Annotated in this window: 49 protein-coding genes, 1 tRNA gene and 1 pseudogene (1 of these 51 running past the window's edge); 21 read left to right on the forward strand and 30 right to left on the reverse strand. The window is 68.1% G+C overall.

Annotation, left to right across the window (positions count from 1 at the left end):
- Window positions 1–115 precede the first annotated feature (115 nt).
- From ABD331_RS41740 to dnaA, 14 genes and pseudogenes are all read right to left on the reverse strand, one after another.
- A complete protein-coding gene (locus ABD331_RS41740; protein WP_344487967.1) occupies window positions 116–451 on the reverse strand; it encodes a hypothetical protein in 336 nt (111 codons plus the stop codon).
- An 809-nt stretch (window positions 452–1,260) separates the two neighbouring features.
- Entirely contained in the window at window positions 1,261–1,842 is a 582-nt protein-coding gene (locus ABD331_RS41745) for a hypothetical protein (RefSeq protein ID WP_344487969.1), read from the reverse strand.
- Between the two features lie 59 nt (window positions 1,843–1,901).
- Entirely contained in the window at window positions 1,902–2,687 is a 786-nt protein-coding gene (locus ABD331_RS41750; protein WP_344487971.1) for a NucA/NucB deoxyribonuclease domain-containing protein, read from the reverse strand.
- 1,005 nt (window positions 2,688–3,692) lie between these two features.
- Window positions 3,693–4,970: an NlpC/P60 family protein gene (locus ABD331_RS41755; protein WP_344488263.1), complete on the reverse strand. Its 1,278-nt coding sequence runs from the start codon at window positions 4,968–4,970 to the stop codon at window positions 3,693–3,695.
- Between the two features lie 86 nt (window positions 4,971–5,056).
- Window positions 5,057–7,120, reverse strand: a pseudogene (locus ABD331_RS41760) (type IV secretory system conjugative DNA transfer family protein); the annotation flags it as partial.
- Between the two features lie 196 nt (window positions 7,121–7,316).
- Window positions 7,317–7,390 (reverse strand) — tRNA-Ile (locus tag ABD331_RS41765).
- A gap of 130 nt (window positions 7,391–7,520) precedes the next feature.
- The gene (locus tag ABD331_RS41770; RefSeq protein ID WP_344487975.1) at window positions 7,521–8,249 is read right to left on the reverse strand and encodes a DUF3566 domain-containing protein; all 729 of its coding nucleotides are present in this window, start codon (window positions 8,247–8,249) and stop codon (window positions 7,521–7,523) included.
- Window positions 8,250–8,252: 3 nt separating this feature from the next.
- Window positions 8,253–10,751: a DNA gyrase subunit A gene (gene gyrA, locus ABD331_RS41775; RefSeq protein ID WP_344487977.1), complete on the reverse strand. Its 2,499-nt coding sequence runs from the start codon at window positions 10,749–10,751 to the stop codon at window positions 8,253–8,255.
- A 15-nt stretch (window positions 10,752–10,766) separates the two neighbouring features.
- Window positions 10,767–12,710 (reverse strand): DNA topoisomerase (ATP-hydrolyzing) subunit B, encoded by a 1,944-nt coding sequence (gyrB, locus tag ABD331_RS41780; protein ID WP_344487979.1) that lies wholly within the window; start codon window positions 12,708–12,710, stop codon window positions 10,767–10,769.
- A 331-nt stretch (window positions 12,711–13,041) separates the two neighbouring features.
- Window positions 13,042–13,638 (reverse strand): DciA family protein, encoded by a 597-nt coding sequence (locus ABD331_RS41785; RefSeq protein WP_344487981.1) that lies wholly within the window; start codon window positions 13,636–13,638, stop codon window positions 13,042–13,044.
- A 154-nt stretch (window positions 13,639–13,792) separates the two neighbouring features.
- On the reverse strand, window positions 13,793–15,037 hold the full coding sequence (gene recF, locus ABD331_RS41790) for a DNA replication/repair protein RecF (RefSeq protein ID WP_344487983.1): 1,245 nt from the start codon (window positions 15,035–15,037) through the stop codon (window positions 13,793–13,795).
- 83 nt (window positions 15,038–15,120) lie between these two features.
- The gene (gene gnd / locus ABD331_RS41795) at window positions 15,121–16,065 is read right to left on the reverse strand and encodes a phosphogluconate dehydrogenase (NAD(+)-dependent, decarboxylating) (protein WP_344487985.1); all 945 of its coding nucleotides are present in this window, start codon (window positions 16,063–16,065) and stop codon (window positions 15,121–15,123) included.
- A 44-nt stretch (window positions 16,066–16,109) separates the two neighbouring features.
- Window positions 16,110–17,249, reverse strand: coding sequence for a DNA polymerase III subunit beta (gene dnaN / locus ABD331_RS41800; RefSeq protein ID WP_344488265.1), 1,140 nt, complete (start codon window positions 17,247–17,249; stop codon window positions 16,110–16,112).
- 542 nt (window positions 17,250–17,791) lie between these two features.
- Complete coding sequence (dnaA, locus tag ABD331_RS41805; RefSeq protein WP_344487988.1) at window positions 17,792–19,375, reverse strand: chromosomal replication initiator protein DnaA; 1,584 nt, start codon at window positions 19,373–19,375, stop codon at window positions 17,792–17,794.
- Window positions 19,376–19,817: 442 nt separating this feature from the next.
- Here dnaA and rpmH point away from each other — a divergent pair, with 442 nt between their 5' ends.
- The 8 genes from rpmH to ABD331_RS41845 all read left to right on the forward strand — a co-directional run bounded on the left by rpmH (window position 19,818) and on the right by ABD331_RS41845 (window position 27,339).
- A complete protein-coding gene (gene rpmH / locus ABD331_RS41810; protein WP_020547366.1) occupies window positions 19,818–19,955 on the forward strand; it encodes a 50S ribosomal protein L34 in 138 nt (45 codons plus the stop codon).
- A gap of 80 nt (window positions 19,956–20,035) precedes the next feature.
- Window positions 20,036–20,377 carry a ribonuclease P protein component gene (rnpA, locus tag ABD331_RS41815; RefSeq protein WP_425566189.1) on the forward strand — a complete coding sequence of 114 codons (342 nt, stop codon included), beginning with the start codon at window positions 20,036–20,038 and terminating at the stop codon, window positions 20,375–20,377.
- Window positions 20,374–20,655: a membrane protein insertion efficiency factor YidD gene (yidD, locus tag ABD331_RS41820; protein ID WP_148443101.1), complete on the forward strand. Its 282-nt coding sequence runs from the start codon at window positions 20,374–20,376 to the stop codon at window positions 20,653–20,655. The genes rnpA and yidD overlap by 4 nt, the downstream gene beginning before the upstream one ends.
- Before the next feature lie 4 nt (window positions 20,656–20,659).
- Window positions 20,660–21,610, forward strand: coding sequence for a membrane protein insertase YidC (yidC, locus tag ABD331_RS41825; protein WP_344487993.1), 951 nt, complete (start codon window positions 20,660–20,662; stop codon window positions 21,608–21,610).
- 20 nt (window positions 21,611–21,630) lie between these two features.
- A complete protein-coding gene (locus ABD331_RS41830) occupies window positions 21,631–22,119 on the forward strand; it encodes a Jag family protein (RefSeq protein WP_344487995.1) in 489 nt (162 codons plus the stop codon).
- Between the two features lie 876 nt (window positions 22,120–22,995).
- The gene (gene rsmG, locus ABD331_RS41835) at window positions 22,996–23,670 is read left to right on the forward strand and encodes a 16S rRNA (guanine(527)-N(7))-methyltransferase RsmG (RefSeq protein WP_344487997.1); all 675 of its coding nucleotides are present in this window, start codon (window positions 22,996–22,998) and stop codon (window positions 23,668–23,670) included.
- Window positions 23,671–23,807: 137 nt separating this feature from the next.
- Entirely contained in the window at window positions 23,808–24,743 is a 936-nt protein-coding gene (locus ABD331_RS41840; RefSeq protein WP_344487999.1) for a ParA family protein, read from the forward strand.
- 1,630 nt (window positions 24,744–26,373) lie between these two features.
- On the forward strand, window positions 26,374–27,339 hold the full coding sequence (locus ABD331_RS41845) for a ParB/RepB/Spo0J family partition protein (RefSeq protein WP_344488001.1): 966 nt from the start codon (window positions 26,374–26,376) through the stop codon (window positions 27,337–27,339).
- Between the two features lie 447 nt (window positions 27,340–27,786).
- On the opposite strand, the gene ABD331_RS41850 is transcribed toward ABD331_RS41845, so the two are convergent.
- The 3 genes from ABD331_RS41850 to ABD331_RS41860 all read right to left on the reverse strand — a co-directional run bounded on the left by ABD331_RS41850 (window position 27,787) and on the right by ABD331_RS41860 (window position 32,559).
- A complete protein-coding gene (locus ABD331_RS41850) occupies window positions 27,787–28,833 on the reverse strand; it encodes a threonine aldolase family protein (RefSeq protein WP_344488003.1) in 1,047 nt (348 codons plus the stop codon).
- 1,066 nt (window positions 28,834–29,899) lie between these two features.
- Window positions 29,900–30,859, reverse strand: coding sequence for a D-alanine--D-alanine ligase family protein (locus ABD331_RS41855; RefSeq protein WP_344488005.1), 960 nt, complete (start codon window positions 30,857–30,859; stop codon window positions 29,900–29,902).
- A gap of 374 nt (window positions 30,860–31,233) precedes the next feature.
- A complete protein-coding gene (locus ABD331_RS41860) occupies window positions 31,234–32,559 on the reverse strand; it encodes an aminotransferase-like domain-containing protein (RefSeq protein ID WP_425566191.1) in 1,326 nt (441 codons plus the stop codon).
- 245 nt (window positions 32,560–32,804) lie between these two features.
- Here ABD331_RS41860 and ABD331_RS41865 point away from each other — a divergent pair, with 245 nt between their 5' ends.
- The gene (locus tag ABD331_RS41865; protein WP_262380220.1) at window positions 32,805–33,353 is read left to right on the forward strand and encodes a GNAT family N-acetyltransferase; all 549 of its coding nucleotides are present in this window, start codon (window positions 32,805–32,807) and stop codon (window positions 33,351–33,353) included.
- A gap of 84 nt (window positions 33,354–33,437) precedes the next feature.
- On the opposite strand, the gene trxA is transcribed toward ABD331_RS41865, so the two are convergent.
- The 8 genes from trxA to ABD331_RS41905 form a co-directional block, all read right to left on the reverse strand.
- A complete protein-coding gene (gene trxA / locus ABD331_RS41870; protein ID WP_225270509.1) occupies window positions 33,438–33,752 on the reverse strand; it encodes a thioredoxin in 315 nt (104 codons plus the stop codon).
- 12 nt (window positions 33,753–33,764) lie between these two features.
- On the reverse strand, window positions 33,765–34,697 hold the full coding sequence (gene trxB / locus ABD331_RS41875) for a thioredoxin-disulfide reductase (RefSeq protein WP_344488269.1): 933 nt from the start codon (window positions 34,695–34,697) through the stop codon (window positions 33,765–33,767).
- A gap of 146 nt (window positions 34,698–34,843) precedes the next feature.
- Window positions 34,844–35,779 (reverse strand): anti-sigma factor family protein, encoded by a 936-nt coding sequence (locus tag ABD331_RS41880; RefSeq protein ID WP_344488012.1) that lies wholly within the window; start codon window positions 35,777–35,779, stop codon window positions 34,844–34,846.
- Complete coding sequence (gene sigM, locus ABD331_RS41885; RefSeq protein WP_127937855.1) at window positions 35,769–36,404, reverse strand: RNA polymerase sigma factor SigM; 636 nt, start codon at window positions 36,402–36,404, stop codon at window positions 35,769–35,771. Before sigM ends, ABD331_RS41880 begins: the two co-directional genes overlap by 11 nt.
- A gap of 15 nt (window positions 36,405–36,419) precedes the next feature.
- The gene (locus ABD331_RS41890) at window positions 36,420–37,946 is read right to left on the reverse strand and encodes a protein kinase family protein (RefSeq protein WP_344488017.1); all 1,527 of its coding nucleotides are present in this window, start codon (window positions 37,944–37,946) and stop codon (window positions 36,420–36,422) included.
- 166 nt (window positions 37,947–38,112) lie between these two features.
- Entirely contained in the window at window positions 38,113–39,717 is a 1,605-nt protein-coding gene (murJ, locus tag ABD331_RS41895; protein WP_344488019.1) for a murein biosynthesis integral membrane protein MurJ, read from the reverse strand.
- Window positions 39,714–41,831 carry a DUF6049 family protein gene (locus tag ABD331_RS41900; protein WP_344488021.1) on the reverse strand — a complete coding sequence of 706 codons (2,118 nt, stop codon included), beginning with the start codon at window positions 41,829–41,831 and terminating at the stop codon, window positions 39,714–39,716. Before ABD331_RS41900 ends, murJ begins: the two co-directional genes overlap by 4 nt.
- Before the next feature lie 53 nt (window positions 41,832–41,884).
- On the reverse strand, window positions 41,885–42,409 hold the full coding sequence (locus ABD331_RS41905) for an aminoacyl-tRNA deacylase (protein ID WP_344488023.1): 525 nt from the start codon (window positions 42,407–42,409) through the stop codon (window positions 41,885–41,887).
- 148 nt (window positions 42,410–42,557) lie between these two features.
- On the opposite strand from ABD331_RS41905, the gene ABD331_RS41910 reads away from it, so the two are divergent.
- Complete coding sequence (locus ABD331_RS41910; RefSeq protein ID WP_344488025.1) at window positions 42,558–43,958, forward strand: CCA tRNA nucleotidyltransferase; 1,401 nt, start codon at window positions 42,558–42,560, stop codon at window positions 43,956–43,958.
- Here the strand turns inward: ABD331_RS41910 and ABD331_RS41915 are convergent.
- Window positions 43,938–45,224: an MFS transporter gene (locus tag ABD331_RS41915; protein WP_344488027.1), complete on the reverse strand. Its 1,287-nt coding sequence runs from the start codon at window positions 45,222–45,224 to the stop codon at window positions 43,938–43,940. The genes ABD331_RS41910 and ABD331_RS41915 overlap by 21 nt on opposite strands.
- A 98-nt stretch (window positions 45,225–45,322) precedes the next feature.
- On the opposite strand from ABD331_RS41915, the gene idi reads away from it, so the two are divergent.
- The gene (gene idi / locus ABD331_RS41920; protein WP_344488029.1) at window positions 45,323–45,907 is read left to right on the forward strand and encodes an isopentenyl-diphosphate Delta-isomerase; all 585 of its coding nucleotides are present in this window, start codon (window positions 45,323–45,325) and stop codon (window positions 45,905–45,907) included.
- Window positions 45,908–46,137: 230 nt separating this feature from the next.
- Here idi and ABD331_RS41925 read toward each other — a convergent pair whose 3' ends face one another.
- Both ABD331_RS41925 and ABD331_RS41930 read right to left on the reverse strand, forming a co-directional pair.
- On the reverse strand, window positions 46,138–47,217 hold the full coding sequence (locus tag ABD331_RS41925; RefSeq protein ID WP_344488031.1) for an inositol-3-phosphate synthase: 1,080 nt from the start codon (window positions 47,215–47,217) through the stop codon (window positions 46,138–46,140).
- Between the two features lie 13 nt (window positions 47,218–47,230).
- Entirely contained in the window at window positions 47,231–47,827 is a 597-nt protein-coding gene (locus tag ABD331_RS41930) for a PadR family transcriptional regulator (protein ID WP_344488033.1), read from the reverse strand.
- 133 nt (window positions 47,828–47,960) lie between these two features.
- Here ABD331_RS41930 and ABD331_RS41935 point away from each other — a divergent pair, with 133 nt between their 5' ends.
- The 4 genes from ABD331_RS41935 to ABD331_RS41950 all read left to right on the forward strand — a co-directional run bounded on the left by ABD331_RS41935 (window position 47,961) and on the right by ABD331_RS41950 (window position 53,442).
- Window positions 47,961–48,347 (forward strand): DUF5318 family protein, encoded by a 387-nt coding sequence (locus tag ABD331_RS41935; protein WP_344488035.1) that lies wholly within the window; start codon window positions 47,961–47,963, stop codon window positions 48,345–48,347.
- A 231-nt stretch (window positions 48,348–48,578) separates the two neighbouring features.
- Window positions 48,579–51,062, forward strand: a complete 2,484-nt coding sequence (locus tag ABD331_RS41940) for a transglycosylase domain-containing protein (RefSeq protein WP_344488037.1) — start codon at window positions 48,579–48,581, stop codon at window positions 51,060–51,062.
- Entirely contained in the window at window positions 51,059–52,381 is a 1,323-nt protein-coding gene (locus ABD331_RS41945; protein ID WP_344488039.1) for a glycosyltransferase family 87 protein, read from the forward strand. The genes ABD331_RS41940 and ABD331_RS41945 overlap by 4 nt, the downstream gene beginning before the upstream one ends.
- The gene (locus ABD331_RS41950; RefSeq protein ID WP_344488041.1) at window positions 52,378–53,442 is read left to right on the forward strand and encodes a mannosyltransferase family protein; all 1,065 of its coding nucleotides are present in this window, start codon (window positions 52,378–52,380) and stop codon (window positions 53,440–53,442) included. Before ABD331_RS41945 ends, ABD331_RS41950 begins: the two co-directional genes overlap by 4 nt.
- A 61-nt stretch (window positions 53,443–53,503) precedes the next feature.
- Here ABD331_RS41950 and ABD331_RS41955 read toward each other — a convergent pair whose 3' ends face one another.
- Window positions 53,504–54,247 carry a deoxyribonuclease IV gene (locus tag ABD331_RS41955; protein WP_344488043.1) on the reverse strand — a complete coding sequence of 248 codons (744 nt, stop codon included), beginning with the start codon at window positions 54,245–54,247 and terminating at the stop codon, window positions 53,504–53,506.
- A 77-nt stretch (window positions 54,248–54,324) separates the two neighbouring features.
- Between ABD331_RS41955 and ABD331_RS41960 the strand changes: the two genes are divergently transcribed.
- A complete protein-coding gene (locus tag ABD331_RS41960) occupies window positions 54,325–54,501 on the forward strand; it encodes a hypothetical protein (protein ID WP_187414907.1) in 177 nt (58 codons plus the stop codon).
- A gap of 43 nt (window positions 54,502–54,544) precedes the next feature.
- On the opposite strand, the gene ABD331_RS41965 is transcribed toward ABD331_RS41960, so the two are convergent.
- Window positions 54,545–54,862 (reverse strand): hypothetical protein, encoded by a 318-nt coding sequence (locus tag ABD331_RS41965; protein WP_344488046.1) that lies wholly within the window; start codon window positions 54,860–54,862, stop codon window positions 54,545–54,547.
- A 191-nt stretch (window positions 54,863–55,053) separates the two neighbouring features.
- On the opposite strand from ABD331_RS41965, the gene rpsF reads away from it, so the two are divergent.
- From rpsF to ABD331_RS41990, 5 genes are all read left to right on the forward strand, one after another.
- Complete coding sequence (gene rpsF, locus ABD331_RS41970; RefSeq protein WP_026214314.1) at window positions 55,054–55,344, forward strand: 30S ribosomal protein S6; 291 nt, start codon at window positions 55,054–55,056, stop codon at window positions 55,342–55,344.
- 79 nt (window positions 55,345–55,423) lie between these two features.
- Entirely contained in the window at window positions 55,424–55,990 is a 567-nt protein-coding gene (locus ABD331_RS41975; protein ID WP_344488048.1) for a single-stranded DNA-binding protein, read from the forward strand.
- A gap of 64 nt (window positions 55,991–56,054) precedes the next feature.
- Window positions 56,055–56,291: a 30S ribosomal protein S18 gene (rpsR, locus tag ABD331_RS41980; protein ID WP_020543048.1), complete on the forward strand. Its 237-nt coding sequence runs from the start codon at window positions 56,055–56,057 to the stop codon at window positions 56,289–56,291.
- Between the two features lie 14 nt (window positions 56,292–56,305).
- A complete protein-coding gene (rplI, locus tag ABD331_RS41985) occupies window positions 56,306–56,752 on the forward strand; it encodes a 50S ribosomal protein L9 (RefSeq protein WP_344488050.1) in 447 nt (148 codons plus the stop codon).
- A 370-nt stretch (window positions 56,753–57,122) separates the two neighbouring features.
- On the forward strand, window positions 57,123–57,671 hold the 5' portion of the coding sequence (locus tag ABD331_RS41990) for an ABC transporter substrate-binding protein (RefSeq protein ID WP_344488052.1). It continues 186 nt past the right edge of the window; only the first 549 of its 735 coding nucleotides appear in the window; it begins with the start codon at window positions 57,123–57,125; its stop codon lies off the right edge, out of view.

Genomic DNA, 57,671 nt, shown 5'->3' on the forward strand with positions numbered 1-57,671 from the left:
ACTCTTCAGCAGATCATCGACCCTCACGTAGAGTGCGGTTGCGAGGGTGTCCAGTTCGGTCGTCACAACCCGAGAATGGACATCCTCGCCCTATCTCCGCAGCTATGCCTTGGACTCATCCATCTAGGTGGACGACGGAGGACGCCAAGGCCACCAAGACCGCCCAGAGCCAGTACGGCCGCCGCTTCACAGACGCCCGGCGCAGCACGGCGAGGTTCACCGCCCCCATCACCGCGACCCAGCCGGCAACGAGAACGAGCCCGATCAGCAACGCGCCGAGATACCCGTCCCGGAACGGAATCCCCGGCGCTGCGACACCCAGCCCCGCCAGCCAGTCACGGGCCACGTAGTAGGGGTAGAACAGAGCGAACTGGCCGAGAAAGCCGAGTAACGAATTCAGGACAAGAGACAGGAGATATGCGGCGCGCGACGACAACCGATGACCGCTCACCTGCCCATCCTGCCCTCCTTGATCAGAGCCCCACCACCGCCGGATCGATCCTGACCGTCGCCGCCCGGTACCACCGGGACCGGGCACCCCGGTGGGCGCACACGTACACCCCACCGACGACGACCGCCATGCCGATCTCCACCCCGGCCCGCCACCGTCCCCAGCGGCCAGGACGGGTGAGTAAGCCCCAGCGGTCTTCGGGTGTCCAGGCGCTTCGATCATCCACTCTTAAGCCGCGGCCACGCACCCGGCGCAGACCTGAGGGGGCAGGTTCTTTCCCAGGCAGAAACCCGCCTCTTTTGCCCCGGCGCGGGCGGGACCGATGGTGGAACCGCCGCAGCTGCAGTGTGGCCCGGCAACACCGGAACCCGCACTTTGATCGATCAGGGAGAGTCCTCTCATGGCCAGAACCCACCCGACGCCCGAGCGGAGAGCCTGTCTTCGACGAGCCGGAAATGTTTACCGTAGGGGTGCGACCCGCTGAGCACATGCCCGGCTACATCCTGCTGCAAGGCACCCTTCCGACTTGATCAGTAGACACATAACACGCCACCCAGGGCGTTTGCGTTCTTGCCGGCAAGTACCGAGCACTGACATTTGCCTGCGGCACTGGCCCAAGTGGACCACGGTGGTTGGGTGAACTGGAATCGAGCGCTGGGGGTCGATGAATGGAGGGTGAGGATCTGGTCGGGTGGTGATCAACAGCCGTTCGGTTGAGAGGCTGTGCAACGGCCAGCGGATGCCGGAGAGTACGTAGTCCCCGTCCACTGGTTCCCGCCCCGTGGGCGGAAACCAGGTGCTCCACCTGATTAGGGCCGGGGGGAACCGTGGGTACGGCCAAGACCGGTGGGCTGCAGCCGTTCCCTGTAGGCGCGGACACTCGTACTCATCAGGTCGGGCAGGTTCTCTGCCGCCTCGATAGCCGAATCCCGACCGAGCGCGGTGGGCCACGTGCAGACGAGGTATTCCTCAACCGGTTCGTCAGTTTCGGGGGTACCGATACGGGGCCGAGTGGAAGCATGTACCCGCAGCGTGTAGACCCCCGGTCCCTGCGGAGTCAGCGAAGGAAGGTCCGGCGGAGGGGTATCTCCCATGAAGCCGAACAGGCGCATGTTTCCAATCGAGGTGGGGAACATCACTTCTTCTACCTCGGCCCACTTCCGCCCCTCGTCTAGAGGAGGGGCGGAAGTGGTCGTCTGCACGGTGACGGTCACATAGCCGGTATGAACTCCGGTGAAAATGGCAGCTGCGTCCAGGTGGGCAGCCACCAGTTCGTTTGGGGCATGACTGGGAGGATCGGTGTAGTCAACCTCGCCGAGGGCTTTGATGAGGATCTTGCTGTAGGAGACGAACACCTTGGCAGTGCCCGCCATCGACGCGTTGTCGCTCATGTGGGAACCCTAGCCGAGGATGAGATCCGCCGTCAGATGTGCCGTCTACCCGGAATGGCTTATGTTTCGACGTCGACGAAGAATGGGTCTGCTTCTATCACTCGGTGGTATCGATAGAACCACGCCAGCTGCTCTCCACCGTCCTGGTTTTGGCTGGTCGAGATGAGATCCGAGAAATTCACATCAGGGTCACCGGTGTGAGCACCTTGCCACGTTGAGCGGAAGGGGTATTCGTCGCACTCTTCACCTGGAGGGCGCGGTGTCGGCCACATTCTGCATGCCGCTGCGCCGTTCCTCTGTCTGAGCGTAGGATCCATGAGCCGTGTGAGGGGGTAGTCGCCTGGCGCGCCTGGCGCCCCTTTCACGGTTTGGGCGGCTGTGATGACCTCGGCATGTTCGGGAAGCTCAGCCCACACGACAACGTGTATGGGCCAGAGATTGTGGTAAACGCATCCATAGGCTGGAGCGTCTCCGCCTGCGGCGAGGTAGTCACAGCGGATCTCCCACTCCTCATCGAGCCATATCTGATCTTCTTCGGGATCATGTGCCGCGGCAGGTGCAGCCATGGCGATGTCCATGAACGGGGAGATGCCAGGCCGGACCGTTCCTGCGGGGACTCCGGAGAGGCCGGTGGCGGCGCCTTCGAACTGCACGGCGAGCCACTCATCCTCTGAGGGGTCCACCGGCAGTTCCGTCGGCGGCAACGGGGCGGTGGATATGGTGCAGGGGCCATCACAGCCTGGTGTCATGGCAAGCCTTATGAGCTCGGCTGCCCCCGTGACGTCGAATGCGCCGGCCCACGACTGCCAGATGATCTTGTTCTGCGCATTATGGTTGCGCAACACGTTCCAGATGACGACATCTGCACTGCCGATTTCGGTGGACCCCTGAGTAACTGTATAGGTCCAGCCCCAATATGAGCAGGCAGTGAGTCTGTCGCCTCCCCAGACTCCTACGCTATAAGTACACCACGTCGGGATACTCTTTGGTTTATCCTGCATAGCCGCTAGGCGTGCGGACTTCGGCTCGAGGGGGCCGAAGCAGACCGTGATCGGTTCGTTCGAAGGCGTAGGAGTGGTCAGCTTCGCTGAAACGCAGCGTTCCTTGGCCTTGGCTTGGTGATGCATGGAAGTGGGACGACCCGGCTGGGCGAGCACTCTGTCGCGGTACTTCTTGAGATTGCCGTTGAGAGGTTCATCTTGTGGCGCTACTGGACTGGGCTGCGGAGGGTCGGCGAGGGCGGGGCGGGATATTCCGATGAGCGGCGCGAATGCGATGGCTAGAGCTGCTAACAGGGATAAGGACCGGCTGTTTAGATTTGTCACCCCGTGCTACTCCCTTCAGTTAGGTTCTCCACAGGAGATTTGAAGACGTGGAACATTTGATGTCAAGTCTTGACACAGGCGGCACCGTTGTGATCGATTGGATTCTCCTCGGCTGATGGCGTCCACGCTGACAGTGATTCACCCAGGTCCTAGAACGTCCGTAGATGGGGTGCAACGCTTCTGCAATGGCTTGCTGAGCTGGACGTTTGGGCGGGCGAAGTCTCTTGGCTGCCAAGATGGCGGGTGCCGCTATCTGATGAAAGGACGTAGAGGCGCGGAGGCCGCGCGACTGTCTTCTGCTTCATCGTCGATAGCGATAGTCGATGAAGGGCAAGTAAACTCAGGAAAGTCTAGGACGACCGAACTCCCTCACCAAACGCCGTCGCTGATTGCGTAATACCTGGCCCGGGTCACCGGTGGAGCCGACACGGACGCCCTCGACATGCCCCCTGCTCCGCAACCTCATATCGGAAGGGCCAACGCCAGATGCGATGGCCCTTCCACGCTGTCTACCGGTCCAGTCGGTCAGCCCTTGGTTCCATCGTGTGCCGAGCTCGTTCTAGGGCGAATCGCTCCTGCGTATTCGGCTTCTCGTCGAGCAGTCCAGTGGCCGATCTGGACTTTGCTGCCGGTGGTCGGCGCGTGTACGTATCGCTTGCCGTCGATGTTGAGGACGACGTGGTGGATAGTGGCGGAGTTGTTGGGGTTGGTAGCGAAGAAGAGCAGGTCGCCTGGCTTGAGCTGGGAGCGTGGTACGCGGGTGCCCGCTCGCCATTGCGCCGAGGTGTGGCCGCCGATCTTCACCCCTGCCTTGGCCCAGGCGTATTCGGCCAGGCCTGAACAGTCGAAGCCCTTGGTGCCGGCGCCGTGGGCGATGCCGAAGCTCGGCCCCTGCGGACCGCCTCCGCCCCAGGAGTACGGGACGCCGATCATCTTGAGAGCGGCGGCCAGGGCGACCGCGCCGCGACCGGAGGTGCGGATCGCGGCGAGGGTCTCTGGGTCGAGCACCTCGCTGATCTTCTGCGAGAGCTTGTCGCAGACGCGCTGAGCCACGGTTGTCACGATCTTCTCGGCCAGTTGCCGGTTGTTCTTCGTGGTCTTCGCTTCGTGGCGAAGACTCGGCAGCGCGCCAGCGTCGAGGGCCTGCTGGACGTCGGCGACGATGGTGGCGCGTGGGACACCGAGGGAGGTAGCGAGCTCGAGGCTTTCGCGCACCGCATGAGCGTCTGCTGCGGAGATCCGCAGGTCATCGGCCTTGCGTGAGGGTTTCGGCTTCGCTGGGCGGCCTGTCAAGTAGGTGAGGAGGCGTTCGGCCCGGGCCGGTCGAGGGGTTCGGTGCCGATGTCGTACTCGAGGAAGAACTCGATGCTGTTGCGGCCTTCGGCCCAGCGGGCGTAGGCGTCGGGGCGGGCCATGGGGCCCATTCGGTGGCGCAGCGGTGTTCGGGCCACCATGTGGAGAGCGACGGCGGGCGAAGCCGTACAGGCTGGTGGCGATGCCGTTGGTGCCGACGGTGTGGGCCAGGCGCTGGCTGTAGACGATGGACAGGATGCGGTCACGGCGGTAGCCGAACCCGCTCAGCTCGATGCCGTCTTCGGAGTCGAGCACCGCGGCGGCGGTCTCGCCGATGACGTAGTGGTACGGGGCGGTGCCCATGGCGGGCGGGAGGTTGGGCCGGAAGCGCTCCAGCAGGCCCATGCGGGTCAGGGCCAGGAGCCGGCGGCGGGCGGCGTCGTCGGTGTCGAAGAACATCTGGCTGACCTGCGGGGAGGTGAGGACTCGGAAGTCGCGGGCGAGGCGGATGAGTTTGCGTCGCGGTCAGTGAGGCGGGCGGCCAACTCGGTGAGCAGGGTGGGGCTGTAGCGGATGGACATGATGGGTTTCCCTTTCTAGAGAGTGCGCCGGGCGTCCGGCTTGGGGGTGGTGGTGCCGGTGGTCGTACGGCCGTGGGCGCGTGCGGCGGCGGCTCGCAGGCGCTGGGCGACATCGCTGGAGGGCTCGGAGAGGGGCCGGGTGCGCAGCGTGAACGGCGGGGCTTCGGCGGAGCGGACGACGAGGCGGGCGGCGGCCTGGTAGGCGTCGAGGTTGGCCAGGTCGTGCGCGGTCAGGAAGGGGGTGAAGTGGTGTTCGGCCTCGCGGGCGTCCTCCGGCGAGAGGGAGAAGTAGATCTTGTTGCGGGCGTCGGAGGAGAGGGCCTGGCGGAGCTGGCGGGGAAGTTGGGCCAGGTGCTGGTGGGCGAGGGTGAGGCTGACGCGGTAGGCGCGGGCTTCGGCGAGCATGTCGGACAGGGCGTGCGGCAGGGTGAGGAAGTCGTGGCACTCGTCCACGTACACGGCGGCGGCGCTGCGGGAGTGGCCGATCTTGGCGCGGCGGGCGGCGGCCTGCCAGACCTGGGCCAGGACCATCGAGCCGAGCAGGCGGGCCGAGTCGTCGCCGAGCACGCCCTTGGGGAGGCGGACGAGCAGGATGCCGCCGTTGAGTATGTCGGTCAGGTTGAAGGTGGAGGTGGCGGAGCCGATCACGTCGCGGATGAAGGGGCGCAGCAGGAAGGCGCGCAGTTTGTTCATGATGGGGGCGGTGACGTGGGCCTGGGCCTGCTCGGACAGGGCGCAGTACCAGCTCCAGAAGCCGCGCAGCATCGGGTCGTCGAGGGTGGCGAGGTGGCGCTGGCGGTAGGTGGTGTTGGACAGCAGGGTCGGGATATCGGCGAGGGTGCCGTTGTCGCGGGCTAGGGTGAGGGCGCAGCCGCGCAGGATGTCGTCGGTACGCGGGCCCCAGTTGTCGGCGTAGATCTGGTGGAAGATGCCGACCAGGTTGTCCACGCCCATGGCCAGGTCGGGGCCGCCCAGCACGTTGAGAGAGGGGCGGGCGTGCCGGTCGTCGGGGTCGATCAGGACCAGCTTGCCGCCGGCCTCGTCGGGCATCAGGCCGAGCAGGTCACGGACGAGGTCGCCTTTCGCTTCGATGACGACGACGCCGCGGCCTGCCTGGATGTCGGACAGGATCATCTGGGCGAGCAGGGTGGATTTGCCGGTGCCGTTCGGGCCCAGGACGTGGACGTGGTGGAAAGAGTCGGCGACGCGCAGCGCGACCGGGCGTTCGTGTCCGGCGTCGGAGAAGCCGAGCACTTTGGCGTGGCCGCCGCCGTGGGTGATCTTCGGTGGGGGCGGGACGGTGTTGGCGCCCGCGCGCTGCAGGCCGGGGACGGCGGCGTCCAGGGGGAGGTGGGCGATGGCGGCCAGTTCGGGGACCGACAGCAGGTAGCCGCGGGTCATCCGGCGGGAGGTGACGCGGGCGGCGGGTCGCAGTAGGCGTCGTCGTTCCAGGCTGTTGTGGCCGCTGTAGAGGGCGAAAGCGGAGGCGAGCGCGTGGGCGCGGCCGTGGATGGCGTTGCGGCGGATCTCCTGGACGCCGGTGGGGTCGGCGGTGGTGGGTTCGTCGGCTTGGACGGCGTAGCGGATGGCGACTTCGTAGCGGGAGTGGTGGGCCTTGTCGCGAATGGCTCGTGCTTCGGCCGACTCTTCCAAGCGCTCGGCTCGATCACTCAAGGGCTGGCTTGACTGGCGCGGTCCGGGAACGGCTAGGTCAAGAAGCGCTCTGAGCAGCCGGGCCGCCACGCATCCGCAGGCGTTGGTGAGGCGGCTGCCTGTGGCCGGGCGGGCGAGGATCTGGACGCAGGCGTGCTGCCAGCCGGGCATGCCGACGGCTGCGCCGATGAGGGCGCGGAGCGGGTCGGTGCGGTGGTCGTGCCGGGTGGGGAGGCGTTCGGCGCGGGCCAGGACGAGTTGGCCGCCGGTGGCGTGGCCTTTGCGGGGTACGGGTGGTGCGGGCTGGTGGATGGTGGTGCGGGCGGATGGCCAGGCGGCTTCGATGGCGTGCTCGACGAGGTGTTGTGGGACCTGGCCGGGTACCCACAGGCTGATCGTCACGCCGCTGGCGCCGAAGCCGTACTCGAAGCAGAGGCGCGGCTGGCCGAGTCAAGAGTGTTCACTGCTCCATCTGCCGTTCGGGGGAGGAGTTCACACCGTGTCGATCTGGACTGATCTCTGTCACCTGGTGACGGACGATCTTGGTGGCAAATTGATGGCAAATGATCAAGAGGCCGCCTCCCGACCTCCGGGAAACAGCCTCTGAACTGGGAAAACTCTGTGGGGCTACCAGGACTTGAACCTGGGACCTCTTCCTTATCAGGGAAGCGCTCTAACCGTCTGAGCTATAGCCCCGCTCGCACCCCGAACGCTACCGCATCCACCTCACCGAGGCGAACCGCTTGTTCGGGACGAGGAAAAGCTTACCGCCTCCGGCAGGCTGCTCGCGCCGTCCGCACTGACCCGGACGGCGCGAGCACCCCGCTTACTCGGCCTCGCTGAAGGTCACCTCAACGCCTCCGACCAGGTCGGAAGCGATGTTGTAGATGACGGCCCCCAACGTGGAAAGAGCCGTGATCAGCACGACGTTCACCGCCCCGATCAGCGCCGTGTATCCGAGGATCCGCACGGGCTCGAACCAGGAGGCGATGTCGATCGGGATGGAGCTCTGCCCCTGCTCGCCCTGGCCGAGCTGGTTGACCAGGTCGACGATCGAGTCGAAGACGCCCAGGGCGGACAGCACGCCGTACAGCACGGCGACTGCCACGAACAGCACCACGAAGCAGACGAGGGAGACCACGAAGCTGAACTTCATGGCCGACCACGGCTCGACGCGGCGCAGGACCAGATGGGCCTTGCGGGGCAGCCGGCTGCCGGCCGAGCTGGACCCCTTCTTCTTGGGCAGCTCAAGGGCCGGCGGGGCCTCGGTGGCCAGCGACGGGCGCAGGCGTACCGTCTCATTGCCCTCGGACTGCTGCTGCTGTGCCCCCTGCGGCGGGACGGGGCCGCCCTGAGGCCCGACGACGGGGCCGGGCGGGCCCTGCTGCGGCGAAGGCTTGTTGTCATCCTTGGCAGGCATGGACCTGCCCTGCGCGGGCGAGGTGTCCTGGCCTTCTTCGACCGAGTCGAACATCTCGGTCTCTGCGGGCTTGTTCGGCTGCTGTCCGTTACCCGAAGCCGCCTTGGTCCTGGCGGGACCACCCTGGGCGCTCATGAACTACTCTCCTCCCCCGTCTTCATCACTCTCCACCGAAGTCTCCATCGACTCGGCGTTCCGGGCGAGGGCCACCACGCTGTCGCCTTCAGCGAGATTCATCAATCGAACTCCCATGGTCTGGCGGCCGGACTGCTTGATCTCGCCGGCACTCGTCCGGATCACCCCGCCGGCGGACGTGATCGCGAAAACCTCGTCCTCTGGGTTGACCATGACGGCTCCGACCAGCTTGCCACGGGAAGATACGATCTTCGCAGTCAGCACGCCTCTACCGCCACGTCCTTGAACTGGATACTGCTCCACTGGCGTCCGTTTTGCGTACCCAGCCTTCGTGGCGATAAGCACATCTTGACCGTCTGCGATGCGATTCATGGCAAGAAGTTCGTCACCTTCCAGGAACCTCATGCCGATGACACCGCTGGTCGCCCGCCCCATGGGGCGTAGCGCCTCGTCAGAGGCGGTGAAGCGGATCGACTGCGCGCCCTTGGAGACGAGCAGCAGGTCATCTTCCTCGGAGACGAGCCGAGCGCCGATGACCTCGTCGTCCTCCCGCAGGTTGATCGCGATCAGTCCGCCGGACCTGGGGGAGTCGTACTCCGACAGGCGCGTCTTCTTGACCAGCCCGCTGCGCGTGGCGAGGACGAGATAGGGAGCGACGTTGTAGTCGCGTAGGTCGAGAACCTCCATGACTGTTTCGTCGGGCTGCATGGCAAGAAGGTTCGCGAGATGCATGCCCCGGGCGTCGCGGCCCGCGTCCGGCAGCTCGTACGCCTTGACCCGGTACACCCGCCCCTTGTTCGTGAAGAACAGCAGCCAGTGGTGCGTCGTGGTGACGAAGAAGTGGTCGACGATGTCGTCCTGACGGAGCTGAGCACCGCGAACGCCCTTGCCGCCGCGCTTCTGCGCCCGGTACAGGTCGGTACGGGTGCGCTTGGCGTAGCCGCCCCGGGTGATGGTGACGACGATCTCTTCCTCGGCGATGAGGTCCTCGATCGACATGTCGCCGTCGTAGGCGATGATCTCGGTCTGCCGCTCGTCGCCGTAGCGGTTGACGATCTCCGCGAGCTCCTCGTTGATGATCTCGCGCTGCCGGCTCTCGCTGGCCAGGATCGAGTTGTACTCGGCGATCTGCGTCATCAGGGAGTCGAACTCGTCCTGGATGGCCTGCCGCTCCAGGGCGGCCAGCTTGCGCAGCTGCATGTCGAGGATGGCCTGCGCCTGCACCTCGTCGATCCCCAGCAGCCCCATGAGGCCCTGCTGGGCGTGCGAGGCCGACTCCGAGGCCCGGATCAGCGCGATGACGTCGTCGAGCCGCTCCAGGGCCTTCAGCAGGCCGCGCAGGATGTGGGCGCGCTCCTCGGCCTTGCGCAGCAGGTAACGCGTCCGGCGGACGATGACCTCGATCTGGTGGGCCACGTAGTGCCGGATGAACTGGTCGAGCCGCAGCGTGCGCGGCACGCCGTCGACCAGCGCCAGCATGTTGGCGCCGAAGGTGTCCTGGAGCTGGGTGTGCTTGTACAGGTTGTTCAGCACGACCTTGGCGACCGCGTCGCGCTTGAGCACGATGACCAGGCGCTGCCCCACCCGCGAGGAGCTTTCGTCCCGTACGTCGGCGATGCCGGTGAGCTTGCCCTCACGCACCAGCTCGGCGATCTTCAGCGCCAGGTTGTCGGGGTTGACCTGGTACGGCAGCTCGGTGACGACCAGAGCCTGACGGCCCTTCTCCTCCTCGACCTCGACCACGGCGCGCATGGTGATCGAGCCGCGGCCGGTGCGGTAGGCGTCCTCGATGCCCCGGCGGCCCACGATGAGCGCCTTGGTGGGGAAGTCGGGGCCCTTGACCAGCCTGATGGAGGCTTCGAGCAGGTCCTCGTCGCCGGCCTCCGGGTTCTCCAGCGCCCACTTGACCGCCGCCGCGACCTCGCGCAGGTTGTGCGGCGGGATGTTGGTGGCCATGCCGACGGCGATGCCGCCCGAGCCGTTGACCAGCAGTTGCGGGAAGCGCGCCGGCAGGACGTCGGGCTCCTGCGACTTGCCGTCGTAGTTGGGGCGGAAGTCGACGGTGTCCTTGTCGATGTCGCGCAGCATCTCCATGGCGATGGGCGCGAGCTTGCACTCGGTGTAGCGCATCGCCGCCGCCGGGTCGTTGCCCGGCGAGCCGAAGTTGCCCTGGCCGTCGACCAGCGGGTAGCGCAGCGACCAGTTCTGCGCCAGGCGGACCAGCGCGTCGTAGATCGAGGTGTCGCCGTGCGGGTGGTAGGTGCCCATCACGTCGCCGACGACGCGGGCGCACTTGAAGTAGCCGCGGTCGGGGCGGTACCCGCCGTCGTACATCGCGTACAGCACGCGCCGGTGCACCGGCTTGAGGCCGTCGCGCACGTCCGGCAGCGCTCTGGACACGATGACGGACATCGCGTAGTCCATGTAACTGCGCTGCATCTCGGACTGGATGTCCACAGGCTCGATGCGGTCAGCCGGGGGAGTGGTGTTCACGTCCGTCACAGGTGTTGGTCCTTCTTAAACGTCGAGGAAGCGAACGTCGCGCGCGTTACGGATGATGAAGTCGCGCCGCGCCTCCACGTCTTCCCCCATCAGCACGCTGAACAGGTCGTCGGCCTGCGCCGCGTCGTCGAGCGTGACCAGGCGGAGCAGCCGGGTCGCCGGGTTCATCGTGGTCTCCCAGAGCTGGCCGGCGTTCATCTCGCCCAGACCCTTGAAGCGCTGTACGTTGTCGCGCGGACGCGGGTCGGGCTTGCCGCCGGCGATGCCCGCGGCGATCACCGCGTCCCGCTCGCTGTCGGAGTAGGCGTAGGAGGCGTCCTCGCCCTTGCGGTCCCACTTGATCTTGTAGAGCGGGGGGCAGGACAGGTAGACGTGACCGGCTTCGATCAGCGGCCGCATGAATCTGAACAGCAGCGTCAGCAGCAGCGTGTTGATGTGCTGGCCGTCGACGTCGGCGTCGGCCATCAGGATGACCTTGTGGTAGCGCAGCTTGGCGATGTCGAACTCGTCGTGCACGCCGGTGCCCAGAGCCGTGATCAGCGCCTGGACCTCGTTGTTCTTCAGGACCTTGTCGATCCGCGCCTTCTCGACGTTCAGGATCTTGCCGCGGATGGGCAGGATAGCCTGGAAACGCGAGTCGCGGCCGCCCTTGGCCGAGCCACCGGCCGAGTCGCCCTCGACGATGAACAGCTCGCACTTCTCCGGGTCGTTCCACTGGCAGTCGGCCAGCTTGCCCGGCAGCCCGCTGCCCGCCTCCAGCAGCGACTTGCGCCTGGTCAGGTCGCGCGCCTGACGCGCGGCGATGCGGGCGCGCGAGGCCTGCAGCGACTTGTTGATGATGTCCTTGGCCTCGCCGGGGTTGCGCTCGAACCAGTCGCGCAGGTGGTCGTTGCAGGCCTTCTGCACGAACGACTTCGCCTCGGTGTTGCCGAGCTTGGTCTTGGTCTGGCCCTCGAACTGCGGGTCCGACAGCTTGACCGAGATGATCGCGGTCAGCCCCTCGCGGACGTCCTCGCCGCTGAGGTTGTCGTCCTTGCCCTCCTTGAGGAACTTCTGCTCGCGCGCGTAGCGGTTGACGATGGACGTCAGCGCCGCGCGGAAGCCTTCCTCGTGGGTGCCGCCCTCGGCCGTGTTGATGACGTTGGCGAAGCTGTAGACGGACTCCGAGTAGGAGTTGTTCCACTGCATCGCGATGTCGACCGCGAGCCCGTCGCTCTCCTCCTCGAAGGAGATGATCGACGCGTGCGCCGGCTCCTTCTTGGCGTTGAGGTGCTGCACGAAGTCGGACAGACCGCCCTCGTAGTGGTAGGTGACGGAGTGCGCCTCGCCGTTGATGTGGTCGGGACGCTCGTCGGTCAGCGTGATCGTCAGGCCCTTGTTGAGGAAGGCCATCTCCTGGAAGCGCCGCGAGAGCGTCTCGTAGTTCCACGTGGTGGTCTCGAAGACGTCGGGGTCGGCCCAGAACGTGACCGTGGTGCCGGTCTCGTCGGTCTCCTCGCCCTTGGCCAGGGGGGCCGTGGGCTTGGACATCTCGTAGCGCTGCCGCCAGTAGTGGCCGTTCTGCTTGACCTCCACCTCCATGGCGGTGGACAGCGCGTTGACGACGGCCGAGCCGACGCCGTGCAGACCGCCGGAGACCGCGTAGGACTGGCTGTCGAACTTGCCGCCCGCGTGCAGCGTGGTCAGCACGACCTCGACGGCCGAGCGCTTCTCCACCGGGTGGATGCCGGTGGGGATGCCGCGCCCGTTGTCGACGACGCGCACGCCGTTGTCGGCGAGCAGCGTGACGTCGATCCTGTCGGCGTAACCGGCCAGCGCCTCGTCCACCGCGTTGTCGACGATCTCCTGGACGAGATGGTGCAGGCCACGCTCACCTGTCGAACCGATATACATACCCGGGCGCTTGCGAACCGCCTCAAGCCCTTCGAGTACGGTGATTGAGCTAGCGTCGTAGGACAACTGCGAAATCCTCCTGCCGCGGACACGCGGCGGGGGAGGCGACTATCTAGCGAAGCTGCCCCTGCCGTGCCCGTCACCGTCGTGAGTGCCCCGATGCGCGGTCACCCAGGGGAGTCGGCTTGCTGCCGGGGTGACACGCAAGCGGACGTGTCCGGAATCCTTTTTCATTCTACCGCTTCCGGAGGGCCAAGGTGGCAATGAACGCGCCTGTGATGCCCTCTAGCTCGTTTGGCCCCCGGGCAAGCATCCCCCCTCCGGAAAGGGGGCTTATCGCGTCTGCGGCGGTCTGATCGCCCCGAGCGCCCAACCGCAGCCCCTGCGAACGCCGCCCCTAGCCGTGGGTGTCACGGGGCCCCCGCCTTCCGGTCACCCGCAAACCCCCTGATGGACGCGGCGCCGTCTGCGGGCCTCTGACCTTGACCTTTGTCACCGTGCCGTCGCCGAGCTCCTCGTTCAGCCTGCGTACGAGGGTGCGGGCGAGCAGCCGGACCTGCGTCGCCCACGCCGTCGAATCGGCCGAGATCAGCACCTCGCCGTCGTCGAACGACTCGGGCTTGGTGTGAGCGGCCAGGTCAGGGCCCACGATCTCGACCCAGCGGCCGAACACCGCGCCCACCTTCGCCGGGCGCTCCCAGCCGCGATCGGCCAGGAGGTCGGCGATCGCGCGTCCGAAAAGCTGTGGATCGCCGTTCTCCCTGCGGGCGCCGCGGGCCTTCCGCCGGGGCTCGCGGCGGGGGAGGTTGCCGCGTTTGGCGGCGTCGGCCTTGGCCTGGGCGAGCTTCTCCCGCGCCATGGCCACGCCACGGGCCGTCGCGTTCTCGCCGCCCGCCGCCGCCGCAGCGGGCCCGCCCGGCCTGGCCGCCGACGGCCCGCCCTGCCCGGTCGCCGGTGTTCGCGCACCGGTCGCGCTTGTCTGTGCACCGGTCACTGGCGTTCGCGCATCAGCCGCCGGTGGTTGTGCACCGGTCGCCCCCGCCTGTGGACGACCGTCCGCCGCCGCCGCGCGTCCACCGGCCGAACCGGCCCGCGGCCGTCCACCGGAACCCCCAGCCTGTGGATAACTCCCGGGCGGGAAGCCGTCATCAGCGGACACGCGTCACACCCCCCTCCGCGACGTCGAACCTGCCTCCCGCCAACTCCTGCGGCACGTCATCAGGCACGGCCGCCGTGATCAGCACCTGCTCGGCGGGCGCCACCATCTCCGCCAGCCGCCGCCGCCGCTGGCTGTCGAGCTCGGCGAACACGTCGTCGAGGATCAGCACGGGATCGCCCCCGTCGGCCCGCAGCAGGTCGTAGGCCGCCAGTCGCAGCGCCAGCGCGAACGACCACGACTCGCCGTGGCTGGCGTAACCACGGGCAGGCAGCTCGCCCAGCCCGAGAACGAGATCGTCGCGGTGCGGCCCGACGAGCGTGACGCCTCGTTCGAGCTCCGACGAGCGGACCTCTATTAGCCGCTCCCGCAGACGTTCTTCAAGGGTTTTCCCCAAGTCTGTGGATAACGTCTGTGTATCGAAAGATCCCCGCTCACCGGGGACTTCACCCTCCGGAACCCCTTCGCCGGGATCCCCGCCTGTGGACAACGTGCTGCGGTAGGCGAGCGTCGCGGGAGCACTCGACGGGGCGAGCGCGGCGTACGATCCGGCCACCAGCGGGCGCAGCTCCTCGATGAGCTCCAGCCGCCCCCGCAACAGCTCCGCGCCGTGCCGGGCGAGGTGGGCGTCCCACACCTCCAGGGTGCTCAGCACGTCGCCCGCGCCGGCCGAGGCGAACCCGCTGTCGCTTTCCTGCCGCCGCGGGCTCCTGCTGCCTCTGCGGGCCTGCGCGGCCGTACGCAGCAGGGCTCCGCGCTGCTTCAGCACCCGGTCGTAGTCGGCGCGCACCCCGGCGAACCGGGGAGTGCGCGCCACCAGCAGGTCGTCGAGGAAGCGGCGGCGCTCGGACGGGTCGCCCTTGGACAGCGCGAGGTCCTCGGGGGCGAACAGCACCGTGCGCAGCAGGCCGACGGCGTCGCGGGCGCGGGAGACGGGCGAGCGGTTGAGCCTGGCGCGGTTGGCCCGGCCCGGGTTGATCTCCAGCTCGATCAGCGCCCGCCGGTCGTCCCTGTGGATGGCGCAGCGGACGATCGCCCGGGTGGCGCCCTGCCGCACCAGCGGCGCGTCGCTGGCCACCCGGTGGCTGGAGTGCGTCGCGACGTAGCCGAGGGCCTCGACCAGGTTGGTCTTGCCCTGGCCGTTGGGCCCCACGAACGCCGTGACGCCCGGCTCCAGGCCGAGCTCCACGGACGCGTAGGACCGGAAGTCGGTCAGCGAGAGGTGGGCGACATGCACCCCACGAGGTTAGTGCGCCTCACGGGTCACCGGGGTCACCGGCATGCGTTCTGTGGAAAACCCTGAACGACCCGGAGGCAGGCTCAGCGCTCGGCCTCGCGCGGCGGGGTCACGTCGGCTCCGGGGGAGTCGGCGCCCTTGCCGGTGCTGCCCTCCGCCGAGGTGGTGGCGTGGCCGCCGAACTGGTTGCGCAGCGCCGCCACGACCTTCATCGCGGGGGAGTCGTCCTGGCGCGAGGCGAACCTGGCGTACAGCGCGGCCGTGATGACCGGCAGCGGGACCGCGTGGTCCACGGCCGCCTGCACCGTCCACCGGCCCTCGCCGGAGTCCTGTGCGTAACCGCGGAGCTGGTCGAGGTGCTCGTCGTCGTCGAGCGCCCGCACCAGCAGGTCGAGCAGCCAGGAGCGGATCACGGTGCCGGTGCGCCAGCTGCTGAAGGAGCCCTTGACGTCCTTGACGACGTCGGAGGCCTCGAGGAGCTCCCAGCCCTCGGCGAAGGCCTGCATCATGCCGTACTCGATGCCGTTGTGGACCATCTTCGCGAAGTGCCCGGCGCCGACGTCGCCCGCGTGCACGAAGCCGTCCTCGCCCTCGGGCTTGAGCGTCTCGAAGATGGGCATGAGCCGCTCGACGTCGGCCTTGTCGCCGCCGCACATGAGCGCGTAGCCGTTCTGCAGGCCCCACACGCCGCCGCTGACGCCGCAGTCGACGAAGCCGATGCCCTTCTCCGCCAGCTCGGCGGCGTGCTTCTGGTCGTCGACGTAGTGGGAGTTGCCGCCGTCGATGACGATGTCGCCCTCGCTGAGCAGCTCGCCCAGATCGTCGACGGTGGTCTGGGTGGGTTTGCCGGCGGGCACCATGACCCACACGGCGCGCGGCGCCTGAAGGCGTTCGGCCAGTTCCTTCAGGCTGGCGACGTCGCTGATCGCCGGGTCGCGGTCGTAACCGACGACCTCATGACCACCGCGGCGCAGCCGTTCGGCCATGTTGCCGCCCATCTTGCCCAGTCCGACCATGCCGATCTGCATGATGTAACCCCCTTGTCAGACTTCCATCATCTCCGATGACAGGTTCAGCCTGACAGTCGGATGGGCATGATCAGGTACCGGTAGTCCGTTACGGCTCCGTCCTCCACAGGCTTGCCACCGGTGAGGATAGCGGGCTTCGTGGACGTGGTCATCTGCAGCCGCGCCACGTCGGAGTCGATGGCGCCCAGTCCTTCCAGCAGGAACTGGTGGTTGAAGGCGATGTTCATCTCCTCGCCCTCGTAGTCGACGGGCAACGCCTCGACGGCCTGCGCCTCGTCGCCGCTGCCGGCCTCCAGGACGACCTCGCCGCTCTTGAACGCCAGCCGCACCGGCGTGTTGCGCTCGGCGACCAGGGCCACGCGCTTGACCGCCTCGACGAACGAGCCTGTGGACAGGTCGGCGCGCGCGGAGAACTCGGTGGGCAGCAGCGAGCGGTACTTGGGGAACTCGGGGTCGAGCAGGCGCGTCGTCGTCCGGCGCCCGGCGCTGGAGAAGCCGATCATGCCTTCGCCGGTGCCGCCGGCGGAGCTGAGCGCGATCTCGACCTCGGCGCCCGTCGTGCCGAGCGCCTTGGCCGTGTCGGCGAGCGTCTTGCCGGGGATCATCGCGATGGCGGCGAAGTCGGGCTGGCCCGGCTGCCACTTCAGCTCGCGCACGGCCAGCCGGTAGCGGTCGGTTGCGGCGAGGGTGACCGTGTCGCCCTCGATCTCCATCCGCACGCCCGTGAGCATCGGCAGCGTGTCGTCGCGACCGGCGGCGACGGCGACCTGGCCGACGGCGGAGGCGAACACGTCGCTGCCGACCCGCCCGGCGGCCGGGGGCATGGCCGGCAGGGTCGGGTAGTCCTCCACAGGCATGGTCAGCAGGGTGAATCGCGCGCTGCCGCACGTGACGACCGCCTTGGCGCCTTCCACCACGAAGTCCACAGGCTGTGCGGGAAGCGCGCGGGTGATCTCGGCGAGCAGCTTGCCGGAGACCAGGACGACGCCGGGCTCACCGGTGTGCAGTTCGAGCGTCACCTCGGCGGAGACCTCGTAGTCGAAGCCGGAGAGCTTGAGCTGCTGCTGCTCCGTGACCTCCAGGCGCATGCCCGCGAGGACGGGCACCGACGGGCGGGCCGGGAGGCTGCGTGCCGTCCATGCCACCGCCTCAGCGAGGACGTCTCGCTCGATTCGGAACATCACGGTCATCAGCCTCCTGGGTTCGTCGTTGATTCAAGGATCTCAAGGATCCACCCTCCCGGCCTCGCGCTCCGGGAGAAGCCCAACTATGGGTCTTTGAGTTTCTTAGTTAGAGAAGGGAAGTCATCACACTAGGGGCTGTGGAAACTGTGGACAACCAGAGTCTTGGCTGGTCAGCGGCAGTTTTGCTATCCACTTGTCCTGTGGGTGACGCCTGGGGAGAACTTCGCCGCCTGGGGACGAAGAAAGTTCGTGCACAGGCCGTCCCCAGATCATGGTCCCGTCATCCACGGAAAGAGGGCAGTTATCCACGGGGTTTCCACAGGTTATCCACCGGGTAGAAGGGGCCCTTCTGGAGCCCCAGATCCGTTGTTCACAGTCTGTCCACACGTTGTCCACTGGTAGTCCCCAAGTTCCCCACAGGATGTCCCCACCTTTATCCCCAACCGTTGTGGACGGATTTTTCCCAGCATTATCGGGCGAACGGCGGGTGAATTTCTGTGTTTCCGCTGGTCCACAGTGTTTTCCACAGGCTGTGTACAAACTCAAGATCCACGCTGTGTCTGCTTGATCCGCATTGTTAGCTCGTTGACCTGGTTGTACATCGACCTGCGCTCCGCGATGAGCGACCGGATCTTCCGCTCCGCGTGCATGACCGTGGTGTGGTCGCGTCCGCCGAACTGCTGGCCGATCTTCGGCAGCGACAGCTCGGTCAGCTCGCGCGCCAGATACATGGCGATCTGCCGGGCGTTGACGAGCGCGCGGCTGCGTGAGGTGCCGCACAGGTCGTCGATGCTGATGCCGAAGTACTGTGCGGTCTCGCTCATGATGGCCGCGATGGTGATCTCGGTGTCGGACTCCGAGGTGATCAGGTCCTTGAGCACCACCTCGGCGAGCTGCAGGTCCACGCCCTGCCGGTTGAGGCTGGCGAACGCGGTGACCCTGATCAGCGCGCCCTCCAGCTCACGGATGTTGGTGGAGATGCGGCTGGCGATGTACTCGAGCACCTCGGGCGGCGCGGCCAGGCCCTCCTGGATGGCCTTCTTCCTGAGGATGGCGATCCGGGTCTCCAGCTCGGGCGGCTGGACGTCGGTGATCAGGCCCCACTCGAACCGGTTGCGCAGCCGGTCCTCCAGCGTGATGAGCTGCTTGGGCGCCCGGTCGCTGGAGATGACGATCTGCTTGTTGGCGTTGTGCAGCGTGTTGAAGGTGTGGAAGAACTCCTCCTGCGTCTGCTCCTTGCCCTCCAGGAACTGGATGTCGTCCACGAGCAGGATGTCGATCGCCCGGTAGCGGCCACGGAAGCCGTCGGCCTTGTGGTCGCGGATGCTGTTGATGAAGTCGTTGGTGAACTCCTCGGAGCTCACGTATCTGACCCGCGCTCCGTCGTACAGGCTCTGGGCGTAATGCCCGATCGCGTGCAGCAAGTGCGTCTTCCCCAGCCCCGAGTCTCCATAGATGAAGAGCGGGTTGTACGCCTTCGCGGGGGATTCGGCCACCGCCACGGCGGCGGCATGCGCGAACCGGTTGCTGGCGCCGATGACGAATGTCTCAAATGTGTACTTCTGATTAAGCCTGGCCGGTTCGCTGGGCTTGTTGCTCTTCGCCTCCCACCGATTCGGCGTCGGCTCGGGCGACTTCTCCACAGGCGGTGTGTACGGCTGCGCCTGTTCATAACCGAAGCCAGGCTGTGGATATTCGGTGGATATCTGGGGCTGCTCCGGCTGTGGAGAATAGAACTGCGGAGGCTCGGATACCTGGTTGTACTGCGGTTGGACGGGCTGTGCGTAACGAAGCTGACTCTCCACACCCTGGGGATAACTTTGAGTCACAGGCTGTTGATGAGCGTCGCCGGCGGGCTTCTCCGGGGCCGCCGTGTCGATCATCACGGCCACTCGCATCGTCCGGCCGAGCTCCTGTGAGAGCGCGTGCGTCACCAGCGGGCGCAGTTTGTTGCTCTCGATGAGGTCCTTGAGGAAGTCGTTGGGGACGCCGAGCACGATCGTGTCGTCGGCCAGGGCGATCGGACGCACCATCGACAGCCAGGTGCGCTGCTGGATGGGCACGTTCTCGTTGAGGAAGTTGCCCAGGGCCCTCTCCCATACCGTGCCGAGGTCGACACCGTTCATGGTGCGGCTCCCCCTCCTCCCTCTCGCGGCCCCCCGCGATCGTTATCCACATGGCAGGGTCGCCTGCGGCGGTCGGCGGCCCCCTTCGTCCACACGTGGGGACAGAGCTTGAGGCCGTCCTCCACAGGCGGTCCACACGCTATCCACAGGGTTTGAGCGGGCCGAAAGGGCCGACAGTATCTTTGTGCACAGGTGTGTTCAAGCGTTGTCCACAGCCTAGTGGCACCAGAGTGCACAACTTGTGGACGTGGGGCCCCAGGTGGAAAAGTGGGCTGTGGATTGGTGGATAACCGGTCTGGTTTGACCTGGACGGTACTTGGCCCGTAACGTACGACGGTCGGCTTGTCACGCGACGGCTATTTCGCGTGCCCTCGTAATCTGGCAGGCCATCCATGTGTGTACAGCGCCCCCCGTGGCGCACCATCAAGCCTGGAGCCCACCCGTGAGCAAGCGTACTTTCCAGCCGAACAACCGTCGTCGCGCTAAGACCCACGGCTTCCGGCTGCGGATGCGCACCCGGGCCGGTCGCGCCATCCTCGCCTCTCGTCGCCGCAAGGGCCGCGAGAAGCTGTCGGCCTGATCGTCTCGCGCGACTACAGCCCGCCGGCGAAGCTCGCCGGCGGGCGTTAGACGTATACGGTGCTGTCCCGTCAATCCCGCATGCGACGCGGGGAGGAGTTCGAGGCGGCGGTCAGGCGCGGCAAACGCGCGGGTCGCCCCACCCTTGTGGTGCATTTCACCATTTCTGGGGAAGAGCCACCTCTGGTGGGTTTCGTGGTGAGCAAGGCCGTCGGGGGCGCCGTGACCCGAAACAAGGTCAAACGACGGCTCCGACACCTGATGCGGGACCGTCTCGATCGGCTGCCGCGAGGTAGCCTGCTTGTGGTACGCGCCAACCCACCGGCCGCGTCCGCGCGATTCGAGCACCTGGCCGCCGAACTCGATCTCGCGCTGGATCGTTTGCTCAGGCGGCGCGAGTCCTCGACGGGTGGACAGAAATGACGGAGCAACCGCAAGGGGTGGTGCCGGGCCTCGCCGCCCGGGCGCTCATCATCCCCATTCGGTTCTATCGGGCGTTCATCAGCCCACTGCTCGGTCCACGCTGCCGGTTCTATCCGTCGTGCAGTGCCTATGGACTCGAAGCGATTGCCGTGCACGGGGCATTGCGCGGCACATGGCTGACTGTCCGGCGCATCGGGCGGTGCCACCCATTCCATCCCGGAGGTATAGACCCGGTGCCCCCACGCCCGGTCCGGTCCCACGAAACGCAAGGGAGATAGCTCGGTGGAGCTGTCCTGGCTGAGCTGGCTGTACCAAGCCGTAGCCCAAGTCATCATCTGGATCCATACTGCATTCAGCACGGTTCTCAACCCGGACAGCGGGCTGACCTGGGCGTTGACGATCATCACGCTTACCGTGTTCATGCGGATCCTGATCTTCCCGCTCTTCCTGAAGCAGATGCGCTCGTCGCGGAAGATGCAGGAACTCGCCCCCAAGGTTCAAGAGCTGCGCAAGCGTTACAAGAACGACAAGCAGCGCATGAACCAGGAGGTCATGGCGCTCTACCAGGGCGCGGGCGCCAACCCGCTCGGTGGCTGCCTGCCTGTCGTCGCACAGTTCCCGATCTTCATCTCCATGTTCACGGTGCTGCAGAACATGGCGAACGGGCACGCCAAGTACGGCATGACGCAGGAGCTCGTCGACAGCGCGCGCAAGGCGCACATCTTCGGCGCGCCGCTGCCCGCCAACTTCTGGATGAGCGCCGACGACCTCGCGGCCTTCGGCGCCGGCAACGTACAGACCAAGATCGTCCTGGGCATCTTCGTCGCGGTCAGCTCGCTGACCACCTTCCTCACCGTCCGGCAGAGCGTCACCCGCTCCATGGCCCAGATGCCGGACAACCCCATGGCGCAGCAGCAGAAGATCCTGATGTACATCTCTCCGCTGTTCGCCTTCTTCAGCCTGAACTTCCCGCTCGGTCTGATCATGTACTGGGTCACGACCAACCTGTGGACCCTCGGTCAGCAGCACTGGTTCTACAGCAGGCATCCGATGCCGCAGTACGACGCCAAGGGCAACGTGATCCCCGTCGAGTCCAAGCCCGGGCTCCTCGCCAAACTGCGGAAGACCACTCCGGAAGAACAGGCCCCTCCGCCCCCTCCGGAGCCTAAGATCATTAGGCAGCAGCCGAGCAGGCAGTCACGCAGCAAGCGCACCGGCAGCAAGAAGTCTTGAACACGAAGGAGAGGCCGGCCATGACCGAGGCCGAGCAGGAGAAGGCTCCTGATCTCAACGCGCTGGAGCAGGAAGGTGAGATCGCTGCCGACTACGTCGAGGGCCTTCTCGACATCGCCGACATCGACGGCGACATCGACATGGACGTCGAGGGCGACCGCGCCCTGGTCTCCGTCGTCGGGCTGAAGAGCACGGAGCTGGTGGGGCCCGCGGGCGAGGTCCTCGAAGCGCTGCAGGAGCTGACCCGGCTGGCCGTGCACCGGCAGACCGGCGAGCGTTCGCGGCTGATGCTCGACGTGGCCGGCTACCGGGAGCGGCGCCGCGCGGAGCTGACCAAGCTCGGGACCGAGATCGCGATCCAGGTCAAGGAACGCGGCGAGTCGAAGGCGCTGCAGCCGATGACCCCGTTCGAGCGCAAGATCGTCCACGACGCGGTGGCCGCCGCCGGGCTGCGGAGCGAGTCCGAGGGGGAGGAGCCGCAGCGGTACGTGGTGGTTCTGCCTGCCTGAGGCATGCATGTGTGGGTTCGTGCCCGTCTGGGGCCTTTGGTGCTCCTCGCCTGAGGTACATTCCCGCCGCCGTCCGAATCGGCCGTCTGTCCGCTGTTGCGCGTGGCAGGCGGCCGTTTTCCGTTGCGGGGTGCTTTCTGCGGGGTGCATGCGCATCCTCCAGTGCTCGCACCCCTCACAGCCCGTACGCCTCACAGCCCGTACGCCTCACAGCCCGCCCTCGCGTGCGCCCGGCACCTTCAGCACCCTCAGCGCCGCGTGCGCTCGGCACCCCAGCACCCCAACGCTGGCAGTGCCCGCGTGCGCCCGGCACCCCTCAGCACTCGCCACCCTCCAGAGCCCGTACCCGCCCGTACCCCAGCGCCCGCGTTCACCTGCACGCCAGCGCCCGCCAGCGCCCGCACTCGCATTTGCCTGCACCCCGCACCCGCGCTCGCGTCCGCGTCCGGCCGTACCCTGCACCCGCGCCCGCGTTTCCCTGTACCCCCGCACTCACGTTCGCCCGCTCTCGCGCTCTCTCCCCGTGTTAGCGCTCGCAAGTCGGCAAGGGCGTGCCGACGGCGCGCTCACAGGCCTCCTTGACCCCAGCCCGCTAGTCTGCCTTTGTGATCTCCTCCCGTAGCCTTGGGGGAGCACAAAACCGAAACCGGCCTCCGCAGCCGCCCGCCGCACCACCGAAGCAGACCGCCCACCGCAGCCCGCACCGGCGCGACACGAGACGACGACACACCGAACCCACACCGAACCTCATACCGACACCCTCGACACCTTTCACCTACTCTCCACACCTACGCCTCGACCACCCACTCTCCACACCTCCTTCCACACCGACACAGCGAGCAAGGGCCGCCAGGTCCCAGAAAGGGCCACCGACCAGTGAGCGACGATGAGCTTCCTGAGCCGCCGGAGATAGCGCGGGACGTCTTCACCGGGGAAGCTTGGGAGCGTGCCAACGCCTTCGCCGGGCTGCTGGCCGGTCCCGGCGTCGTCCGAGGGCTGCTGGGCCCGCGGGAGGTGCCGCGCATCTGGGATCGTCACCTGCTCAACTGCGCGGTGGTCGCCGAGGCCGTGCCCCCGGACGTAAGCCTGGTGGACATCGGCTCGGGGGCGGGGCTGCCGGGTCTGGTCCTGGCCATCGTGCGACAGGACATCACGGTTACCCTGTTGGAGCCGCTGCTTCGTCGTACCGTGTTCCTGGAGGAATGCGTTGAGGCGCTCAAGCTGGACAACGTCGAGGTGTTGCGCGGCCGGGCGGAGGAACTCGCCGGCAAGCACGTCTTCGACGTCGCCAGTGCCCGCGCCGTGGCGCCGCTCGACCGCCTCCTGAAATGGGCGATGCCGCTGCTCCGCGAGGGCGGCGAGCTGATCGCCATGAAGGGGGAGCGGGCCGCCGACGAACTCGCCGAGGCGGAGGCCCAATTGCGGGCCAGCGGAGCCCGAACGGCTGAGCTTGTGACCGTCGGGCACGGTAAGGTCGAGCCGCCTGCAACATTGGTTCGGGTGGTAGCGGGTCGCGCGCCGGAGCGAGCTAGGCCGCGACGAAGGAGGTGACGGTTGTGCCAGTCGCGTCAAGCGGTCTGGGCTGGCCGGACAGCCGTCGGTCCGAGAGTCCCAACGGGGTTGGCTGGCCTGAAATGGGCGTGTCGCGACAGCAAACTCCCGGCACCGGCACACCACTGGTTGAAAGGATGGCCAACGTGACCCAGACCCCCCTGAACCCCGGTGATTCGCCCCTGGTACGAGAGGCCCTCAGCTCAGTGGTTTCACGTGAAACATCCGCCACCCAGACGGCCGCCCAGACGGGTGAGCCGACGAGCGAGGGTAACGGCACCTGGCCGCGTCCAGCCAAAACCAGAGTGATCGCGGTTGCCAACCAGAAGGGCGGCGTGGGCAAGACGACCACCTCGGTCAACATTGCCGCCGCCCTCTCCATGCACGGGCAGCGCGTCCTCGTGGTCGACCTCGACCCCCAGGGCAACGCCTCCACCGCCTTGGCGACTGAGCATCGCGGCGACGTGCCGGACGTGTACCAAGTGCTGGTCGACGACCTGCCGATGGCCGACATCGTCAAGCAGGTGCCCGAGATGCCCAACCTCTACTGCGCCCCGGCCACCATCGACCTGGCGGGCGCGGAGATCGAGCTCGTCTCCCTGGTCGCCCGCGAAGCCCGCCTCCGCCGCGCCTTGGCCGCCTACGAGGGCGTGGACTTCGACTACATCGTGATCGACTGCCCACCATCCCTCGGCCTCCTGACCGTGAACGCCCTGGTCGCCGCCGACGAGGTCATGATCCCCATCCAGTGCGAGTACTACGCGCTGGAAGGGCTCGGGCAGCTGCTCCGGAACGTCGACCTGATCAAGGCCCATCTGAACCCGACGCTGCAGCTCTCCACCATCGTGCTGACGATGTACGACGGCCGTACCCGGCTGGCGTCGCAGGTGGCGGAGGAAGTACGGGCCCACTTCGGTGAGACGGTGCTCAACACGGTGATCCCGCGTAGCGTCCGCCTGTCGGAGGCGCCCAGCTACGGGCAGTCGGTGATGACGTACGACCCGGGATCCAGCGGCGCGATGGCCTACATGGACGCCGCCCGCGAAATCGCCCACCGAGCCGTCGTCGCCTGACCGCGCTTCTTCCACGCACGGGTTGAAGGGAACCGGGTCGGTCCGTTCTCACCTCGGGCGAGCGACGTCCGAATCGCTGCCGGTGACCTCGTGGGGGATGCGTGGCCTCGGCCCCATGTGATCCCCGGGCCGGTGAGGGTCCCTGACGAGTGCAGCGGCCCCCACCGGGGTTGGTGCTTTGGTGCGGGGCGGTGCTTCGTTGCGGGGGAGTGCGTTGTGTGTGGCGTGCGCGGGCTTGGACGGTGATCTACTCCCTTCCGGCGTCCAGCTCTTGTGCTGTACGCGCACGCCTGCATGCCCCACGCCCACGCTCACGAACGCCACACCGCCCACGATGCCTTCGGTATCCACAACGCCTTGAGTGCCCACGCGAGGTCTTACGCAGGTCCGCTCATGCGTGACCCACCGCGGTCCGCGAGGCGGTGCTTGTAGGTGCGCAGCCCTTCGCGGTGGTCGCCGGTGGCACGGTACTTCACCCTTCGTGGTGCGCGGTGCCCCGTGGTGCGCGGTGCCCTGTGGTACGCGGTGCCCCGTGGTGCGCGGTGCCCCGTGGTGTGCGGTGTTTCGCAGTGCCGCAGCCTTCATGCCCAGCACGGCATGCCACCCCTGCGGCTGGACCGCCGAGCACGTCCGGACGCACGCGCACAACCGGGCGCCGCACGCATGCCAACGCGCACGGCCAAACGCGCGTAGCGATCCGCGCCTCCCGCTCGCCCACCACTGCGCACCGCCACTGCGCACCCTGCAAGGCGGCCGTGACACCGCCCACGTGATCGTGTATCAGAAGGCCAAGCACAGGGGAGGCTCTTTACGCAACGCGAGCCGGCATTCGCCGCGTACCCTTGCCCTGTGTATCGTGCCAGCCACACGAGGCGCACGCCGTGCACAGCTCTTCCCGTCCTGCCATGCTCATCAGCAGCATGCTCGGCCGGGCCTGTGAAAGGCATCCAGGCCGGGTGGTCATGCTGCCCTGGCGCATCGGCATCGCCACCGCCCTGGCCTATGCCAGCGTGCTGGCCCGCCTCCGCCCTGGCGTACGCCGGCGTGCTGGCCCGCCTCCGCCTCGCTCTTGGCTTGCTCTGCGGCGCTCCTCACCCGCGTCCGCTGCGCTTGAGGGCCGCCTCTGGTCTGCCTTTGGTCCGCCTCCTCTCCGCCCCCCTCCGCCTTCCATCCGCTTCTCGTCCGTCTCTGCGGCTGCCTCCGGCGCGCTCCTGCCGCGCTAGTGGGTTGGTATCAAGGTCCGCCTTGGCGTTCCGTTGCCACACTCCCGGTCTGCCTCCGGACTGTGTCGCGGCTCCGGTTCGCCTCCGGCGTGGGTTCGCCCGCTCCTCGCTCTCTTCGCTCCTGGCTCACCTCGTCCCCGCTTGGCTTGCCCACCCCAACCTCGCGTACAGCCGCGCCCGACGCTTGTGCTCGGCACGTGCGCCTGGAGCGTGTACATGGCACGGGTGGTTGGCGTGTGGCCGGGGCGGGACAGGTGCATCTTGGAGCTCAGTCACGAGTTGGGCAGGTTTGTGACCGTGTCGGTGTAAATCCAACCGGGTGGTGTGTGGCGAGGGGGCACCCCGCGGGGCGGGCGACGGTAACCTTCCCTGGAGACCGGAATCTACCGGGTGGATGAGGAGACGCAGTGAGTCAGCAGCGGCGGGGATTGGGCAAGGGGCTCGGGGCGCTCATCCCGACCGGTCCCATCGTTGACGGTACGGGGGCGGCGGCGCCGACCGCGTCCAACGGGTCAACGGGGGAGACGGGGCCGAAGCCGATCGCTGGGGCGTACTTCAAAGAGATCGCCCTCTCCGCGATCGTCCCCAACCCGCGGCAGCCGCGTGAGATCTTCGAGGAGGAGCGGCTCAAGGAGCTGGCGGAGTCCATCCAAGAGGTCGGTCTTCTGCAGCCGATCGTGGTGCGATCGGTCGGTGGTGGCAAGTACGAGCTGATCATGGGGGAGCGGCGCTGGCGGGCGTGCCAGCGGGCGGATCTCGATCCGGTGCCGGCGATCGTCAGGAACACCCAGGACACCGATCTTCTGCGTGACGCCCTCATCGAGAACTTGCAGCGCGAGCAGTTGAACGCGTTGGAAGAGGCGGCGGCGTACCAGCAACTCCTTGATGACTTCCAGGCGACGCACGATCAGCTTGCCAAGAAGGTCGGTCGTTCCCGTTCTCACATCACCAATACGTTGCGTCTCCTGAATCTTCCGCCCGAAGTGCAGCGGAAGGTGGCCGCTCAGGTCATCAGTGCCGGTCATGCGCGGGCCCTGCTGGGGCTTGAGAGCGCGGAAGAGCAGATAACGCTTGCCAAGCGCATCGTGGCGGAGCTTCTCTCGGTGCGGGCCGTGGAAGAGATCGTGGCCATGGGGAGCGCCAAGGCGGCCAAGTCGCCGCCGCGGGAGCGTCAGACGGCCAAGCCGACTGCGCCTGGGCTTACGCACCTTGCCGACCGGCTCTCGGATCACTTCGAGACCAAGGTGAAGGTGGATCTGGGGCGCAGGAAGGGGCGGATCGTTGTGGAGTTCGCGACGATCGATGACCTTGAGCGCATCATCGGCACCATGGCGCCTGAAGCGGTGCGTGCGATGCGGGATGGCGAGGACTGACTGATCGGCGGCTGGCCCTGCCGACTCTGCCGGTCTTACCAGACTCGGCCAGCTCGGCCAGCTCGGCTGGTTCGGCGTCTTTCGGTGGCTAGCAGCTAGTTGGCTGGGGCGCTGGGCGAGCGGTGTTTCACGTGAAACATGGGCGTGAAGAGCGGGCTGGGGTTTCGCGGTGATGCTAGGCGCTGTTTCACGTGAAACATGGGGAGTGGGCGGCGGTGCGCTCTGTCTGAGCGACGTTCGCTGCGGCTTGCTTGATGGCGGACTTCATGGGGCTGGGGGAGTGCCGGAGGGTTGTCTGCCGCACCATCGGTCGCTGCGGTGTTTCACGTGAAACTGTGCGGTGGGGGAGTTGGCGACGCTGCTGCGGGCGTCGCGTGGACGGTGGCTCTTCGGGGGGCGTGTTTCACGTGAAACCGGAGAGGCGCGGATTGTTGGCGGCCTTCGCTGTTACGTCGCGGCGGCCTTGTGGATGTCGTCGAGGAAGTCGTCCACGTGTTCCGGTGTCGTGTCGAAGGCGGTCATCCAGCGGACCGTGCCTGCGGCCTCGTCCCAGTAGTGGAAGAGGTAGCGGCGGCGGAGCGGCTCGGCGACGGTCGGCGGGAGAGTGGCGAAGACGGCGTTGGATTGCACCGGGTGCGCGAGCGAGACGCCTGGGACATCCGCGAGGCCGGTCGCCAGGCGGGTGGCCATCGCGTTGGCGTGGGAGGCGTTCTGGCGCCAGAGGTCGTTCGTGAGGAGAGCAGAGAGTTGCGCTGAGATGAAGCGCATCTTCGAGGCGAGTTGCAGAGACTGGCGGCGGAGGAACGGTACGGCGTGGGCCAGTGATGGATCGAGGACGACGACCGCCTCGGCCGCCAGGGCGCCGTTCTTGGTGCCGCCGAAGCCGAACACGTCCACCCCTGCGTCCGTGGTGACGGCCTTCAGGTCGCAGTTGAGGAAGGCGGCCGCGTTGGCGAGCCGGGCGCCGTCGAGGTGGAGGCGGAGACCTGCCTCGTGTGTCACTTCGGCGATGGCGGCGATCTCGGCGGGGGAGTAGGTGGTGCCTAGTTCTGTGGTCTGCGTGATGGAGACGACGGCGGGCTGGGACACGTGGTGGTTGCCGAGGCCGTCCAGGCGCGACTTGATGTCGGCGGGGCGTAGTTTGCCGTCCTCGGTCGGGACGGTCATGAGCTTCACGCCGAGCAGGCGTTCCGATGCGCCGGCTTCGTGGGTGGCTATGTGGGCGCTGTCGGCACAGATGATGGCGTCGTAGCGGCCCAGCATGAGGGCGAGGCCGACCATGTTGGCGCCTGCTCCGTTGAGGACCGCGAAGCCCTCGGCGGTGGGGCCGAATGTTTCCTTGATTTTCTCCTCGAAGGTTGATGTCCAGGTGTCGTCGCCGTAGGCGGGGGCGTCGCCGACGTTCGCGGCGGAGATGGCTTCGAGGATGGTGGGGTGCACGCCGGCGTGGTTGTCGCTGGCGAAGCTCTTGGGGTACATCGGATCGATCGGCACGTTGTAAGGCTACTTATGGGTGTGGGAGCTTCGGTGCCTCCAGGGTGGGGTGCCGCCGAGTGAGGGCCTCAGCGGTGGGGCGCCTCAGGGGTGGGCGCCGTAAGGGTGGGCGCCGCAAGGGCGGGTGTCTCAAGGGGCGGGTGTCTCAAGGGGCGGGTGTCTCAAGGGGCGGGCGCCGTAAGGGTGGGTGACTCAAGGGGTGGGGTGACGGCGTCATGGCGGTGGGTGGTGAAGGGGAGGGGCGCGCGGCTGGCCGCCGCGTGGGTGGGGAGGAAGCGGCGGCGGTTGGACGGGAGGGGAGTGGGTGAGAGGAGTAGTGGGGCGGGGACGTGGGCGGGAGGCCATGCCGCGGTCTCGCGCCCCACGCACGCGCCCACGTCATACACACGGAACGTCGCCCCACGACCGCGCTACACGCGCACGCCACACGCCCGCGTTACACCCGCACCCACACCCACCCCCCACACAAGCGTCACACGTCCGCACACCACGCCGCGCGTCATGCGCCCGCACACCACGCCGCGCGTCATGCGCCGCACCCCAGGCGCACGCAACGCGCCCTACCGCATACACTCACCGCACACCGGCCCGCTGCGGCCCGCCGACGCGCCGACGTATCGCCCCACTCCCCGCCGCTCCCGATCTCGCCCAAGCCTCGCCTTGCGCACTCCGCTCCCACCCACGTCCCTCGCTCCACTCCTCGCCCCCCTGCTGCTGGGTGTAGGCGGGTGCATGCGGCTTGGGTGCCTGAGGCCGCGCATGCATGGGCGTGGGTGCCTGAGGCCGTGCATGCATGGGCGTGCGTGGCGCGAGGTCGTGTGGCGGGTGCCTGTGATGCGCTTGTCCGGCGGGTGTGGGCGTGGGGCGGGGGAGTATGGCGGGCGTGTGTCCGTCGTGCCGGGTGTGAGCGCGTGTAAGGCGAACACGGCATCACATGTGCGGGGGAGTAGTGGGGGCTCAGGGTGAGACTTCACGTGTGTACGGTGCTGCGGCCGTAGACCGCCGCACCCTGAGCCTTAACCAACCGAACAGCCACCCCAGGGTGCCGACACACCTGCCGCCCTCGCTAGGAAGCGGCGGAGCGGGAGGCCGCGTTCTGGAGGAGCGTTCGGCAGAGTTCGCCGAGATCCTGGCCCGCCGCCTCAGCCGCCATAGGCAGCAGGGAGGTCTCCGTCATCCCCGGTGCCACGTTGACCTCAAGGAAGTGCGGCACCCCGTCTCCGTCCACGATGAGGTCCGTTCGGGAGATGTCGCGCAGTCCCAGAGCGGTGTGGGCGGTTACGGCGGTGGAGGCGCAGGCGGCGGCTGCGGCGGCGGAGAGGCGGGCGGGGGCGAAGAACTCGGTGTGGCCGGCGGTGTAGCGGGCGGCGTAGTCGTAGACGCCTTCGTCGGGGACGATTTCGACGGCGGGCAGGGCGATGGGGCCGGATCCGAGGTCGACGACGGAGACGGCCACCTCGACGCCCTCGACGTACCGCTCGATCAGCGCGGTGTCGCCGTACGCGAAGCAGCCGACCATCGCGGCGGGCAGCTCTTCGGCGGTGGGGACGAAGGAGGCGCCCAGGGCGGAGCCGCCGCGGGCGGGCTTGACGAAGAGGGGCAGGCCGAGGCGTTCGACGATGCGGCCGAGGACGACGGTGGCGCCCAGGTCGTGGAAGGTCTCCTTGGGGAGGGTGACGGAGGCGGGGGTGCGCAGGCCGACGGAGCGGACGACGGCCTTGGCGGTGGGCTTGTCGAAGGCCACGCGGCAGGCGTCGGGGTCGGCGCCGACGTACGGCACGTTGAGGAGCTCCAGCACGGAGCGGATGGCGCCGTCCTCGCCCGCGCCGCCGTGGAGGGTGACGAAGACGGCGTCCGGCGGGTCGGCGAGGATGTAGGGCACGAGGGAGGCGTCGGTGTCGCGGGTCTCCACGTCGGTGCCCGTGGCGCGCAACACCTCGCTGACTCTGCGACCCGAGCGCAGAGACACCTCCCGCTCGTAGGAGAGGCCTCCGGCCAGCACGAGCACGTGGCCCAGATCGCTCATCACATCTCCTCTGCTGACGCCGCTGATGGCAGGCTGTCCAACCGTACCGGCGGCCGGGGCTAATGGTGTACGGGAGGTGCTTTCTCCGGCGATCCCATGCCATCTCCTCCGGGAAGGGAAGGATCCGGCTCCTCCGGAAGGGAAGGATCCGGCTTCTCCGGGAAGGGAGGATCCGGAAGCCTGGGGACGCAGGGTGCAAGTGCCTCAGGGACGTGGGGAAGCGCAGGGGGCAGAAAGGGAGCACGTACCACCTCAGGGAGCACGTACCTCAGGGATCTGGCGGGCGCAGGGGGTGCACGTACCTCAAGAAGCGACAGGCCGAAGAAAGCGGCAGGCCGGCGTCGCGCGCTGGGCGACGCCGGCCTGCCGGTGGATCAGGCCAGATCGGGCCCCGGCGTGTCGACGCCCTGGTGGTCGCGGGCGGAGGCGGTGCCGAAGGTGTCCCGGAGCTGGATCTCCTGCTCGATCACCCCGGCGAGCCTCCGCACCCCTTCCCGGATGCGGTCGGGCTCGGGGAAGCAGTACGACAGCCGCATGTGCCGCGCCCCGCTGCCGTCGGAGAAGAACCCGGTGCCGGGCACGAACGCGACCCGTTCGGCCACGGCCCGCGGCAGGATCGCCTTGGAGTCGAGACCTTCGGGCAGGGTGGCCCAGACGAAGAAGCCGCCGCCGGGCCTGGTCCAGGAGACCTCGGGCGGCATCAGGGATTCGAGCGCGTCGAGCAGCGCGTCGCGGCGTTCGCGGTAGAGCTCCCTGAAGGATTTGATCTGTTCGTGCCACGGCTGCGTCGCGAGGTACTGGCCCACCGCGAGCTGCGTGAACGACGAGTGCGACAGCACGGCCGACTCCATGGCCAGCACGAGCTTGTCGCGGATGGCGTGCGGCGCGAGCGCCCAGCCGACGCGGAAGCCGGGGGCCAGCGTCTTGGAGAACGAGCCCAGGTAGACCACGCCGTCGGGGTTGTCGGCGCGCAGGGCGCGCATGGGCTCGCCGTCGAAGCCGAGCAGCCCGTACGGGTTGTCCTCGATGATGAGGATCCCGGCCCGCTGGCAGATGTCGAGCACCTGCTGGCGGCGGGCGATGTTCAGGGTGACGCCGCCCGGGTTGTGGAAGGTCGGGATCGTGTAGAGGAACTTGATGGGCGCGCCGGCGGTCTCCAGGGCGTAGATGGTCTGGGCCAGCGATTCGGGCACGATGCCCTGATCGTCCATGGCGATATGGACCACTTTGGCCTGGTAGGCGGCGAACGTACCCAGTGCCCCCACGTAGGAGGGGCCTTCGGCCAGCACGACGTCGCCCGGATCGATGAAGATGCGGGTGATCAGGTCGAGGGCCTGCTGCGAACCGACGGTGACGACCACGTCGTTCGCCCCGGCGTGAATCCCCTCCAGCCGCATGACCTCGCAGATCTGCTCGCGCAGATGCGGGTCGCCCTGGCCGGAGCCGTACTGCAGCGCGACGGGGCCGCGCCGCGTGACGAGGTCGGAGACCAGCTCGCCGACCATGTCGAGGGGAAGAGCCGTGACGTACGGCATGCCGCCCGCGAGCGAGACCACCTCGGGCCTCGACGCGACGGCGAAAAGAGCTCGGATCTCGGAGGCGACCATCCCGGTAGCTCGCGCGGCGTACCGATCGACGTAAGCGTCGATGCGCGACCCTTGGGTCGCGGGCGTCTGACCGTGATCCAGCTCTTCTGTCACGGCCCACCTCCTAGGTGTCATATCGGGCTGAAATACCAGATTACGCCAGACGGACATGTCGCCCGTCGCCGGGCTCGACCGTCGTGGTGTCCGGTGGCGGCATCTTCACTGGGCTACGATGCCACCTGTAGACGCGGTTTTCGCGCGCTTTTCCGGGTCAACGATAGGGGCCGTAGTTGTCGCGCCGGCTGGTCAACATAACCCTGGACAATCTTGAAGATCTTCCGCGCCGTTGCCGAAGGTGCGTGTTCTGGGAGCTCGACCCCATGAGCGGGGAGCGGGCGGTGGATTCTGGCGATCCGACCCTGGAGAAGGAAGCCTGGATCTCCGGCACGCTGCTGGAGTGGGGGAGTTGCGGCAAGATCGCCTACGTCGACGGCGTGCCCGCCGGGTTCGTGCTCTACAGCCCGCCGCTCTACACCCCGCGTTCGGTGGCCTTCCCGACCTCGCCGGTGAGCGCGGACGCGGTGTTGCTGATGACCGCGCACATCATTCCCGAGTTCTCGGGCGGCGGGCTGGGCCGGATGCTGATTCAAGGGGTGGCCAAGGACCTGACGCGGCGCGGCGTGAAAGCCATTGAAGCTTTCGGGGACCTCAAGTGGGAAGAGCCTAGTTGCGTCGTTCCAGCGGAATACTTGCTTTCTGTGGGGTTTAAGACCGTTCGTCCGCATTTGAGATTTCCGCGGTTGCGGCTGGAGCTCAAGAGCGCGGTCTCGTGGCGTGAGGACGTCGAGGTGGCCCTTGAACGGCTCCTCGGCTCCATGAGCCCGGAACGGGCGCTACGTCCCGTCTGACGCCACCACAGCCCCGCAGAATACGAGCACAAGACAAACGCCCCGCGACCGGTGACGATCGCGGGGCGTTTCTCGCTGGGCGTCCTAGATGATGCCCTCGAGCTCGCGCAGCAGCATGGCCTTCGGCTTGGCGCCGATGATCTGCTTCACGACCTCTCCACCCTTGTAGACGTTCATCGTCGGGATCTGGAGCACACCGTACTGACGGGGCACCTCAGGGTTCTCGTCGATGTTCAGCTTGACGATCTCCAGCTTGTCGCCGTGCTCGTTGGCGATCTCCTGGAGGATGGGCGCGACCTGACGGCACGGGCCGCACCACTCCGCCCAGAAGTCGACCAGCACGGGCTTGTCGCTCTTGAGGACCTCGGACTCGAAAGTGGCGTCGGTGACAGCCTTCACGGTTGCGCTCCCTTACTTCTCGTTGTCGGCGAGCCAGCGCTCGGAGTCGAGCGAGGCCGCACAGCCGGTGCCCGCCGCGGTGATGGCCTGGCGGTAGGTGTGGTCGACGACGTCGCCGGCGGCGAACACGCCGTCGATGTTGGTCGCCGTGGAGGGGGAGGCCACCTTGATGTAGCCGTCCTCGTCGAGGTCGATCTGGCCCTTGACCAGCTCGGTGCGGGGGTCGTGGCCGATCGCGAGGAACAGCGCGTCGGTCGCCAGCTCGCACTCCTCGCCGGTCTTGACGTTGCGCAGCTTGACCGCGTCGACCTTGGTCTCGCCCAGCACGTCGACGACCTCGGAGTCCCAGACGAAGCGGATCTTGTCGTTGGCGAACGCCCGGTCCTGCATGATCTTGCTGGCGCGCAGCTCGTCACGGCGGTGCACCACCGTCACCATGCGCCCGAACCGGGTCAGGAACGTGGCCTCCTCCATCGCGGTGTCGCCACCGCCGACGACCACGATGTCCTTGTTGCGGAAGAAGAACCCGTCACAGGTCGCACACCAGGACACACCGTGGCCGGACAGCCGCTTCTCGTTCTTCAGGCCGAGCTCGCGGTAGCCGGAGCCCATCGCCAGGATGACCGACTTGGCGTAGTAGGTGTCGGTGTGGGTCTTGACCACCTTGGGGTTGGCGTTCAGGTCCACCTCGACGACGTCGTCCGCCACCAGCTCGGCGCCGAACCGTTCGGCCTGCTTGCGAAGGTTGTCCATGAGGTCGGGGCCCATGATGCCGTCGGGGAACCCGGGGAAGTTCTCCACGTCGGTGGTGTTCATGAGCGCGCCGCCGGCGGTCACGGAGCCTTCGAAGACGAGCGGCTTGAGTTCGGCGCGCGCGGAGTAGACGGCCGCCGTGTAGCCGGCAGGGCCGGAACCAATGATGATCACGTTACGGACGTCGCTCAACGCTGTCACGCCTTCCTCGTCTGCTGATTGCACCGGCGTCAACGAATCCTAGGCCGCCCTGATTCCCCGCCCTACCCGGCAACGCGGGGAGAAACGAAAGAGCCCGCCGAAGCGGGCTCTGACGTGGGCTAACTTACGGACGACCGTTACCAGCGGCCCAGTGCGGGCTTACGCAGGTTCTTGCAGTTGAACGGGTCGACGACGTCGATGCGGACCTTCTTGGCGGCCCGCTGCTTCCAGGAGGCCACGACGAGCGCCTCCTGGCCGTTGTACTGGCCCTGGTCCACGGCGAACACGTCGAGCTTGGACCGCTTGGAGACCGCGCTGACACACTTGGAGACCGCGTCGGCCCCGTTGGAGGTGTCGAGCACGGCCGGAGCCGGCGCCAGGAAGCTCTCCAGCGACATCCTCAGCTCAGGGTCGCTGTAGTTGTGGTCGCTGTTGGTCACGGCGTAGCCCCTGGCCTTCAAATGGCCCTTCGGCTGCTCAGAAGACTGGGAAGGCTGCGCCGGTGGCAGGGCGATCGGTGGCGCGACGCTCGTGCCGCTGTCACCGCCGCTCGCCAGCAGGCCCGTGGAGGCCACGGCCGTGCCGACCACGACGGCCGCCGCCGCGGCGGCGACCGCGGGCATCGCCCAGCGCCGTCGCCGCATGGTGCGGGTCTCGGCGGGGACGATGGTGCCGTCGTCGGAGACCACGCCGAGACGTACCGGCTCGGGAATCTCACGGACGCCGTCGGCCCCGGAAACCACCGAGGAGGCCATGGCCGGACGCCGCTCCCACGGGGCGTCCCGCATGAGCTCATCCCAGTCAGGCGTTTCCACGAGGCCGACACCCCCGCCACGCCGGGACTCAGCCTCGGCTGCCAGGGCCTTGTCGATGCGCAGTGCGACACCCATCGGCATGGCCGGTGTGGGGGTCGCGGCCAGCACCTCGCGAACCGCCGCCAGGTCGGCCAGAAGCTCCCCACAGGGGTCGCAGACCGCGAGATGCTCGCGGACCTGGCGCGCCGTGCCTGCGTCCAGGAGACCCTCTGCCAGCTCGGCGAGGATTTCCAGATCGTAGTGCGTATCACCCGTCACGAAGTTCTGCTCCCTTCGCGGATGAGACGCGATTGAGGTCCGATCGGTTCCGCAGATGCGAAAGAATTGGGGCAAGTTTCGCGCGGCCTCGCGCACAGCGGCTCTTCACGGTGCCGCTGGGCACCTGAAGCACCTGAGCTGCGTCTTCGACCGAATAGCCCATCATGTCCACCAGCACCAGTGCGGCCCGCTGGTCGGCGGGCAGCAGCTTCAGCGCGGCCGAAACCTCCATCGAGACCTCGCGCTCGACGGTCTGGTCGGGCAGCGGCGTCTCGCGCTCGGCCGCCTCGATCAGCTCGTCGTCGGCGACGGGCCGGACGGACTTGCGGCGCATCCGGTCGAGGCAGGCATTCACCACGATCCGGTGCAGCCAGGTCGTGACGGCCGCCTCGCCGCGAAACGTGGCGGCCTTGCGATATGCGGAGACGAAGGCGTCCTGCACGGCGTCGGCGGCCTCGTCGGGGTCACCGAGCGTACGCAGTGCGACCGCCCACATGCGGTCGCGGTGCCTTTTGACGATTTCACTGAAGGCGTGTGGATCCCCGTTGATATGCGCGGTGAGCAGCTCGGCGTCTGTGACCGCCGGCCGCTCCGCTGCTGAGGGTGTCTCGGGTGGGGAGTTCACAAGAGAGATTCCTGATTATGCCGATCCGGGAGAGTGCACCACTACCTCATAGATGGTGCCATGAAAAGTGCCTGCATCCGTCGGAACACGCGTAAACCAGATCAAAACGTACTGACCGCTTGTCGCCTCTTCGGGGGTGAGAGTCGTCTTACCTGCGGCGTTCTTCTCGGTCGCCACGGTCTTCAGCGAGTCGAGGTCGGGGGAGTCGCCCACCTTCAGCTCGACGGTCGCGCCCGACGCATCGGACAGCGTAGCCACCACGTCACTGATCTGCATGGACTTGCCCATGTCGAGCAGCAGGCCCACGCCGTCCTTGAGCCTGCCCAGGTCGGCGCTGGTGTAGGTCTCGGTCTTCCACAGCGTGCCGGGCTTGCCGTCGATGGCCAGCTTCGCGATGTCGCTCTTTTCGTCGCCGTCGCCGAGCGGGTCGAAGCCCTTGGCGTTCTTCGGCTTGACGGCGTCGACGGCGACCGTGGCCGACTTGGTCGAGGTGGGGGCGGCGGAGGCCGGGCCGGACGCGGTCGGGCTGCCCAGGCTGCGGCCGATCGTCCAGGCGCCGACGCCGACGGCGGCGATGACGAGCAGCACCACCAGCGTCATCAGCACGCGGTTGACCGTGCTGCCCCCGCCGCCGCCCGACGGGCGCTGCGGCATCGTGACAGGCGGCAGCGGCGGCATGGGGGCGGCCTTCTGCCGGTGAGCGATGTCCAGGCCCTCGGTGTGGGACGCCGAGGCGACCGCCGGGGTCGAGGGGTAGGAGATCGGGATCGGCATCGGCCTGGCCACGTCGGCCAGTGACTCGGCCACCTCTGCGGGGCTGGACAGCGCGCCCTGGCCCCTGCGCGACTCCGGCAGGCAGGCCCGCACGGTGACCGTGTCGAGGTAGCCGGGCACGCCCGCGGTCACCTGGCGGGGCGTGCAGAAGTGGCCGTCGGTCATGGGGGCGGCGGGCAGGCCGCCCTCCTCCTCGTCGCCCGGCCAGTGGCCGGTCAGGCCCGCGTACAGCAGCCGGCCGAGCCCTTCGGCGTCGTCGAGCGCCGGCTGGTCGGTGGTCAGGCCCCACATGGCCGCGTCGACGGCCACGCCGAGCACCTTGACCGTGTTGCCGTTCGTCCACATCAGGTGGGACGGGCGCAGGCACAGGTGGTAGAGCTGCGCCTCGTGGGCGTGCGCGAGGGCCTCGGCGGCCTCGGCGACCAGCCCGGCCGCCCGCTCGGGCTCCAGCGGCCCGTTGGCCAGCAGGTCGGTCAGCGTCTCGCCGGTGACCCACTCGCTGACGACGTAGGCGCTCTTGTCGTCCTCGGCGGCGTCGAACACCTGGGTCAGGCGCGGGTCGGTCAGCCGGCTGGCCGCGCGGGCGGCCGTGACGACCTCGTGGACCCGGGGAAAGTCGGGTGCGAAGGTGTGCACCGCCACAGGGCGGGCAAGGATCTCGTCGATCGCCTTCCACAACGTGGCGCCGTCGGACTCGCTGACGCGGTCCTCCAGCCGGAAGCGCTCGGCGAGACGGGTGCCGGGTTCGACGGCCGACGTGCTGCTCACTGGCTCACTCCGCTTGGCCGATCGGGCGTGCTCATGGTTCGACTCACCTGCGTGGCCGTGTCCCACGAAGGCACGCTATGCCGGGTGGATCCGCCCACGCCCCTCCTGCTTCCATTCGCGCGTGTCGGGCTCCATGGTAGTGCCGAGTAGATTCCGCCCGCGTTCTTTACCGACCTACCCGCCTCGCGACCATCCCAACGATCGAATTGACCTCCGGGATGCGCATTCTGTGGGCCACGCCGAGATAGAGCACCATACCCAGTCCGCCGCCGATGGCGAGCACTATGACCGAATTGAGAAAATCGAGCCCGCCGAAGACGGTCGTCACGAGCCACACCGCGGCCAGCGCCAGCACGGCCGTGGGCAGGGCGGCGAGGTACATCCGGGTCATCGACATGCCGACGGCCCAGCCGCCCAGGCCGCCGACCCGGCGGCTGGCCAGCCACCAGGCCAGGACCGCGCCCAGCCCGTACGCGACCGCGTACGCCAGCGCCAGCCCCATCACCGCGTACGCGGCCGGCAGCACCAGGTACAGCAGCACCATGAGCACCGCGTTGACCGCCGTCGTCCCGGCCCCGACGAACACGGGGGTGCGGGTGTCGCCGAAGCTGTAGAAGACCCGCAGGAGGAGCTGGAAGATCGCGAAAGGCACCAGCGCGAGCCCGTACACCTGCAGCACGTTGCCGATGTAGACGGCGTCGGCGACGCTGTTGGCGCCGTGGCCGTAGATCGGCACGGTGATCGCCGGCCCGAGCACCATGAGCAGCAGCGACACGGGCACCATCAGCGAGCAGATCAGCCGCACGTTCGAGCCGAACTCGCCGCGCACGTCCTCGAAGCGCCCCTCGCTCACGGCCCGGCTCATGCGCGGCAGCATCGCGGTGATCACCGAGACGCCGATGACGCCGTAGGGGAGCTGGAAGAGCTGGAACGCCAGCGTGTACGGGCTGACCCCGTGCCCCTTCACCGCGTCGCCCGCCGAGCTGGCCAGGTTGACGGTCAGCATGAAGCCGAGCTGGGTGACCACCGCGTAGCCGATCGTCCAGACGCCGGCCTTGCCCATCTCGCCCAGGCGGGCGTTGCGCAGGTCGAAACGGGGCACGAAGGAGAACCCGACCCGCCGCAGCGCCACGACGAGCACCGCCGCCTGCGCCACGATGCCGGCCGTGGTGCCCAGGCCCAGCAGCGCGAGGTCGGTGTTGGTGACCTTGCTGATGTCGCTGCCCGTGCCGATCGCGGCGTAGAGCAGGAACACCACGATGACGACGACGTTGTTGAGCACCGGGGCCCACATGGGGGCGCCGTAGCGGTCGCGGGTGTTGAGGATGGCGCCCGCCACCGCGCCCACGCCGAAGAAGGCGAGCTGCGGCAGGATGAAGCGGGCCAGCATGACGGCCACCTCGTACTGCCTGCTGCCCGGCGCCCAGTCGCTGTAGAGGTCGATCAGCAGCGGCGCGGCCAGCACGGCGAGCACCGCGACCACGACCAGCGTGCCCGTGGCGATGGTCAGCAGCCGCTGCTCGTAGGCCCGCCCGCCGTCCTCGTCGTGCTGCTGGGCGCGGATCACCATGGGCACGATCACGCTGCTGAGCACGCCGAGGAGCAGCAGGTCGAGGATGCCGTACGGGATCGCGTACGCCACGTTGTAGGCGTCGCCCAGCGCGGCGGTGCCGATGGCGTAGGCCAGGACCATCGTCCGCACGAAGCCCGTGACCCTGGACACCATGGTGCCCGCCGCCATGATGGCGCTGGCCCGCAGCATGCGGCTCATACGGTCTCACTCTCCCGGTTCTTGGCGGCACGCGCGAGCTTGCGCTGGGACCTGCGGCGCAGCAGCCGCGTCACCACGGCGGCGAGCATCACGGTCAGCGCCGCGCCCACGATCACCAGGGCGATCCCCGTGTAGCCGGTGGTGCGGATCGTCAGCCGCTGCGGCTTGCCGTACGGCTGCCCGTCGGCGGTCTTGAGCTGCACGGTCACGGTCGCGTCGCCGCTGGTGTCGGGGGCGGCGTTCATCTGGACCTGCACGGTGCCGCTCTGCCCGCCGCCGATCGTCAGCGGCTCGGGCTGCGCGAAGTTCACCGTCAGCAGCTCGGGGTTGTCGGACTTGATGTCGATGTAGAGCTCGATGGGCACGCCGAGCTCGTTCTTCACGCTGATCGGCACCACGCCGTTGCTGCCCGCGAGCGTCTTCGGGGAGTCGGGGCTGGCGCCGGTGATCTTGATCTCGGCGAGCCTGCCGTCCACGGCCTTCTTGACCTCGTTGGTCACCGAGCGGCCCGCCCGCGTGCTGTTGCGCCAGGCGGAGGAGGTCAGCCGCAGCACCGCCGCGTCGAAGCGGGACTGCGTCTTCTGCTGCATGATCAGCGAGGTGAGCTGCGACTTCGACCAGATGTCCTTGACCGGGTCGAGGTACTTGCGGCTCAGCTCCTCCTTGCGGTCCTGGTCGGTGTAGGTCAGGCCGGCGCGCGGGGTGGAGGTCTTGGCCGGCTTGAGCGACTCCAGCGTGGCCGGCTGCAGCCACGGCAGCCGGCCCGCCGCCTTGACCAGGGCGGTGACGAGCGCGGGGTTGGGGTTCCAGCGCCGCGAGGGGGCGATGACCAGCGACCTCGGCGTGACCTGGCCCGGCTCGGAGGCGATCATCGCGGTCTCGGCGACGAAGCGTTGCGTGCTGAGCGCGACGGACGTGCCGGTGCCCGGCTCGAACAGGCGGCTCAGCTCGGCGTCGGCGACCAGCGCGGTGACGGGGCCGTTGACCGAGTCGAGGGTCGCCGCGGCGTCGGGCGTGGTGAGGAGGGCCTGCTGCGGCGGCAGGTTGGTGGCGTTGAGCAGGACGGTGTCGACGTCGCTGACCGACAGCAGGTCGAGTGCGTCGGGGTCGAGCACGCCGTCGGCGGGCCAGGCGAGGTTGGTCTTGGCGTTGCGGTTGAGCAGTGTCCTGGCCGTCTGCCCGCCCAGCTCGACCGCCCGCTGGGTCTGCGTGTCGAGCCCCTGGTGGGCCAGCGCCGCCACGTCGGGGTCGGCGTACGGGGTCGCGACCACGGGGGAGGCGGCCAGCGCGCTGCGCATGGTCGTCAGCCACTGGGCGGCCTCGGCGCTGGCGGGCTTCTTCTCCTCGCCGTCCTTGGTCTTGACGCTGTAGCCCTTGGACATCCGGTTGACGTCGTCGAGCAGCGCCGGGTCGAACACCCAGGTGACGGTGGACGGCGCCGACTGCGCGATGCGGGCCAGGTCGGCCAGGCGGCCCCGGCCGGCCAGCGACTGGCTCAGCTTGTCGTCCACGAACGCGGCGTCGTCGGTCGCGCGGTGCGGCTGGTCGATGACGGGCAGGGCGATGGCGATCTTGTTGCGCGGCAGCTTCTGCGGCGTGGCCGGCGCGTACGTCAGGAACGTGCGCTGCGCGGCCTGCGGGACGGAGTACTGGGCGACGTCCACGGCGATCGGATAGACGCCGAACTGGCTCAGCCCGAGCTGCACGGGGGTCGCGGTGATCGTCCACTGCGCCGTGCCGCCCGCGGCGAGCGGCTCCAGGTCCATGTAGGAGTTGCGGGTGGAGACGTTCTCCGGGAGCGTCTGGGTGCTCTGGTCGTTCTGGTAGGCGGCCATGGCGGCGCGGTCGGTGAGCCTCTGGTTGCTGTAGCGCAGGCGCACCTGCAGCCCGGTCACGGGCGCCCCCGTGTCGTTGCGCACCGTACCGGTGATCTTGATCTCATCGGTCAGGTTTCTGGGGGCCTCTGGCGTGATCGACGAGATCGTCACCGTGTAGCCCTGCCTCTGCACGGTGGTCAGCGCCGGTTTCGCGGCAGCAGACCCTGGCGTCACCGCCACCAGGGGGGCGAGCAACGCGGCGGACAGCGCGGCGAGCAGCGTGGCCTTACGGATCACGCGGATGCCCGACCTGGACTACGACGACGACGCACGCCCGCAATGGTACGGGCTCAGTGCCGTCGCGCGACCGCCACGCGCGATCCTCGCGGGCGCGAGCCGCGCAGGTCGACCATCTTGCCTGGCAGGACGGCCAGCAGGTCGAGAGCACGCAGGCACAGCGCTGTGTGACGCTCGCCGGTGGCGGTGTAGAGCGGCCCGGTGTCGGCCAGCAGCCGGTCGTCGATGAACATCGGCAGCGACTCGGGCAGCAGCAGCGGGCACACCAGCCCGCAGGCGTAGTCGGTGGTGGCGTTGACCACGTGGGCGGGCGCGGGGCGTACCTGGCGCGCGCCGAGCAATCCGCCGACGGCTCCGGGCCGGGGAGGCGAGGAGACGGGGGAGGTGACCCCGATGACGACCTCGCGGCCGACCCAGGTCGTGACTTCGAGCACTGTGACCGTCAGGCACCGCTCAGGGGCGGCGGAGACCGTCTCCGGCAGCTCTTCCGCGCATGTCATGGGACGCGGAAGGCGTACGATCTCATGATGGACCTGGTGTGCGAGGAGCCAGCGGTGGATCGCGAGGGCGTCCTTCATATAGTCCTCCTTGCCTGTGTCCATGGCCCCCGACGGTCCCTTGACCGACGGTAACCCGGACCTGGTGTGGCTCGGGGGATATGTTCCGGAAGCAGAAGGCCGACTCAGTTTGTCCGACTCAACCTTGACCGAAAGCCAGCAGCGGGCCATGACCGACCTGTTCCGCAAGATCGCACCGGTGGCCGACGAGCTCGGCCGCCTGTTCGCCGACAAGGGCCACGAGCTGGCCCTCGTCGGCGGTCCCGTGCGTGACCTCCTGCTCGGCCGCATCGGCAACGACCTCGACCTGACCACCGACGCGCGCCCCGAGCGGGTGCTGGAGATCGTCAGGGACTGGGCCGACTCCGTATGGACGATCGGCATCGACTTCGGCACGGTGGGCCTGCGCAAGGGGAGCTGGCTGATCGAGATCACCACGTACCGGAGCGAGTCGTACGACCCCAAGTCCCGCAAGCCCGAGGTGATGTACGGCGAGACGCTCGACGCCGACCTGGAGCGGCGCGACTTCGCGGTCAACGCGATGGCGGTGCGCCTGCCGGGCCACGAGTTCGTCGACCCGTACGGCGGCCTGGAAGACCTGCGCGGCCGGCTGCTGCGCACGCCGGGCACGCCCGAGCAGTCCTTCGGCGACGACCCGCTGCGCATGCTGCGCGCGGCCAGGTTCGCCTCGCAGCTCGGCTTCGCCGTGGACCCGCAGGCCGTGGCGGCGATGACCGCGATGGCCGAGCGCATCGAGATCGTCTCCGCCGAGCGCATCCGCGACGAGCTCGACAAGCTGATCTGTGGCGCCAACCCGCGCGAGGGCCTGCGCCTGCTGGTCGACACGGGCCTGGCCGCCCACGTGCTGCCCGAGCTGCCCAAGCTGCGCCTGGAGATCGACGAGCACCACCGGCACAAGGACGTGTACGAGCACTCGCTCACCGTCCTCGACCAGGCCATCGCGCAGGAGGAGGACGGCAAGCCCGACCGCATCCTGCGCTGGGCGGCGATCCTGCACGACATCGGCAAGCCGAAGACGCGCCGCCACGAGGCGGGCGGGCGGGTCTCCTTCCACCACCACGAGGTGGTCGGCGCGCAGATGACCAAGAAGCGCATGACCGAGCTGAAGTTCCCCAAGGACGTGGTGGCCGACGTCTCCCGGCTGGTCGAGCTGCACCTGCGCTTCCACGGCTACGGCACGGGGGAGTGGACCGACAGCGCGGTGCGGCGTTACGTGCGTGACGGCGGCCATCTGCTGGACCGGCTGCACAAGCTGACCAGGGCCGACTGCACCACCCGCAACAAGCGCAAGGCGGCGGCCCTGTCGCGCACCTACGACCACCTCGAGGAGCGCATCGCCAGGCTCGCCGAGGAGGAGGAGCTGGCCAAGATCCGGCCCGAGCTCGACGGCAACGAGATCCAGCAGGTGCTCGGGGTCGGGCCAGGGCCGATAGTGGGGCAGGCCTACAGGTTCCTGCTCGACCTCAGGCTCGACAAGGGCGTGCTCGGCAAGGAGGCCGCCACGGCGGCGCTCCTGGAGTGGGCCAGGTCAAACGACGTCGGCGCGTGACCGCGTGGTGATCATCCGGTAGGCGAACGCCGCCACGGGGTAGCCGAGCGAGATGATCACCACGACCGCGTACGACTTGCCGTTCGGCGGCAGGATGGCCGCCGAGAGGGCCGCGGCGAGCACGTACATGCCGTTGAAGAGCATGTCGTAGATCGAGAACGCGCGGCCCCGGTAGATGTCCTCCACGTCGCGCTGGACGGTCGTGTCGGCGCAGATCTTGACGCTCTGCCCGGCCAGCCCCAGCACGAACCCGGCCAGCGGCAGCCCCCACTCCTGGAACGGCAGCACCAGCGCCGCCGTCAGCACCCCGGCCGCGACCAGCGCGATCTGCACCCAGCGCTCGATCCCGAACCGCTCGGTCGCGTACGGGGTGATCACCACCGCCAGCGCGGTGCCGACGCCGGCGGCCACCACCACCAGGCCGATGCCGCGCAGCGCCGCGTCGGCGTCGCCGTCGGTGAAGTAGTAGCGGTAGAGGATGATGCCGAGCGCGGTGCACATGCCGAACAGGAACCGGTGCGTGGCCATCGCGCCCATCGTTGCGGCGGCCACCCGGCGCCGCACCAGGTGCTTGGCGCCGTCGGCCAGGCCGGTGACCACGTTGCGCAGCGCCTGGCGCGCCTGCGGCCGGTTCGGGTCGGGCCACGGGCCGAGCAACTGACGGTCCATCGTCCGGGCCACCAGCGCGCTCATCGTGAACACCACGCCGGACGTGACCAGCAGCAGCGCCACCCCCGCGTCCGCGCCGCCGAAGATCTCCCGCAGCAGGAAGCCCAGGCCCGCGCCGATGAACGTGGCCACCGTGCCCGAGGTGGGCACCACCGCGTTGGCGGAGATCAGCCGCTCCGGCGGCACCACGTGCGGCAGGGAGGCGCCGAGCGCCGCCAGGAAGAACCGGTTGACCCCCAGCACCGCCAGCGCCGCGCCGTAGAACCACGCGTCCGGCACGTCGGCGATCACCAGCCCGGCGGCGACCAGCAACAGCATGCCGCGGATGAACGGCGCCACCACGAGGATCTGCCGCCGCGACCACCGGTCGATGAAGACGCCCACGAAGGGCCCGAGCACGCTGTACGGCAGCAGCAGCACGGCGAGCCCGGCGGCGACTTCGAGGGCGGTGGTCTGGCTCTCTGGACTGAAGAAGGCGAACCCTGTCACCCCGAACTGGAAGATCCCGTCAGAGAACTGGGAGACCAGCCGGGTGCTGAACAGCCTTCTGAAGTCCCGGCCCCGCAGGACCACGCGGAGATCGGCGACGAAAGACACGCCGCCAGCCTAGCTCCGCGTCCCCTGTCCTAGGATGCTGGTGCAGCGGGTGCGCATGGGGTTCCAACCGGTGCGGGTGATCTCGTACGCTTCATAGCGTGACCACTGAGGAACACGTTGTGCTGGTTGACCCGTCCGGCCATGCGCTCGGCACCGCGCCCAAGACGTCGGTGCACGGCCGGGAGACCCCTCTTCACCTGGCGTTCTCCAGCTACGTCTTCGACAGCGAAGGCCGCGTGCTGCTCACCAAGAGAGCCGATCACAAGATCACTTGGCCGAGCGTCTGGACCAACAGCTGCTGCGGCCACCCGCTTCCCGGCGAGCCCGTCGACCGGGCGGTGCTGCGCCGGCTCTCCTACGAGCTGGGCCTCACGGCCGGGCACGCCGACCTGATGCTGCCCGCCTTCTCCTACCGCGCCGAGATGGCCAACGGCATCGTCGAGCACGAGCTCTGCCCGGTCTACCGGGTCACCGTCGACTCCTCCGTCACGCCCAACCCCGACGAGGTGGCGCAGACGCGGTGGATGCCGTGGAAGGAGTTCGCCGAGGGGGCCGGGAACGGGCTGCTGGCGATCTCGCCGTGGTGCAGGGAGCAGGTGCCGCTGCTGGCCGAGCTGGGCTCCGACCCGCTCACCTGGCCGCCCGCCTCCCCGGCCGACCTCCCCCCGGCCGCCCGCCCGTAGCCCCGCCCGCCCACCCGCGCACGCGCCGCACGCCCGTGGCGGCGCCGCGCCCGCGCGGATGCGTGGCAGGCGCGTGGGGCACCCCAAAGCCCGTGCGAAGGCATCGCAAGCCCACGTACGCGTCGCAAGCACGCGAAGGCGCCGCAAGCACGCGGAAGCGCCGTAAAGGGTGTGAAAAGCGCCGTGCCCCCGCACAAAAGCGGGGGCACGGCGCCACGGGGCGGAGCAGGTCAGCGCTCGACCTCACCCCGGATGAACTTCTCGACGTACTCCCGAGCCTCATCGTCCGAGTACTGCTCCGGCGGCGACTTCATGAAGTACGAGGAAGCCGACAGAATCGGCCCCGCGATCCCCCGGTCAAGGGCGATCTTGGCCGCCCGAACGGCGTCGATGATGATGCCCGCCGAGTTCGGCGAGTCCCACACCTCCAGCTTGTACTCGAGGTTCAGGGGAGTGTCACCGAACGAACGCCCCTCCAGCCGCACGTACGCCCACTTGCGGTCGTCGAGCCACGGCACGTGGTCAGACGGCCCGATGTGCACGTCGGCCTTGCCCATCTCGTGCGGGATCTGGGAGGTGACCGACTGCGTCTTGGAGATCTTCTTGGACTGGAGCCGCTTGCGCTCCAGCATGTTCATGAAGTCCATGTTGCCGCCGAAGTTGAGCTGGTACGTGCGCAGCAGCTCGACCCCGCGGTCCTCGAACAGCTTGGCCATCACCCGGTGCGTGATGGTGGCGCCGACCTGCGACTTGATGTCGTCGCCGACGATCGGCACCCCGGCCTCGGTGAACTTCTCCGCCCACTCGGGGTCGGAGGCGATGAAGACCGGCAGCGCGTTGACGAACGCCACCTTGGCGTCGATCGCGCACTGCGCGTAGAAGCGGTCGGCCTCCTCCGACCCCACAGGCAGGTACGACACGAGGACGTCGACCTGGTTGTCACGCAGCACCTGGACCACATCGACCGGGGCCTCGTCGGACTCCTCGATGATCTCGCTGTAGAACTCGCCAAGTCCGTCGAAGGTGTGGCCGCGCTGCACCGTCACGCCCGTGGGCGGGACGTCGCAGATCTTGATCGTGTTGTTCTCGCTGGCGACGATGGCCTCAGAAAGGTCGCGGCCGACCTTCTTGGCGTCCACGTCGAAGGCGGCGACGAACTCCACGTCACCGACGTGGTAGTCGCCGAACTTCACGTGCATGAGGCCCGGGACCCGTGTGTCCGGGTCGGCGTCCTTGTAGTAGTGAACGCCCTGGACCAGCGACGACGCGCAGTTGCCGACACCGACAATGGCCACGCGAACCGAACCCATCGCACTCGCTCCCTTACTCATCAGTTGACGTGGTATCTCTCTCGGGCCTGTCCTCTGACGAGGACGAGGCCCGACGCTCCGTTGCGATCAGCTCGTTCAACCAGCGCACCTCGCGTTCGACGGACTCGAGCCCGTGACGTTGCAGCTCGAGCGTGTAACTGTCGAGACGCTCCCTGGTGCGCGCCAGCGCAGTACGCACCGCGTCGAGGCGCTCCTCGAGCCGGCTACGGCGGCCTTCGAGAATGCGCAGCCGCACTTCGGCCTCCGTGTGGCGGAAGAAGGCGAAGTGCACGCCGAAGCTCTCGTCCTCCCATGCGGATGGACCGGCCTGCGTGAGCATGTCCTGAAGGCGTTCCTTGCCCTCGGCGGTCAGCTTGTAGACGATCTTCGACCTGCCGCCGACGATCGCGGTGGGAGCGGGCTGCTCCTCCACGATCAGGCCCTGAGCCAGAAGTGATCGCAGACAGGGGTACAGCGACCCGTAGGAGAACGCACGGAACATCCCCAGCAAGGCGTTGAGCCGTTTGCGCAGCTCGTAGCCGTGTAGCGGCGTCTCGTGCAGCGACCCGAGCACGGCCAGCTCCAGAACCCTGCCCTGTCCGCTGGCCACTGGAACCGCCCCCTCTCGCGTCGATGTATCGAGCCGATACATCTCCAAGATACGTCGGTGCGCTATATGGCTGCAATCTATGAATCTGCCAAGGCGTTGGGATGAACCCGTAAAACGCCGTAGTCTGGCGCTCATGTGGTCACAGAGAAGGGTGGTGGATTACGGCCTCGCGAAGCGGGCGGTGGTCCGCTCCGTGCGCTCGGGGCGCGCCTCGCGCCGCGACGTCTGTGACGCACAGCCCTACCTCCTCCGGGCGGCGCGCCACTTCGGCGAGCCGACCGAACGCCCCTGCCCGGTGTGCGAACAGGAGAACGTCACCAACGTGACCTATGTCTACGGGGATTCCCTCGGGAGGCATGCCGGTCAGGCAAAGGTCACATCAGAACTCGCCGCCATGGCTCATGATTACGATGAGTTCCGGGTGTACGTTGTCGAGGTCTGCCAAGGTTGTTCCTGGAATCACCTGACGGTTTCGTACGTCCTCGGGAACGGACCACCGGATCTCGCCGGACAAGCGTGAAGACCGAGGGCGGCGAAGAGTTCACGCCCGACCGCCGTTTATGTTCCGACGACGTTGTGAGGACGTGTGAGTAACAGCATGAATGAGGGGACGGCCCGCCCTGGAAGGCGCCGTCGATCCAGCTCATCCCGTTCTGTGCCCCAGAGTTCTCCACCTCAAACCGGCGAGCCGGGTTGGGGTGCGGCCCAGCCGCCCCGTCGTCCTGAAGCGGCCTATGAGCAGACGGGCGCGATGGCCGCGCAGCCGTACGACCAGCCGGCGCCGCGCAGGCCCGAGCCGCGCCCTGGGCCGGACGATCCGTACGGGCAGCAGCCGCCGCAGCGCCCGCGCAGCCAGGATACGCGCACGCTGGGTAACCAGGAGACGATCATCAGTGACGCGCCGCGCCGTTCGCGCAGGCGCGGTTCCGGGCAGCCGCCCGAGCCTCCGGGCCCGCCGACGAAGAAGGACGGCGACGGACGCGGCGGCTGGCGCAGGTTCGTGCCGAGCTGGAAGATCGTCGTGGCGGGCGCCGTGGTGCTCGCGGCCGGCCTGTTCGGCATGATCATGGTCGCGTACGCCAACACGCCCGTGCCGACCTCCGCCCAGAGCGAGGCGACGGCCCAGCAGAGCACCATCTACTACCGCGACGGCAAGAGCGTCATCGCCCAGCTCGGATTCAAGCGTGAGATCGTCCCCTTCGCCAGGATGGACGAGGACGTCAGGAACGCCGCGGTCGCCATCGAGAACAAGACGTTCTGGGAAGACTCCGGCATCTCCATCTCCGGCATGGCCCGCTCGGTGTGGATGACCGCCACGGGGCAGCAGCTCCAGGGCGCCTCGACGATCACCCAGCAGATGGCCCGCGGCTACTACGACGGCCTCAGCCAGGAGGTGTCGATCCAGCGCAAGGTCAAGGAGATCTTCGTCGCGGTCAAGCTCGACGAGACCATGTCGAAGGAGGACATCCTTTCGACCTATCTCAACACCATCAACTTCGGCCGCGCGTACGGCGTCGAGGCCGCCGCGAAGTCGTACTTCCCCGGCAAGAAGGTCACCGCCGCGAAGCTGACCCCCGAGCAGGGCGCCTACCTCGCCGCACGCATCCAGCAGCCGAACTGGGACCACAACTCCCCGGCGCTCCAGCAGCGCTTCAAGCAGGTCATCCAGAACATGGCCGAGCTGTGGCCCGACAAGTACGGCACCCTCCCGCAGACCGCCAAGTTCCCGAAGACGCTCGCCTCCGCCGGCGACGACGACCTGGGCGGCCTCAACGGCTACATGGTCGAGGAGGTGCTGAACGAGCTCGAGGGCCGCGGCCTGACCGTCGACGAGATCAAGTCCGGCGGCTACAAGATCGTCTCGACCTTCGACAAGAAGCTCATGAAGGCCGCGCAGACCGCGGTCAAGAGCACCATGCAGGCCTACGGCATGAGCACGGAGTTCCACGGCGGCCTGGCCGCGGTGAACCCGAAGAACGGGCGCGTGCTCGCCTTCTACGGCGGCGACAACTTCCTCACCGACCCGTGGAACGAGCCCTTCCAGTCCACCAAGCAGGCCGCGTCCGCGTTCAAGCCGTACGTGCTGGCGGCCTGGCTGCAGGCCGGCTACTCGCTGAAGAGCTACGTGCCGGGCAACCAGACGGTGCCGAAGGAACTGCCGGGCCAGCAGGCGGGCGGCATCAAGAACAGCCACAACGTCGGCGTGTCCGTTGACGTGGTCAAGGCCACCGCGGCCTCCGTCAACACCGCCTACGTGTCGATGGCGTACGCGCTGCCGGGCCGGCTCGACGACGTCAAGAACCTCGTCGAGGCGGCCGGCTTCGACCAGAAGCGCATGGAACAGGACGTGGACGAGCACCACTTCCAGTTCGCGATCGGCAGCGCGCTGGTGACGCCGGTCGAGCAGGCGGCGGGCTACTCGATCTTCGCCAACGGCGGCAAGTACACCAAGTACCACGTCGTCCAGGAGGTCAAGCAGAACGGCAAGGTCGCCTACCCGGAGCAGGCCGTCGCCAAGACGGTCGTCGACCCGGGGGTCGCCGCCGACGCCACGGTCGCCATGCAGGCGGTGCTGCAGGCGGGCGGCACCGCGGCGGGCAAGGGCCTGGGCACCAGGCCGGCCGCGGGCAAGACCGGCACGAACAACGACGAGAAGGAGGCCTGGTTCGTCGGCTACACGCCGCAGGTCTCCACCGCCGTCGGGTTCTATCGCGAGCAGTGCGTGACCAAGACGGGCAAGGTCGTCCCGCCGCAGCACTCCAACTGCCCGATCACCCGCAAGGGCAGCAAGAAGTACGACAACGACAACCCCTACACCAGCGTCAAGGAGGTCTCGCTCGGCTTCGAGGGCGCGGGACCGCCCACCATCGCCTGGCAGAAGTTCATGCAGCTCGCCCACGAGAACCTGCCGGTCGAGCAGTTCCCGGACCGGGCCGAGGTCGGCGTCCCCGAGAACATCGTGCCGAGCCCGACGCCCACCCCGACGCCCACGCCCGAGGACGAGAACCCGTTCGGCTCGGACAACCCGTTCGACGACGGTTCCGACGACTGCCTCATCGGCTGCGACGACAACGACGTCACCGTCCCGGACGACGACGTGAACGTGGACGACGGCGCCGACGACGACTTCGGCAACAGCGACCCCAACGACGTGGGCCTGGCCGGCCAGGGCTCCGCGCCCGAGCCCAGATCCAGCGGGGCGCAGCCGAAGGCCACCAGGCCAGAGGACCAGTGACGAGCACCGAGGCCCGCGCCCCCTTCGTGGCGCGGGCCGTTCCCTACCTGCCCCTGGGGCTGATCGCCGCCCTGGGGGCGACCCTCGCGTACGTGGTGCGGCTCCCGTGCCGCACCGGCGGGTGGAACGACCAGGTCACCACCTACACCAACTTCTGCTACAGCGACATCTACCCCCTGTACTTCGACAGGGCGCTGGCCACCCAGAACCCGTACTTCGCCGACGTGCCGTTCGACAAGCAGGTCGAGTACCCGGTGGTGCTGGGCGAGGTCATGCAGCTGTTCAGCTGGATCGCCCGCGCGCTGGAGCCTGACCACGTCGCCCAGGCGGTGCGCTTCTACGACCTGACGGTGATCCTGCTCGGCGCCTGCCTGGTGGCGGGCGTGCTGCTGATGGCCGCGGTGGCGGGCCCGACGCGGCGCTGGGACGCCCTCTGGTACGCCATCTCGCCGGCCGTGGTGCTGGCCGCCTACATCAACTGGGACCTGGTCGCCGGCGCGCTGTCGATGGGCATGCTGCTGGCCTGGAAGCGGCAGCGCCAGGTGGCGGCCGGGGTGCTGCTGGGGCTGGCGATCGCGACCAAGTTCTACCCGCTGATGTTCGTCGGCGCGCTGTTCCTGCTGACGTGGCGCACCGGGCGGTGGCGGCCGTTCCTCGTCACGATGGGCTCGGCCTTGGGCGCGTGGCTCGTGGTGAACGTGCCGTTCATGGTCCTCGCCTGGGAGGGCTGGCGCAGGTTCTACGTCTTCTCCCAGGACCGCGGGGTCGACTGGGGCTCGCCGTGGCTGTTCTTCCAGAACAAGGGCTGGCCCGTGCTGGGCGAGGCCGACGTGAGCACGCTCGGCATGGTGTCGCTGGCCGTCATGTGCGTGGGCATCGCGGTGCTGACGCTGGCCGCGCCGCGCAGGCCCCGGCTGGCGCAGATCTGCTTCCTGGCGCTGGCCGCGTTCATGATGACGAACAAGGTGTGGTCGCCCCAGTTCGTGTTGTGGCTGGTGCCGTTCGCGGTGCTGGCCAGGCCCAACTGGAAGCCGCTGGTGCTGTGGCAGCTCGCGGAGGTCTGGTACTTCGTCGCGATCTGGCTGTACCTGGTGGCCCAGTCGCCGCTCAACCGGGACGACCTGGGCATCGGTGACGACACGTACTTCACCGCCGTGTGGGGCCGGATCATCACGATTGCCATCATGATGGCGTTCGTCGTGCGTGACGTGCTGCGGCCCGACAAGGACGTGGTGCGGCAGGCCGACATAGACGACCAGGCGGGTGGCGTGTTCGACGACGCCCCTGACCGGTTCACGCTCCAGTCCGCCTTCAGATGATCACTCGCTCGGCCGGTAGGGACGCGCTGCTGCTGTGGTTCGGCTCGCGGGCCGGGCTGCTCCTGGCCACGCTGCTCGGCGCGGCGACGGGCGGGTACCTCGACAAGTGGCGCAAGTGGGACGCCACGCTGTTCGTCACGATCGCCCAGTACGGCTACGACGGCGAGCCGGGCAAGCCGCCTGACGACGGGCTGCCCGCCTTCTTCCCCGGCCTGCCGGCGGCGCTGCGGCTGGTGCACCTCGTGGTGCCCGACTGGGCGGCGGCCGGGCTGCTGGTCTCGCTGGCCGCCGGGGCGGTCGCGATGCTGGCGCTGGCCAGGCTGGCCGAGGTGGAGGGCGCGTCCGGGTGGATGGCGGTGCTGGCGCTGCTGCTCTTCCCGATGGCGGTGTTCCTGGCCGCGGGCTACAGCGAGTCGCTGTTCCTGGCCTTCGCGATCCCGGCGTGGCTGGCCGCCAGGCAGGGGAACTGGCCGTCGGCGGCGCTGCTGGCGGCGGGGGCTTCCTGCGTGCGGATCACGGGGTTGTTCCTCGCGGTCGCGCTCGTGGTGGAGTTCGTGATGCGCAAGGAGCCGCCGCGGCGGGCCGGGTGGCTGGCCGTGCCGTTCGTGCCGCTGGTGGCGTACTCGTACTACCAGTACGGCAGGACCGGCGACTGGCTGGCCTGGAAGCACGCGCAGGAGGCCGGGTGGGGGCGCGACTTCTCCTGGCCGTGGGAGGCGTGGGCGACGACCTGGCGCTCGGCCATGGGCTCGGGCGACTTCGCGGTGGCCTTCCGGATGGAGATCGTCGGCGTCGTGGTGGCCATGGCCGCGCTGGTGTGGCTGCTGGTGCTGCGCCGGTGGAGCGAGGCCGTCTACACGGGCGCGCAGGCGGGGGCGCTGATGACGTCGGCGTACTACCTGTCGATCCCGCGTTCGCTGCTGCTGTGGTTCCCGCTGTGGGTGGTGGTCGCGCGGTTCGCGACCAGACGGACGTGGGTGATCGTGCTCTACGCGACGATCTCGGGGCCGTTGATGCTGGTCAACGCCTTCCGGTTCCTCAACGGGGCCTGGGCGGGCTGACCCTTACCCACTTTTCCGTCTCGGTAATCCAGGGAAGTTATCCACAGGCTGTGTGTAATCGCTAGAGGTTCTTCCTCAGGAACGCGATGTCGTCCGCCTGGCCGTCGCCGGGCGTCTCCACCACGATCGGCGCGCCGGCCGCCCGGCAGACCGCCAGGATCAGCTCGGGGTCGATCTTGCCCTTGCCCAGGTTGGCGTGCCGGTCGGCGCCGGAGTCGAAGTCGTCGCGCGAGTCGTTGCAGTGCACCAGGTCGATGCGGCCGGTGATGGCCTTGACCCGGTCGACCAGGTCGATCAGCTCCTCGCCGCCGGCGTGGGCGTGGCAGGTGTCGAGGCAGAAGCCCACGTCGAACCCGTCGAGCGCCTCCCACAGCCGGGCGATGCGCTCCAGCTTGCGCGCCATCGCGTTGCCGCCGCCCGCGGTGTTCTCGATCAGCACCGGGATCGGGCACTCCATGCGCTCGAACACCTTGCGCCAGTTGTCGAACCCGGTCTGCGGGTCGTCGCTCTTGTTGACGTGGCCGCCGTGCACGATCAGGCCCTTGGCGCCGAGGCTCGCCGCCGCCTTCAGGTGCTGCTCCAGCAGCTTGCGGCTGGGGATCCTGATGCGGTTGTTGGTCGTCGCCACGTTGACCAGGTAGGGGGCGTGGATGTAGACGTCGACCCCTTCGACCGGCTTGGCCGGCAGCACGGGCTTGTCGTAGCCCTGCGGGTCGCCGAGGAAGAACTGCACCACCTCGGCCCCCACCTCCGCGGCGTGGGCGGCGGGGTCGTCCTGATCGACGTGAGCTCCGATTAGCACCATGTCACCGAGCTTATCCGTTTGGTGGAAGCAGCTCAGGGCAGTCGCGGGGACACCCCCTACTCCTGAGGAGACAACATATGAGCCGCTGGCGCTTACGAGCGCTCATCGTCCTCGTTTACGTCATCATCGGCATCTACGTCGCCTGGGTGTACGACTACATCACGCCCGGGTTGCTCAGGGACCTCGCCGAGGCGTTGCTCTCGGTGTTCCTGTGGTTCCTGGTCCTGCTCGGCATAGACCTGCACATCGGGTGAGGCGCATAGAACAGGACGGCCCCGGTCGAGCCGGGGCCGTTGCTCATGGATGGGGGAGGAAACCGCCGTGGGCGATGCCCAGCGCGGCGCCCACGAACGAGCCCACGAGGCCGATGATGTTGAGCGTGCGCTGCGGCGTCGTGGCCGAGATGTACTGCGAGTAGAGGCCGACGCCGAAGCCCAGCGTGCCGACCCAGGACGCGATCATGTGCGCCGAGGTCCAGAACGTGGCGACGAAGGCGACCACACCGCACACGAGTGTGACGATGGCCAGGATGTTCTCGACCGGGTGCGGACGACCATCCGGGTTGAGCGTGAGCCTGAACCGCTCCGATTCGGAGGGCTGAAGCACATGTGGCACAGCCACCACCCCCTTGGTTTCCTACAGGCCTTCCCACCTACCCGCGGCTGGTAACCTGGGGCACGCTGCGTTGTGATGGGTGCCCCATCGCCCCGGGTGCCGAAAGGGGCCGCCCGGGCCAAGACGTCAGCGTCCTCCTGTCACGGCAGAGTGTCGTGACCGCAAGAGTCCAGAGGAGGTAGGAGTCCCGCATGCGTCGTTACGAAGTAATGGTCATTCTGGACCCTTCGCTCGATGAGCGCACTGTCGCGCCGTCCCTCGACCAGTTCCTCACCGTGGTCCGCAACGACGGCGGCACCGTGGAGAAGGTCGACGTCTGGGGCCGTCGCCGTCTCGCCTACGACATCGACAAGAAGTCCGAAGGCATCTACGCCGTCATCGACCTGTCCGCGGAGCCCGCGACGGTCAAGGAGCTCGACCGGCAGATGAACCTCAACGAGGGCATCCTGCGCACCAAGGTCCTGCGTCCCGACGTGCACTAACCTCCGGCTTTTTGTCGGAGGAGCCCCGTACTCTGAGCCGTAATCCAAGCGAAGGCGTGCAGGAAGGCGAGCGCTAGCCATGGCAGCAGGCGACACCGTAATCACCATCGTCGGCAACCTGGTCGACGACCCGGAGCTGCGCTTCACCCCGACGGGGCAAGCGGTGGCTCGATTCCGCATCGCGTCCACTCCGCGGTTCATGGATCGACAGACCAACGAGTGGAAAGACGGCGAGAGCCTCTTCCTGACCTGCAACGTCTGGCGGCAGGCGGCGGAGAACGCCGCCGAGAGCCTCCAGCGCGGCATGCGGGTCATCGTGCAGGGGCGGCTCAAGCAGCGGTCTTACGAGACCAAGGAAGGCGAGAAGCGCACGGTCTACGAGGTCGAGGTCGACGAGGTCGGCCCGTCCCTGCGTAACGCCACCGCCAAGGTCAACCGCACCTCCCGTCAGGGTGGCGGCGGTGGCGGCGGCTTCGGTGGCGGCCCGGCCGACGACCCGTGGGCCTCCGCCTCGCCCGCCCCGCCTCAGGGCGGCGGCTTCCAGGGCGGTGGCGGCGGCTACGGCGGAGGCGGCGGCGGCCAGCAGGGCGGCGGCGGCTTCGGCGGCGGCGGTGGCAACGACTTCAGCGACGAGCCGCCTTTCTAAATCCAGTCCCACAAGCCCGAGTCCATTCCCGCCCTGAAGGCGGGGCTCTGAAAGGAGCACCACGATGGCAAAGCCGGCACTGCGCAAGCCCAAGAAGAAGGTTTGCCTGTTCTGCCACGACAAGATCTCCTACGTCGACTACAAGGACACGGCGCTGCTGCGGAAGTTCATCTCCGACCGCGGCAAGATCCGTGCGCGCCGGGTGACGGGCAACTGCACCCAGCACCAGCGTGACGTGGCGACCGCGATCAAGAACGCCCGTGAGGTGGCCCTGCTGCCTTACACGAGCACCGCGCGCTAAGGAGGCCTGTCGATATGAAGCTCATCCTCACCAACGAGGTCTCCGGCCTCGGCACCCCCGGCGACGTCGTCGAGGTCAAGGACGGCTACGGCCGTAACTACCTCATCCCGCGCGGCTACGCCATGCGCTGGACGCGGGGCGCCGAGAAGCAGATCGAGACCATCCGCAAGGCTCGCGACGCCCGCGAGATCCGCGACCTCGGCACCGCCAAGGAGGTCGCCGGCCAGCTCGGCGCGCTGCGCGTCCGGCTGACCACCCGCGCGGGCGAGTCGGGCCGGCTGTTCGGCTCGATCACGACGGGCGACATCGCCGACGCCGTCAAGGCCGCCGGCGGCCCGATCCTCGACCGCCGCCGCATCGAGATCATCAACCCGATCAAGAGCGTCGGCTCCCACCGCGTCAGCGTCCGCCTCCACCCGGAGGTGGCTGCAGGTATTGACGTCGAGGTCGTCGCAGGCTGATCTCGCATACGGAAGGCCTCCCTTTGTGGGGGGCCTTCTTTTGTTTACGGCAAGCCGTGGCTCACCACCCGCCGTACTCCGGCTGAGGGCCCTCCAGGAAACGGCCTCTGACCCTTCACCGGCGGGCCGCCGTTACGCGAGCCCAAAGTGGGCCGATTGCCGTGGTGAAGGGCACCCTTGGGCGGGATTCCCTATTCGGGCGGCGTAGAATGCCGTTCGTTCTTTAGCACGTTCCCCCTGGAGGCAGGCCATGGCCGTTCGCCCTTTGCTGCTGCTCGCGTTGGCCGTGGCCGCTGTCGGTTGTGCGCCTGTGGATGACACGGCCACTACTGCCGCGCCTACGACCTCCACCGCCTGTGCGAAGGAGCAGTTGCAGCTTCTCAACCCTGGCAAGCTCACCATCGGGACCGACAAGCCCGCCTACGAGCCGTGGTTCAAGGACGATGACCCGAGTAACGGGCAGGGGTTCGAGAGTGCTGTCGCGTTCGCCGTGGCGGGGGAGCTGGGCTTCGACCGCAGTGAGGTGCAGTGGAGCACGGTGAAGTTCGATGCCGCGTTCGCGCCGGGGGAGAAGCAGTTCGACTTCGACGTCAACCAGGTCTCGATCACGCCTGACCGGGCCAAGGCGGTGGACTTCAGCAAGGGCTACTACACGGTCAAGCAGGCCGTCGTCGCCGTCGAGGGAAGCAAGTACGCCGGGGCCAAGAGCCTGGCGGAGCTGAAGGACGCCAAGATCGGCGTGCAGGTCGGGACGACCTCGCTCGACGCGGTCAAGAACGTCATCAAGCCCGCCGACGACCCCAACGTCTACAACGAGCAGATCGACGTCGTGAACGCCCTGAAGAACGAGCAGGTGGACGCGGTGGTCGTGGACCTGCCGACGGCGTTCTACGTGACGGCCGCCCAGGTGGAGAAGTCC

It is taken from the genome of Nonomuraea monospora (assembly GCF_039531895.1).
Taxonomy (GTDB): Bacteria; Actinomycetota; Actinomycetes; order Streptosporangiales; family Streptosporangiaceae; genus Nonomuraea; species Nonomuraea monospora.

Bases quoted from the DNA above. Each gene is read 5' to 3' on its own strand.
- yidD (WP_148443101.1), top strand. From the start codon at position 20,374: ATGACGGAGCAACCGCAAGGGGTGGTGCCGGGCCTCGCCGCCCGGGCG.
- ABD331_RS41950 (WP_344488041.1), top strand. From the start codon at position 52,378: ATGATCACTCGCTCGGCCGGTAGGGACGCGCTGCTGCTGTGGTTCGGC.
- ABD331_RS41955 (WP_344488043.1), bottom strand. From the start codon at position 54,247: ATGGTGCTAATCGGAGCTCACGTCGATCAGGACGACCCCGCCGCCCAC.
- ABD331_RS41975 (WP_344488048.1), top strand. From the start codon at position 55,424: ATGGCAGCAGGCGACACCGTAATCACCATCGTCGGCAACCTGGTCGAC.
- murJ (WP_344488019.1), bottom strand. From the start codon at position 39,717: ATGAGCCGCATGCTGCGGGCCAGCGCCATCATGGCGGCGGGCACCATG.
- ABD331_RS41910 (WP_344488025.1), top strand. From the start codon at position 42,558: ATGACCGACCTGTTCCGCAAGATCGCACCGGTGGCCGACGAGCTCGGC.
- rpsR (WP_020543048.1), top strand. From the start codon at position 56,055: ATGGCAAAGCCGGCACTGCGCAAGCCCAAGAAGAAGGTTTGCCTGTTC.
- dnaA (WP_344487988.1), bottom strand. From the start codon at position 19,375: ATGAACGGTGTCGACCTCGGCACGGTATGGGAGAGGGCCCTGGGCAAC.
- ABD331_RS41925 (WP_344488031.1), bottom strand. From the start codon at position 47,217: ATGGGTTCGGTTCGCGTGGCCATTGTCGGTGTCGGCAACTGCGCGTCG.
- ABD331_RS41840 (WP_344487999.1), top strand. From the start codon at position 23,808: ATGGCCAACGTGACCCAGACCCCCCTGAACCCCGGTGATTCGCCCCTG.
- rpsF (WP_026214314.1), top strand. From the start codon at position 55,054: ATGCGTCGTTACGAAGTAATGGTCATTCTGGACCCTTCGCTCGATGAG.
- ABD331_RS41960 (WP_187414907.1), top strand. From the start codon at position 54,325: ATGAGCCGCTGGCGCTTACGAGCGCTCATCGTCCTCGTTTACGTCATC.
- rnpA (WP_425566189.1), top strand. From the start codon at position 20,036: ATGCGACGCGGGGAGGAGTTCGAGGCGGCGGTCAGGCGCGGCAAACGC.
- ABD331_RS41935 (WP_344488035.1), top strand. From the start codon at position 47,961: ATGTGGTCACAGAGAAGGGTGGTGGATTACGGCCTCGCGAAGCGGGCG.
- rplI (WP_344488050.1), top strand. From the start codon at position 56,306: ATGAAGCTCATCCTCACCAACGAGGTCTCCGGCCTCGGCACCCCCGGC.
- gnd (WP_344487985.1), bottom strand. From the start codon at position 16,065: ATGCAGATCGGCATGGTCGGACTGGGCAAGATGGGCGGCAACATGGCC.
- ABD331_RS41770 (WP_344487975.1), bottom strand. From the start codon at position 8,249: ATGAGCGCCCAGGGTGGTCCCGCCAGGACCAAGGCGGCTTCGGGTAAC.
- ABD331_RS41855 (WP_344488005.1), bottom strand. From the start codon at position 30,859: ATGAGCGATCTGGGCCACGTGCTCGTGCTGGCCGGAGGCCTCTCCTAC.
- ABD331_RS41745 (WP_344487969.1), bottom strand. From the start codon at position 1,842: ATGAGCGACAACGCGTCGATGGCGGGCACTGCCAAGGTGTTCGTCTCC.
- ABD331_RS41905 (WP_344488023.1), bottom strand. From the start codon at position 42,409: ATGAAGGACGCCCTCGCGATCCACCGCTGGCTCCTCGCACACCAGGTC.
- ABD331_RS41830 (WP_344487995.1), top strand. From the start codon at position 21,631: ATGACCGAGGCCGAGCAGGAGAAGGCTCCTGATCTCAACGCGCTGGAG.
- ABD331_RS41940 (WP_344488037.1), top strand. From the start codon at position 48,579: ATGGCCGCGCAGCCGTACGACCAGCCGGCGCCGCGCAGGCCCGAGCCG.